At 62.6% G+C, this 55,287-nt stretch carries 52 protein-coding genes and 3 tRNA genes (2 of these 55 cut by a window edge); 35 read left to right on the top strand and 20 right to left on the bottom strand.

The window, feature by feature from the left end; all coding sequences use genetic code 11:
* On the top strand, positions 1-417 hold the 3' end of the coding sequence (locus ACUXVH_RS14335) for an MFS transporter (protein WP_445495175.1). It extends 741 nt beyond the left edge of the window; 417 of the gene's 1,158 nt are visible here — the last part of the coding sequence; the start codon falls outside the window, past its left edge; its stop codon occupies positions 415-417.
* Here the strand turns inward: ACUXVH_RS14335 and nhaR are convergent, their stop codons facing one another.
* Positions 418-1,323: a transcriptional activator NhaR gene (gene nhaR, locus ACUXVH_RS14330; RefSeq protein ID WP_011062282.1), complete on the bottom strand. Its 906-nt coding sequence runs from the start codon at positions 1,321-1,323 to the stop codon at positions 418-420. It abuts the gene before it with no gap.
* Between the two features lie 134 nt (positions 1,324-1,457).
* On the opposite strand from nhaR, the gene ACUXVH_RS14325 reads away from it, so the two are divergent.
* Together ACUXVH_RS14325 and ACUXVH_RS14320 are read left to right on the top strand one after the other, a co-directional pair.
* Positions 1,458-1,709 carry a hypothetical protein gene (locus ACUXVH_RS14325; RefSeq protein ID WP_011062281.1) on the top strand — a complete coding sequence of 84 codons (252 nt, stop codon included), beginning with the start codon at positions 1,458-1,460 and terminating at the stop codon, positions 1,707-1,709.
* 30 nt (positions 1,710-1,739) lie between these two features.
* Complete coding sequence (locus ACUXVH_RS14320; protein ID WP_011062280.1) at positions 1,740-2,495, top strand: TerC family protein; 756 nt, start codon at positions 1,740-1,742, stop codon at positions 2,493-2,495.
* A gap of 79 nt (positions 2,496-2,574) precedes the next feature.
* Here ACUXVH_RS14320 and ACUXVH_RS14315 read toward each other — a convergent pair whose 3' ends face one another.
* On the bottom strand, positions 2,575-2,745 hold the full coding sequence (locus ACUXVH_RS14315) for a hypothetical protein (protein WP_011062279.1): 171 nt from the start codon (positions 2,743-2,745) through the stop codon (positions 2,575-2,577).
* 222 nt (positions 2,746-2,967) lie between these two features.
* Here ACUXVH_RS14315 and ACUXVH_RS14310 point away from each other — a divergent pair, with 222 nt between their 5' ends.
* Positions 2,968-3,642 carry a peptidase C39 family protein gene (locus ACUXVH_RS14310; protein ID WP_445495171.1) on the top strand — a complete coding sequence of 225 codons (675 nt, stop codon included), beginning with the start codon at positions 2,968-2,970 and terminating at the stop codon, positions 3,640-3,642.
* A 53-nt stretch (positions 3,643-3,695) separates the two neighbouring features.
* Here the strand turns inward: ACUXVH_RS14310 and pbpG are convergent, their stop codons facing one another.
* Positions 3,696-4,634 (bottom strand): D-alanyl-D-alanine endopeptidase, encoded by a 939-nt coding sequence (gene pbpG / locus ACUXVH_RS14305; RefSeq protein WP_011062277.1) that lies wholly within the window; start codon positions 4,632-4,634, stop codon positions 3,696-3,698.
* A 282-nt stretch (positions 4,635-4,916) separates the two neighbouring features.
* Positions 4,917-5,771 (bottom strand): bifunctional methylenetetrahydrofolate dehydrogenase/methenyltetrahydrofolate cyclohydrolase FolD, encoded by an 855-nt coding sequence (folD, locus tag ACUXVH_RS14300; RefSeq protein WP_011062276.1) that lies wholly within the window; start codon positions 5,769-5,771, stop codon positions 4,917-4,919.
* 280 nt (positions 5,772-6,051) lie between these two features.
* On the opposite strand from folD, the gene ACUXVH_RS14295 reads away from it, so the two are divergent.
* The 9 genes from ACUXVH_RS14295 (at position 6,052) to ACUXVH_RS14255 (ending at position 15,302) form a co-directional block, all read left to right on the top strand.
* Positions 6,052-6,128 (top strand) — tRNA-Arg (locus tag ACUXVH_RS14295).
* Between the two features lie 32 nt (positions 6,129-6,160).
* Positions 6,161-6,236, top strand: a tRNA-His gene (locus ACUXVH_RS14290).
* Positions 6,237-6,293: 57 nt separating this feature from the next.
* A tRNA-Leu gene (locus ACUXVH_RS14285) sits at positions 6,294-6,378 on the top strand.
* A gap of 411 nt (positions 6,379-6,789) precedes the next feature.
* A complete protein-coding gene (gene tig / locus ACUXVH_RS14280) occupies positions 6,790-8,100 on the top strand; it encodes a trigger factor (protein ID WP_401261943.1) in 1,311 nt (436 codons plus the stop codon).
* A 92-nt stretch (positions 8,101-8,192) separates the two neighbouring features.
* Positions 8,193-8,828, top strand: coding sequence for an ATP-dependent Clp endopeptidase proteolytic subunit ClpP (gene clpP / locus ACUXVH_RS14275; RefSeq protein WP_011062274.1), 636 nt, complete (start codon positions 8,193-8,195; stop codon positions 8,826-8,828).
* Between the two features lie 112 nt (positions 8,829-8,940).
* Positions 8,941-10,224 (top strand): ATP-dependent Clp protease ATP-binding subunit ClpX, encoded by a 1,284-nt coding sequence (gene clpX, locus ACUXVH_RS14270; protein ID WP_011062273.1) that lies wholly within the window; start codon positions 8,941-8,943, stop codon positions 10,222-10,224.
* Positions 10,225-10,386: 162 nt separating this feature from the next.
* Positions 10,387-12,783: an endopeptidase La gene (gene lon / locus ACUXVH_RS14265; RefSeq protein ID WP_011062272.1), complete on the top strand. Its 2,397-nt coding sequence runs from the start codon at positions 10,387-10,389 to the stop codon at positions 12,781-12,783.
* A 148-nt stretch (positions 12,784-12,931) separates the two neighbouring features.
* Complete coding sequence (locus ACUXVH_RS14260) at positions 12,932-13,204, top strand: HU family DNA-binding protein (RefSeq protein WP_011062271.1); 273 nt, start codon at positions 12,932-12,934, stop codon at positions 13,202-13,204.
* A 226-nt stretch (positions 13,205-13,430) separates the two neighbouring features.
* Entirely contained in the window at positions 13,431-15,302 is a 1,872-nt protein-coding gene (locus tag ACUXVH_RS14255; protein WP_011062270.1) for a SurA N-terminal domain-containing protein, read from the top strand.
* Positions 15,303-15,371: 69 nt separating this feature from the next.
* Here the strand turns inward: ACUXVH_RS14255 and ACUXVH_RS14250 are convergent, their stop codons facing one another.
* Positions 15,372-16,337, bottom strand: coding sequence for an AraC family transcriptional regulator ligand-binding domain-containing protein (locus ACUXVH_RS14250; protein ID WP_445495165.1), 966 nt, complete (start codon positions 16,335-16,337; stop codon positions 15,372-15,374).
* Between the two features lie 66 nt (positions 16,338-16,403).
* Here ACUXVH_RS14250 and ACUXVH_RS14245 point away from each other — a divergent pair, with 66 nt between their 5' ends.
* The gene (locus tag ACUXVH_RS14245; RefSeq protein WP_019093765.1) at positions 16,404-17,282 is read left to right on the top strand and encodes a sterol desaturase family protein; all 879 of its coding nucleotides are present in this window, start codon (positions 16,404-16,406) and stop codon (positions 17,280-17,282) included.
* Between the two features lie 79 nt (positions 17,283-17,361).
* Here the strand turns inward: ACUXVH_RS14245 and ACUXVH_RS14240 are convergent, their stop codons facing one another.
* Positions 17,362-18,546, bottom strand: coding sequence for an MFS transporter (locus ACUXVH_RS14240; RefSeq protein ID WP_445495163.1), 1,185 nt, complete (start codon positions 18,544-18,546; stop codon positions 17,362-17,364).
* A gap of 124 nt (positions 18,547-18,670) precedes the next feature.
* On the opposite strand from ACUXVH_RS14240, the gene ACUXVH_RS14235 reads away from it, so the two are divergent.
* Both ACUXVH_RS14235 and ACUXVH_RS14230 read left to right on the top strand, forming a co-directional pair.
* Positions 18,671-19,570 (top strand): LysR family transcriptional regulator, encoded by a 900-nt coding sequence (locus tag ACUXVH_RS14235; RefSeq protein ID WP_011062266.1) that lies wholly within the window; start codon positions 18,671-18,673, stop codon positions 19,568-19,570.
* Between the two features lie 92 nt (positions 19,571-19,662).
* A complete protein-coding gene (locus ACUXVH_RS14230; protein WP_011062265.1) occupies positions 19,663-20,508 on the top strand; it encodes a DUF2242 domain-containing protein in 846 nt (281 codons plus the stop codon).
* Between the two features lie 5 nt (positions 20,509-20,513).
* Here the strand turns inward: ACUXVH_RS14230 and aceE are convergent, their stop codons facing one another.
* The gene (aceE, locus tag ACUXVH_RS14225) at positions 20,514-23,189 is read right to left on the bottom strand and encodes a pyruvate dehydrogenase (acetyl-transferring), homodimeric type (protein ID WP_065363210.1); all 2,676 of its coding nucleotides are present in this window, start codon (positions 23,187-23,189) and stop codon (positions 20,514-20,516) included.
* Positions 23,190-23,349: 160 nt separating this feature from the next.
* Here aceE and ACUXVH_RS14220 point away from each other — a divergent pair, with 160 nt between their 5' ends.
* On the top strand, positions 23,350-23,820 hold the full coding sequence (locus tag ACUXVH_RS14220; protein WP_011062263.1) for a MarR family winged helix-turn-helix transcriptional regulator: 471 nt from the start codon (positions 23,350-23,352) through the stop codon (positions 23,818-23,820).
* An 11-nt stretch (positions 23,821-23,831) separates the two neighbouring features.
* On the opposite strand, the gene ACUXVH_RS14215 is transcribed toward ACUXVH_RS14220, so the two are convergent.
* Positions 23,832-24,920 (bottom strand): transketolase-like TK C-terminal-containing protein, encoded by a 1,089-nt coding sequence (locus ACUXVH_RS14215; protein ID WP_065363211.1) that lies wholly within the window; start codon positions 24,918-24,920, stop codon positions 23,832-23,834.
* 214 nt (positions 24,921-25,134) lie between these two features.
* Between ACUXVH_RS14215 and ACUXVH_RS14210 the strand changes: the two genes are divergently transcribed.
* Positions 25,135-25,260: a hypothetical protein gene (locus ACUXVH_RS14210; protein ID WP_011062261.1), complete on the top strand. Its 126-nt coding sequence runs from the start codon at positions 25,135-25,137 to the stop codon at positions 25,258-25,260.
* A 28-nt stretch (positions 25,261-25,288) separates the two neighbouring features.
* Here the strand turns inward: ACUXVH_RS14210 and ACUXVH_RS14205 are convergent, their stop codons facing one another.
* Positions 25,289-26,329 carry an AraC family transcriptional regulator gene (locus tag ACUXVH_RS14205; RefSeq protein WP_015636341.1) on the bottom strand — a complete coding sequence of 347 codons (1,041 nt, stop codon included), beginning with the start codon at positions 26,327-26,329 and terminating at the stop codon, positions 25,289-25,291.
* Between the two features lie 4 nt (positions 26,330-26,333).
* Entirely contained in the window at positions 26,334-27,464 is a 1,131-nt protein-coding gene (locus tag ACUXVH_RS14200) for a carbon-nitrogen hydrolase family protein (protein ID WP_019093771.1), read from the bottom strand.
* A 509-nt stretch (positions 27,465-27,973) separates the two neighbouring features.
* Here ACUXVH_RS14200 and ACUXVH_RS14195 point away from each other — a divergent pair.
* From ACUXVH_RS14195 to ACUXVH_RS14180, 4 genes are all read left to right on the top strand, one after another.
* The gene (locus ACUXVH_RS14195; protein WP_065363212.1) at positions 27,974-29,041 is read left to right on the top strand and encodes a fatty acid desaturase; all 1,068 of its coding nucleotides are present in this window, start codon (positions 27,974-27,976) and stop codon (positions 29,039-29,041) included.
* Positions 29,042-29,189: 148 nt separating this feature from the next.
* Positions 29,190-30,335: a serine hydrolase domain-containing protein gene (locus ACUXVH_RS14190; RefSeq protein ID WP_065363213.1), complete on the top strand. Its 1,146-nt coding sequence runs from the start codon at positions 29,190-29,192 to the stop codon at positions 30,333-30,335.
* A gap of 160 nt (positions 30,336-30,495) precedes the next feature.
* Complete coding sequence (locus ACUXVH_RS14185) at positions 30,496-32,535, top strand: NADPH-dependent 2,4-dienoyl-CoA reductase (RefSeq protein ID WP_065363214.1); 2,040 nt, start codon at positions 30,496-30,498, stop codon at positions 32,533-32,535.
* A gap of 207 nt (positions 32,536-32,742) precedes the next feature.
* Entirely contained in the window at positions 32,743-33,672 is a 930-nt protein-coding gene (locus tag ACUXVH_RS14180) for a 1-aminocyclopropane-1-carboxylate deaminase/D-cysteine desulfhydrase (protein WP_065363215.1), read from the top strand.
* Here ACUXVH_RS14180 and ACUXVH_RS14175 read toward each other — a convergent pair.
* The 3 genes from ACUXVH_RS14175 to ACUXVH_RS14165 all read right to left on the bottom strand — a co-directional run bounded on the left by ACUXVH_RS14175 (position 33,663) and on the right by ACUXVH_RS14165 (position 36,457).
* Positions 33,663-34,217: a cytochrome b gene (locus ACUXVH_RS14175; RefSeq protein ID WP_011062254.1), complete on the bottom strand. Its 555-nt coding sequence runs from the start codon at positions 34,215-34,217 to the stop codon at positions 33,663-33,665. The two genes, ACUXVH_RS14180 and ACUXVH_RS14175, sit on opposite strands and share 10 nt — an antisense overlap.
* A gap of 200 nt (positions 34,218-34,417) precedes the next feature.
* A complete protein-coding gene (phnX, locus tag ACUXVH_RS14170; protein ID WP_065363216.1) occupies positions 34,418-35,245 on the bottom strand; it encodes a phosphonoacetaldehyde hydrolase in 828 nt (275 codons plus the stop codon).
* Between the two features lie 102 nt (positions 35,246-35,347).
* Complete coding sequence (locus ACUXVH_RS14165) at positions 35,348-36,457, bottom strand: 2-aminoethylphosphonate--pyruvate transaminase (RefSeq protein WP_041119121.1); 1,110 nt, start codon at positions 36,455-36,457, stop codon at positions 35,348-35,350.
* A gap of 110 nt (positions 36,458-36,567) precedes the next feature.
* Between ACUXVH_RS14165 and ACUXVH_RS14160 the strand changes: the two genes are divergently transcribed.
* The gene (locus ACUXVH_RS14160; protein WP_011062251.1) at positions 36,568-37,428 is read left to right on the top strand and encodes a LysR substrate-binding domain-containing protein; all 861 of its coding nucleotides are present in this window, start codon (positions 36,568-36,570) and stop codon (positions 37,426-37,428) included.
* 170 nt (positions 37,429-37,598) lie between these two features.
* Here the strand turns inward: ACUXVH_RS14160 and ACUXVH_RS14155 are convergent, their stop codons facing one another.
* Positions 37,599-38,486 carry a LysR substrate-binding domain-containing protein gene (locus tag ACUXVH_RS14155; protein ID WP_011062250.1) on the bottom strand — a complete coding sequence of 296 codons (888 nt, stop codon included), beginning with the start codon at positions 38,484-38,486 and terminating at the stop codon, positions 37,599-37,601.
* A gap of 286 nt (positions 38,487-38,772) precedes the next feature.
* Between ACUXVH_RS14155 and ACUXVH_RS14150 the strand changes: the two genes are divergently transcribed.
* The 3 genes from ACUXVH_RS14150 to ACUXVH_RS14140 all read left to right on the top strand — a co-directional run bounded on the left by ACUXVH_RS14150 (position 38,773) and on the right by ACUXVH_RS14140 (position 42,401).
* On the top strand, positions 38,773-40,098 hold the full coding sequence (locus tag ACUXVH_RS14150; RefSeq protein WP_019095130.1) for an MFS transporter: 1,326 nt from the start codon (positions 38,773-38,775) through the stop codon (positions 40,096-40,098).
* A 98-nt stretch (positions 40,099-40,196) separates the two neighbouring features.
* Complete coding sequence (locus ACUXVH_RS14145; protein ID WP_047337316.1) at positions 40,197-41,588, top strand: FAD-dependent oxidoreductase; 1,392 nt, start codon at positions 40,197-40,199, stop codon at positions 41,586-41,588.
* A gap of 108 nt (positions 41,589-41,696) precedes the next feature.
* A complete protein-coding gene (locus tag ACUXVH_RS14140; protein WP_011062247.1) occupies positions 41,697-42,401 on the top strand; it encodes a YebC/PmpR family DNA-binding transcriptional regulator in 705 nt (234 codons plus the stop codon).
* Positions 42,402-42,466: 65 nt separating this feature from the next.
* Here the strand turns inward: ACUXVH_RS14140 and ACUXVH_RS14135 are convergent, their stop codons facing one another.
* The 4 genes from ACUXVH_RS14135 to zapE all read right to left on the bottom strand — a co-directional run bounded on the left by ACUXVH_RS14135 (position 42,467) and on the right by zapE (position 45,966).
* Positions 42,467-43,780: a leucine-rich repeat-containing protein kinase family protein gene (locus ACUXVH_RS14135; RefSeq protein WP_065363217.1), complete on the bottom strand. Its 1,314-nt coding sequence runs from the start codon at positions 43,778-43,780 to the stop codon at positions 42,467-42,469.
* A gap of 89 nt (positions 43,781-43,869) precedes the next feature.
* Positions 43,870-44,238, bottom strand: a complete 369-nt coding sequence (locus ACUXVH_RS14130; RefSeq protein ID WP_011062245.1) for a hypothetical protein — start codon at positions 44,236-44,238, stop codon at positions 43,870-43,872.
* Entirely contained in the window at positions 44,225-44,839 is a 615-nt protein-coding gene (locus ACUXVH_RS14125; RefSeq protein WP_065363218.1) for a hypothetical protein, read from the bottom strand. Before ACUXVH_RS14125 ends, ACUXVH_RS14130 begins: the two co-directional genes overlap by 14 nt.
* The gene (zapE, locus tag ACUXVH_RS14120) at positions 44,836-45,966 is read right to left on the bottom strand and encodes a cell division protein ZapE (protein ID WP_065363219.1); all 1,131 of its coding nucleotides are present in this window, start codon (positions 45,964-45,966) and stop codon (positions 44,836-44,838) included. Before zapE ends, ACUXVH_RS14125 begins: the two co-directional genes overlap by 4 nt.
* Positions 45,967-46,206: 240 nt before the next feature.
* Here zapE and ACUXVH_RS14115 point away from each other — a divergent pair, with 240 nt between their 5' ends.
* The 7 genes from ACUXVH_RS14115 (at position 46,207) to ACUXVH_RS14085 (ending at position 52,742) form a co-directional block, all read left to right on the top strand.
* Positions 46,207-46,707, top strand: a complete 501-nt coding sequence (locus ACUXVH_RS14115; protein WP_015636329.1) for a Csu type fimbrial protein — start codon at positions 46,207-46,209, stop codon at positions 46,705-46,707.
* Between the two features lie 102 nt (positions 46,708-46,809).
* On the top strand, positions 46,810-47,346 hold the full coding sequence (locus tag ACUXVH_RS14110) for a Csu type fimbrial protein (protein WP_011062241.1): 537 nt from the start codon (positions 46,810-46,812) through the stop codon (positions 47,344-47,346).
* 20 nt (positions 47,347-47,366) lie between these two features.
* Positions 47,367-47,903 (top strand): Csu type fimbrial protein, encoded by a 537-nt coding sequence (locus ACUXVH_RS14105; RefSeq protein ID WP_015636327.1) that lies wholly within the window; start codon positions 47,367-47,369, stop codon positions 47,901-47,903.
* 4 nt (positions 47,904-47,907) lie between these two features.
* Positions 47,908-48,408: a Csu type fimbrial protein gene (locus ACUXVH_RS14100; protein ID WP_015636326.1), complete on the top strand. Its 501-nt coding sequence runs from the start codon at positions 47,908-47,910 to the stop codon at positions 48,406-48,408.
* 46 nt (positions 48,409-48,454) lie between these two features.
* Positions 48,455-49,246 carry a fimbrial biogenesis chaperone gene (locus ACUXVH_RS14095; protein ID WP_015636325.1) on the top strand — a complete coding sequence of 264 codons (792 nt, stop codon included), beginning with the start codon at positions 48,455-48,457 and terminating at the stop codon, positions 49,244-49,246.
* Positions 49,247-49,365: 119 nt separating this feature from the next.
* Complete coding sequence (locus ACUXVH_RS14090) at positions 49,366-51,720, top strand: fimbria/pilus outer membrane usher protein (protein ID WP_065363220.1); 2,355 nt, start codon at positions 49,366-49,368, stop codon at positions 51,718-51,720.
* Positions 51,721-51,752: 32 nt separating this feature from the next.
* Complete coding sequence (locus ACUXVH_RS14085; RefSeq protein WP_011062236.1) at positions 51,753-52,742, top strand: Csu type fimbrial protein; 990 nt, start codon at positions 51,753-51,755, stop codon at positions 52,740-52,742.
* Between the two features lie 3 nt (positions 52,743-52,745).
* On the opposite strand, the gene ACUXVH_RS14080 is transcribed toward ACUXVH_RS14085, so the two are convergent.
* Both ACUXVH_RS14080 and ACUXVH_RS14075 read right to left on the bottom strand, forming a co-directional pair.
* Positions 52,746-53,471 carry an anti-sigma factor family protein gene (locus ACUXVH_RS14080; RefSeq protein ID WP_065363221.1) on the bottom strand — a complete coding sequence of 242 codons (726 nt, stop codon included), beginning with the start codon at positions 53,469-53,471 and terminating at the stop codon, positions 52,746-52,748.
* Positions 53,468-53,974 carry an RNA polymerase sigma factor gene (locus tag ACUXVH_RS14075; protein WP_065363222.1) on the bottom strand — a complete coding sequence of 169 codons (507 nt, stop codon included), beginning with the start codon at positions 53,972-53,974 and terminating at the stop codon, positions 53,468-53,470. The genes ACUXVH_RS14080 and ACUXVH_RS14075 overlap by 4 nt, the downstream gene beginning before the upstream one ends.
* 167 nt (positions 53,975-54,141) lie before the next feature.
* Between ACUXVH_RS14075 and ACUXVH_RS14070 the strand changes: the two genes are divergently transcribed.
* Both ACUXVH_RS14070 and ACUXVH_RS14065 read left to right on the top strand, forming a co-directional pair.
* A complete protein-coding gene (locus ACUXVH_RS14070) occupies positions 54,142-55,227 on the top strand; it encodes a catalase family peroxidase (RefSeq protein WP_065363223.1) in 1,086 nt (361 codons plus the stop codon).
* On the top strand, positions 55,224-55,287 hold the 5' portion of the coding sequence (locus tag ACUXVH_RS14065) for a cytochrome b (RefSeq protein WP_011062232.1). 476 nt of this gene lie beyond the right edge of the window; the window shows 64 of its 540 coding nt (coding positions 1-64); the start codon lies at positions 55,224-55,226; the stop codon falls past the right edge of the window. The genes ACUXVH_RS14070 and ACUXVH_RS14065 overlap by 4 nt, the downstream gene beginning before the upstream one ends.

The raw sequence follows: 55,287 nt of genomic DNA, 5'->3' as shown, positions 1-55,287 counted from the left end.
GTGGGCCTGATCGGCAATTCCCTGGGCGGCCGGGCGGTGGACCGTCACCCGCTGATCGCCTCCATGGTGTTCTGCGCACTGATGATCGGCGGCATGGTAGCCCTGGTGCCGAGCATTCATTCGACCCTGGGGCTGGCAGCGGCCATGGCCATCTGGGGCGTGACCCAGGCGGCGATGTTCCTGGTGAGCCATGTGCGCTTGATCAAGGCGGCTCCCCAGGCGCCGGCCTTCGCCGCTTCGTTGAACATTGCCGGGGCCAACCTGGGCATTGGCCTGGGGGCAATGGTCGGCGGCCGGGTGATCGATACCCTGGGCCTGGGCAGCCTGGGGTTCGCGGCCTCGGGTTTCATTCTGCTGTCGATCGCCCTGGCGCTGCTGCTGATGAAGCTCAAAGCGCCGAGTGCCTGCGTTTCCTGATCAGAGATTGAGGGGCGTGAACAATTCTCGTCGCGCCCCTTCGGTAATGGCCACGATGCCGGGGTGCTTGACCTTGCGCTCCACGGAAATGGCGTAGAACGACTCGGCCACGGCATCGGTCTGGCCAATCAGTTGCACTCCGTACTGGTGCATGACCTCGTCGGCAATCACGCTGGGGGCGATGAAGATTCCACTGCCGGATTGGCCAAAGGCCTGCATCAGGGCGCTGTCGTCGAATTCACCGATGATCCGTGGCTGCAACTGTTGCTCGGCGAACCAGCGCAGCAGGCGGCTGCGGACCACGGTTTCCTGCCCGGGAATCAGCAGTGGCGCGCCGTGCAGCCCCCGGGGGAAGTCAGCGCCGTGCCGTCGCGCCAGCTCCTCGGTGGCGAAGAAACTGATGCCGCATTCCCCGAGCTTCTGGCTGTAGCCCTTGATGTCCAGGTGCGAGGGCATCGGGCTGTCGGAAATCACCAGGTCCAGGCGCTGGATGGCCAGGTCCGCCAGCAGGCGTTCGAGCTTGTCTTCGCGACAGGTCAGGCGGATCGGCTCGCTGAGCTCCATGGTCGGGGCGATCAGGCGATAGACGATGGACTTGGGCACCACATCCGCCACGCCGACCCGGAACTGGATCTGCTGTTCGTCGGGGCGGGCGCGGAGCATGGCTTCCAGCTCGCCCCCGAGCTGGAACATCTGCTCGGCGTAGGGCAGGGCCTGGCGTCCGGCTTCGGTCAGCTCCAACTGGCGGCCAACCCGGCGAAACAATTCGATGCCGTAAGTCTGTTCCAGCAGGCTGATCTGGCCGCTGATGGTTTGCGGGGTCAGGTTCAACTGGTCGCAGGCGCGGACGATGCTGCCGGTCTTGGCCACAACCCAGAAATAATGCAGCTGGCGGTAGTTGAGCATGGGCACATTCAGTTCGTAAAAAACGAAGTATAACTGCTAAAAAAACGAATTTTCCTGAAGTATCACTCTCTTTAGAATGCCTCGCTATCGCCGGGGCCCTACTTGGTCCCGTCCGTTCTATCGAGGAATACGGCATGTCTTTCAAAACCTTGGGCGCAGCGTCGCTGCTGGCCCTGTCTATGCTGACCCTGGCGGGTTGTGACCAGGCGGAAAAAAGTGCGCAGCAGATGCTGGGCAAGGCGGCGGAGTCGGCCAAGCAGGCCATCGACGATACCCACAAAGCGGCAGAACAGGCGCTCAGCGATGCGACTCAGAGCGTGACCGGCAAGGAAAAGCCAGAGGACGACAGCGAGAAGAAACCAGCGCCTGCGTCCCAGGAAATCTGATCTTTCATACAACCGAGTCAGGATTGACCCATGGATTACCTTTTACAGCTCGCTGCAAGCCCCACCGCCTGGGTCGCCCTGGCCACCCTGGTGGTGATGGAGATCGTGCTTGGCATCGATAACCTGATCTTTATCTCCATCCTCACCAACAAGTTGCCGCAAAAGCACCGGGCCAAGGCACGACGCATCGGTATCGGCATGGCCTTGATCCTGCGCCTGGCGCTGCTCAGTACCATTGCGTTCATCGTCCAGCTCACTGAGCCGGTGATTGAAGTGATGGGGCAGAGTTTCTCCTGGAAGGACATGATCCTGATTGCCGGTGGCCTGTTCCTGGTGTGGAAAGCCACCACGGAAATCCACCACAGCATGGACCCTGAACCTGAGCAGGCCAAGAACGAGACTCCGGGCGTGGCTATCGGCTTTGCCGCAGCGATCGGTCAGATCCTGTTGCTGGACATGGTGTTCTCCATCGACAGCATCATTACTGCAGTCGGCATGACCGAGCATTTGCCGATCATGATCATTGCCGTGGTGGTGTCGGTACTGGTGATGCTGCTGGCGGCCGAACCGCTGGCCAAGTTCATCAATGACAACCCGACCGTGGTGATGCTGGCCCTGGGCTTCTTGATCATGATCGGCATGACCCTGATCGCCGAAGGTTTCGGCGCCCATGTGCCCAAGGGCTATGTGTATGCGGCGATGGCCTTCTCGGCGGCCATTGAGAGTCTCAACATGCTGGCCCGCCGGGCCCGGCAGAAGCGTCAGGCGGCCCATAGCGACGCTTGATCCGCAGCCATGACTGGCGGCCGCCTGTACTCCTTGGAGTCAGGCGGCCGCTTTGTTTCAGGGGTAGGGGAAACCTTGATCAGTGGGCAGCGGCAGGACGCCGGGCGCTCTTTCCAGCCTTGATAGCGGGGGCTGCTTGCCGGGGCTGATGGTGGTGGCGGCGGGTGATGCGCAGCACGCCCCAGAGCATAGCGGCGGCTACCGCCAGCCAGCCGAGGATCAGCATCAGGATGGTCGTTGTCAGGCTCATAAGTGCCTCCTTTATGCCCCGTGCGGGGCACACACTCTTAACAATCGACAGTCTAGTAGCCTGTGTGTTTCAAGCTATTGACCAATAGTCGAGAGTCTTCGAACACTTCGCTCTATGGTTTTCAATTAACTGGCGCCTAACGCTATACCCTTGCCCGCGGGCGCCCTATTATCAGGGCCCCAGCCGGAGGCGGGTCGCCCGGTGTCTGAATAGAGAGCAAAGATGGTGCGGGTATTTCCTCGGTTTCGAGTGGCGCTGCTGGCCAGCGCCTGTGTCTTGGCCCTGGCCGGTTGTGCCGGTAGCGTGCAGTCTGACATCCAGCGCCTGCCGGAACGTGTCGAACTCAACAGCGTGCCGTCTTTCCGTGGCCAGATGTACCAGAGCGGCCCAGGTGCACTGGCCAGCATGCTGTCGCAGCAGGGCGTGGTGATCACGCCCGGTCTGCTGGACAAGCCATTGCATCTGCCGGGTGCCGAGGCGCAGTTGCAGCAGAACATGCAGAACCTGGCGCGTGAATACGGCATGGTCGTCTATCCCCTGGATAACCAATTGTCGGCGTTGCTGACACAGGTGGCGGCGGGTTACCCGGTGCTGGTGCGCTTTACCGAGGGTTCGACATTCTGGGCTGAGCCGCGCTATGCCGTACTGGCCGGCTACAACCGCGACAAGCAGACAGTGCTGTTGCGTGGGGCGAAAAGCCGTCGGCAACTGATGAGCTTCAGCGAGTTCGAGTCATCCTGGAAGAGTGCCGGCAGCTTTGCGGTACTGATCCAGGCTCCCAACCAGTTGCCGGCCAAGGTGGATCGCCAGCGTTGGTTGAAAGCCGTCAATGAATTGGCCCAGGCCGGCCAGGAGCAGGCGGCAGCCCGGGCGAGCAAGGCACTGGACAGTCATTGAGTGTGCTACAGACAACAACGGCGCCTGAGGGCGCCGTTGTTTTTTGCCGGGTATCAGTGTGAGGCCTGGGGAGCGGCGACCTGACGGTTCTTCAGGTTCTTGTCCGCTTTGTAGCGCAGGGCGACGTCCGGTACCGAGCCGCTCTTACCGGTCTCGACCCAATTGCGGATGCGGCTGGCATCGGCGAAGTGGGTGTATTTGCCGAAGGCATCGAGAATCACCAGCGCTACCGGGCGATTACCCATGCTGGTGACCAGCACCAGGCAGTGGCCGGCCTGGTTGGTAAAGCCGGTCTTGGTGATCTTGATGTCCCATTTTTCCTTGTTCACCAGATGGTCGGTATTACGGAAGCCCAGGGTGTAGTTGGGCTTGCGAAAGGCTACGGTCTTTTCCTTGGTGGTACTCAGTTCGCTGAGCAGCGGGTACTTGCGCGAAGCCACCAGCAACTTGCTCAGGTCACGGGCGGTGGAAACGTTGTGGATCGACAGGCCTGTAGGCTCCACGTAGCGGGTGTGGGTCATGCCCAGGGACTTGGCCTTGGCGTTCATTGCTGCGATGAACGCCGCGTAGCCGCCCGGGTAGTGATGGGCCAGGCTGGCGGCAGCGCGGTTTTCCGAAGACATCAGGGCGATCAGCAGGGTGTCCCGGCGGCTCAGCTCACTGTTGAGCTTGACCCGGGAGAACACCCCTTTCATTTCCGGGGTATCGCTGATGTTCATGGAGATGTATTCGTCCAGGGGCAGCTTGGCGTCCAGGACCACCATGGCGGTCATCAGCTTGGTCACCGAGGCGATGGGGACTATCACGTCCGGGTTGCTGGAATAGATGACTTTGTTGGTCTGCAGATCCAGCAGCAGGGCGCTGCCGGACGCGATATGCAATTGTGAAGTGTCTCTTGGCGCCGCGGTGGTTTCGCTGGCGTCGACGCTGTGCGCGATCAGTGTGCCGGACACAGCAAACAACAAGCTGAGAATGGAGAGACGAATTTTCACGCGGGCGGACTCGATAAAGAATGGATATGCCGTTGGGTAACGGGCTTTCTGGGAAAAACGTTACATTTTATGAGTATGGCTGAAGAACTGTCGATTGTTCTTCCACGGTCAGCCGAAAGCCCTTAAAAATAAAGAAAAAACACGTTTTTTTCCTGAACGGTAGGGCTTTGCGCAGCAATGGGCGTGGGCTAAGAGTCAGGGGTGATAAAGAGCCCGGGTGGCCTTTAATTTCAGAATAAAAAAACCCGCCATTGGCGGGTTTTCTGTTGCGGGGCAGCAAACTCAGCTGTGCAGCGATTCGGCTGCGTACAGCGTGTTTTCCAGCAGGCAGGCGCGGGTCATGGGGCCGACGCCACCAGGTACTGGAGTGATCCAGCCGGCGCGGGGCAGGGCGGTTTCATACACCACATCACCCACCAGCTTGCCGTCGTCCTGGCGATTGATGCCAACGTCGATGACGATTGCGCCTTCCTTGATCCACTCGCCCTTGACCAGGCCCGGCTTGCCGGCGGCTACGACTACCAGGTCGGCACGGCCGACATGACCAGCCAGATCCTTGGTGAAGCGGTGGGTCACGGTCACGGTGCAACCGGCCAGCAGCAACTCCATGGCCATCGGGCGACCAACGATATTGGAAGCGCCGACAACCACTGCATCCATGCCGTACAGATCGGCACCGGTGCTTTCCAGAAGGGTCATGATGCCCTTGGGGGTGCAAGGGCGCAGCAGTGGAATGCGCTGGGCCAGGCGACCGACGTTATAAGGATGGAAACCGTCCACGTCTTTGTCCGGGCGAATACGCTCCAGTAATAGAGAAGCGTCCAGGTGCTCGGGAAGCGGCAACTGCAGCAGGACGCCATCGATGTTCGGGTCATCGTTGAGGCGGTCGATCAAGCCGGCCAGGTCCTCTTGAGTGGTGTTGGCGGGCAAGTCATAGGCTTGGGAAAGGAAGCCGACCTCTTCGCAGTCTTTACGCTTGTGCGAGACATAAACTTGAGAGGCCGGGTCGCTGCCGACCAGAATCACCGCGAGGCCTGGAGTACGCAGGCCTTGCTGGCGACGCTCGGCGACGCGTTTGGCGATCTGCTGGCGCAGGCTAGCGGCGATCGCCTTGCCGTCGATTAGTTGTGCAGTCATGACGCGTGATTAACCATCGAGAGGGTGAGAAAAAGAGAACGCATTCTCGCATGTCGGAACGTGAGGGCAAAGGCGCTTGGTCTGCAAATTCCCCTAAGCCCTTTAATTAAATGAATTTTTTTCAAAAAAGAGTTGACGACCTAACGGACCGTCTATAACATTCGTCGCACTTGTCGGGCACAGCCTAGCACTGGTTAAGAAGGTCGGGCAGAGTTGATGTTTAACTCGTAACGACTGAAAGCAATTAGTTTGTAATCGTTAAAGAATACAGATTAATAAGGCGCCCGTAGCTCAGCTGGATAGAGCATCCGCCTTCTAAGCGGATGGTCGCAGGTTCGAGTCCTGCCGGGTGCGCCATTAGGCAGCTTTGGCACAAGTAACGCAATATGGTGGGCGTAGCTCAGTTGGTAGAGCACAGGATTGTGACTCCTGTTGTCGTGGGTTCGATCCCCATCGTCCACCCCATATTCGAAGAAGGCGCCAGATTAATAGTCTGGCGCCTTTGCTTTAAAAGCTTGTTACGCGGACGTGGTGGAATTGGTAGACACACTGGATTTAGGTTCCAGCGCCGCAAGGTGTAAGAGTTCGAGTCTCTTCGTCCGCACCAATAAAGTAGCTAGTTAATAGCAGATAACGGCGCAGCACCTGAAAAGGGCTGCGCCGTTTTCGTTTCTGGATTCGATACCTCTAAGTGGCTGCATCCGATGAGCCGGTTGAGTGGCAGAATGTTGTCCTTTGGTCGTTGAAGGTTCCGGGTTTCAGCTATTGGCTGGCGTTTTTCAGGGGTGTGCTGAACGACTCCTTCTATATATAGAAGGGTTGAAGTAGAGGCCCTGGTTTGGTTCGCAATATTTGCTCTCATGGCGAGGCTCAATCCTTTGTCCCCGCCTTCACATTGCCGGCGGTTTTTTACCCGTTTTCAGTAGGGTGACTTCTTGAGTTTGACCCTCTAGAATGCATGCCCTTGATTCTGGGGTCGGAAAACGGCCGGCTAACGTCTGTGCAACGAGGAATATCCATGCAAGTTTCTGTTGAAAATACTTCTGCTCTTGAGCGCCGCATGAGCATCACCGTGCCGGCTGAGCGCATCGAGAGCCAGGTCAACAAGCGTCTGCAGCAGACTGCCCAAAAGGCCAAGATTCCAGGCTTCCGTCCTGGCAAGGTTCCAATGAGCGTGATCCGTCAGCGTTATGAGGCTGATGCGCGTCAAGAAGCAGTAGGTGATGTGATCCAGGCTTCCTTCTATGAAGCCGTTGTCGAGCAGAAACTGAACCCTGCCGGCGCTCCTTCGGTCGAGCCTAAAGTGCTGGAGAAGGGCAAGGACCTGGAGTACGTTGCCACTTTTGAAGTGTTCCCAGAGTTCACTGTTGCCGGTTTCGAAAACATCGCCGTTGAGCGCCTGAGCGCTGATGTGGCTGATGCCGACCTGGATAACATGCTGGAAATCCTGCGCAAGCAGAACGTGCGTTTTGAAGTGGCCGATCGTGCTGCGCAGAACGACGATCAACTGAACATCGATTTCGTTGGCAAGGTCGACGGTGAAGTCTTCGCTGGCGGTTCGGCCAAGGGTACCCAGCTGGTGCTGGGCTCGGGTCGCATGATTCCTGGCTTCGAAGAAGGCCTGGTAGGCGCCAAGGCGGGTGAAGAGCGCGTCCTGAATCTGACCTTCCCTGAGAACTATCAGAACCTGGACCTGGCCAACAAGGCCGCCGAGTTCACTGTGACTGTCAATAGCGTTTCCGAGCCTAAGCTGCCTGAGCTGACCGAGGAGTTCTTTGCTCAGTTCGGTATCAAGGAAGCAGGTCTGGAAGGCTTCCGCGGCGAAGTTCGCAAGAACATGGAGCGCGAGCTGCGTCAGGCCATCAAGTCCAAAGTGAAGAATCAGGTCATGGACGGTCTGCTGGCCTCCAACCCGATCGAAGTGCCGAAGGCGCTGCTGGACAACGAAGTTAACCGTCTGCGCGTTCAAGCTGTCCAGCAATTCGGTGGCAACATCAAGCCGGATCAACTGCCAGCCGAGCTGTTCGAAGAGCAGGCCAAGCGTCGCGTGGTACTGGGTCTGATCGTTGCCGAGGTTGTTAAGCAGTTCGATCTGAAGCCTGATGAAGACCGCGTTCGCGAGCTGATCCAGGAAATGGCTTCGGCTTATCAGGAACCTGAGCAGGTCGTGTCCTGGTACTACAAGAACGAGCAGCAATTGAACGAAGTTCGTTCGGTTGTGCTGGAAGAACAAGTTGTGGATACTGTTCTGCAGAAAGCTAGCGTGACCGACAAATCGGTCTCCTACGAAGAAGCGGTCAAGCCGGTAGAAGCACCTCAAGCCGACTGATTTTCTTCTCGTTCGAAGCACACACCATAAGCCAGCCTTCGCGCTGGCTTATGCGTATTCAAGACGTGACTATTTGGGAGTGACTGCAGAGCATGTTCCGTAATTCGTATATTCAGCAGAACTCTGATATCCAGGCCGCAGGCGGCCTGGTCCCGATGGTTGTCGAGCAGTCCGCTCGTGGCGAGCGCGCCTACGACATCTACTCGCGCCTCCTCAAGGAGCGAGTGATCTTTCTGGTGGGCCCTGTAGAGGACTACATGGCCAACCTGATCTGTGCGCAACTGCTGTTCCTTGAAGCGGAAAACCCGGACAAGGACATCCATCTCTATATCAACTCCCCGGGCGGTTCGGTGACAGCCGGCATGTCGATCTACGACACCATGCAGTTCATCAAGCCTAACGTTTCAACCACTTGTATTGGCCAGGCATGCAGCATGGGCGCGTTCTTGCTGACAGCCGGTGCTCCAGGCAAGCGTTTCTGCCTGCCAAACTCCCGAGTGATGATTCACCAGCCACTGGGCGGTTTCCAGGGCCAGGCATCGGATATTGAAATCCATGCCAAGGAAATCCTCTTCATCCGTGAGCGTCTCAACACGCTGATGGCCAAGCATAGCGGGCGCACCCTGGAAGAAATCGAGCGCGATACCAATCGCGATAACTTCATGAGCGCCGAAGCTGCGCGTGAGTACGGGTTGATCGACGAAGTCATCAACCAGCGCCCCGCTTAAAATAAGCAGCTCAAAATAGGCATGGTCGGTTGTTCCGATCAGTGGCGGGCTTGAAAAAGCCCGCAATAGCCTTCATCTTGTGTTGCAAGCCTATCGGATTTGGATCGAACGAATGACTGACACCCGCAACGGCGAGGACAACGGCAAACTGCTTTATTGCTCCTTCTGTGGCAAAAGCCAGCATGAAGTGCGCAAATTGATTGCCGGCCCCTCGGTCTTTATCTGCGACGAGTGCGTCGACCTGTGCAATGACATCATCCGTGAGGAGGTGCAGGAAGCACAGGCCGAGAGCAGCGCGCATAAATTGCCTTCGCCTAAAGAAATCAGCGGCATCCTTGATCAGTACGTGATTGGTCAGGAGCGTGCAAAAAAGGTTCTAGCAGTAGCGGTGTACAACCACTACAAGCGTCTGAACCAGCGTGACAAGAAGAGTGACGACGTCGAACTTGGCAAGAGCAACATCTTGCTGATCGGCCCTACAGGTTCGGGTAAGACGCTGTTGGCCGAAACCCTGGCTCGCCTGTTGAATGTACCTTTCACCATCGCCGATGCCACTACCCTGACCGAAGCCGGTTATGTGGGGGAAGACGTCGAGAACATCATTCAGAAGTTGCTGCAGAAGTGCGACTACGACGTAGAGAAGGCCCAGATGGGCATTGTCTACATCGATGAGATCGACAAGATTTCCCGCAAGTCTGACAACCCTTCGATTACCCGGGATGTTTCCGGCGAAGGCGTTCAGCAAGCCCTGTTGAAGTTGATTGAAGGCACGGTTGCCTCCGTTCCTCCGCAAGGTGGTCGCAAGCATCCGCAGCAGGAATTCCTGCAGGTCGATACCCGTAACATCCTGTTCATCTGTGGTGGTGCGTTCTCGGGTCTGGAAAAGGTTATTCAAAACCGTTCCACCAAGGGCGGCATCGGTTTCAACGCAGAAGTTCGCAGCAAGGAAGAAGGCAAGAAAGTCGGTGAGTCCCTGCGTGAAGTCGAGCCTGACGATCTGGTCAAGTTCGGTCTGATCCCGGAATTCGTCGGTCGTCTGCCTGTCCTGGCGACCTTGGATGAGTTGGACGAAGCGGCATTGATTCAGATCCTCACCGAACCGAAGAACGCCTTGACCAAGCAGTACGCCAAGTTGTTCGAGATGGAAGGTGTTGACCTGGAGTTCCGTACCGATGCCTTGAAGTCCGTCGCCAAGCGAGCCCTTGAACGCAAGACTGGTGCTCGTGGTCTGCGCTCCATTCTTGAAGGTGTTCTGCTCGACACTATGTATGAAATCCCCTCGCAGTCCGAGGTGAGTAAAGTAGTGATCGACGAAAGCGTTATTGAAGGCAAGTCCCAGCCACTGTACATCTATGAGAACAGTGAGCCGACGGCCAAGGCAGCGCCAGACGCGTAAGCGTCGCGCTGTTGGAATGAAAGAAGGGGCCTTCGGGCCCCTTTGTTTTTAGCGCCTTAAAGTGCTGTCTTTGAGCTTGTTTTTTTTCCAGGCAGCCCCCATCTTGGTTTCAAGCTTACTTCCATCTGTTTACGGCCTTACGGCCGCCGTAGAGGCGAAATCATGAAGACAACCATCGAATTGCCTCTCCTGCCATTGCGTGATGTTGTGGTTTATCCGCACATGGTTATCCCGCTGTTCGTGGGGCGCGAGAAGTCGATCGAAGCCCTCGAGGCAGCGATGACGGGCGACAAGCAGATTCTCTTGCTGGCGCAGAGAAACCCTGCTGATGACGATCCCGGTGAAGATGCACTCTATCGCGTAGGTACCATTGCGACTGTCTTGCAGTTGCTCAAATTGCCTGATGGCACCGTCAAGGTATTGGTTGAAGGCGAACAGCGTGGTGCTGTTGAGCGCTTCAGCGAAGTTGATGGCCATTGCCGTGCCGAAGTCTCCCTGATTGACGAAGTCGATGCTCCTGACCGTGAGTCGGAAGTGTTTGTTCGCAGTCTGCTTTCCCAGTTCGAGCAGTACGTGCAACTGGGCAAGAAGGTCCCTGCCGAGGTGTTGTCGTCCCTCAATAGCATCGATGAGCCAAGCCGCCTGGTGGATACCATGGCTGCGCACATGGCGTTGAAGATCGAGCAGAAGCAGGAAATCCTCGAGATCATCGATCTGTCCGCTCGGGTCGAGCATGTCCTGGCATTGCTGGACGCCGAGATCGATCTGCTGCAAGTGGAAAAGCGCATCCGTGGTCGCGTCAAGAAGCAAATGGAGCGCAGCCAGCGCGAGTACTACCTGAATGAGCAGATGAAGGCCATTCAGAAAGAACTGGGTGATGGCGACGAAGGGCACAACGAAATCGAGGAGCTGAAAAAGCGTATCGATGCCGCAGGCCTGCCAAAAGACGCGATGACCAAGGCTCAGGCCGAACTGAACAAGCTCAAGCAGATGTCGCCGATGTCTGCCGAGGCTACTGTTGTTCGCTCGTATATCGACTGGCTGGTTCAGGTGCCGTGGAAGGCACAGAGCAAGGTTCGTCTCGATCTGGCACGTGCCGAAGATATTCTCGATGCCGACCACTATGGCCTGGAAGAGGTCAAGGAACGGATTCTCGAATACCTCGCCGTACAGAAACGGGTGAAAAAGATTCGTGGCCCGGTACTGTGCCTGGTAGGGCCTCCTGGGGTGGGTAAGACCTCCCTGGCGGAGTCGATCGCCAACGCTACCAACCGCAAGTTCGTACGCATGGCCCTGGGTGGCGTGCGTGACGAGGCGGAGATTCGTGGTCATCGTCGGACTTATATCGGTTCGATGCCAGGAAGATTGATTCAAAAGATGACAAAAGTGGGGGTGCGCAACCCACTGTTCTTGCTCGACGAAATCGACAAGATGGGCAGCGATATGCGCGGTGATCCGGCCTCGGCATTGCTCGAGGTGCTGGACCCCGAGCAGAACCATAATTTCAACGATCACTACCTGGAAGTCGATTACGACTTGTCCGATGTGATGTTCCTCTGCACCTCCAACTCGATGAATATTCCGCCGGCCTTGCTGGACCGGATGGAGGTAATTCGTCTGCCTGGCTACACCGAGGACGAGAAGATCAACATCGCGGTCAAGTACCTCTCGCCCAAGCAGATTCAGGCCAACGGCCTGAAGAAGGGCGAGCTGGAATTCGAGCCGGATGCGATCCGCGACATCATTCGCTACTACACCCGCGAGGCCGGTGTACGCGGCCTGGAGCGGCAGATTGCCAAGGTTTGCCGCAAGGCGGTGAAAGAGCATGCGATGGAAAAGCGCTTCTCGGTGAAGGTCACTTCCGACCTGCTGGAGCACTTCCTCGGCGTGCGCAAATTCCGCTACGGCCTGGCCGAGCAGCAAGACCAGATCGGTCAGGTGACCGGGTTGGCATGGACTCAAGTGGGCGGTGAACTGCTGACCATCGAAGCCGCTGTGGTTCCGGGCAAGGGTCAGTTGATCAAGACCGGTTCCCTGGGCGATGTGATGGTCGAGTCGATCACTGCAGCACTGACCGTGGTGCGCAGCCGGGCCAAGAGCCTGGGCATTCCCCTGGACTTCCACGAGAAGCGCGACACCCATATCCACATGCCTGAAGGGGCGACCCCGAAAGACGGCCCCAGCGCTGGTGTAGGCATGTGCACGGCGCTGGTTTCGGCGCTGACCGGCATTCCGGTGCGGGCTGATGTGGCAATGACGGGGGAGATCACCCTGCGTGGTCAGGTATTGGCTATCGGCGGGTTGAAAGAGAAATTACTCGCCGCTCATCGGGGTGGAATCAAGACAGTGATCATTCCGGAAGAGAATGTTCGCGATTTGAAAGAAATTCCTGACAATATCAAGCAGGATCTGCAGATTAAACCGGTTAAATGGATTGACGAAGTCCTGCAAATTGCGCTGCAATACGCGCCGGAGCCCTTGCCGGATGTGGCTCCCGAGATAGTCGCAAAGGACGAAAAACGCGAGTCTGACTCTAAGGAAAGAATTAGCACGCATTAGTACGCATTAGCCTGGGGGGCTTCCTTGACAGCTTTTTAGAGCCCTTGTTATAAAGCGGCTCTTAAGTGTCTGTAGGCCATTCAGCACTCGTTTTTGCTTTCACCAAAAAACTTAGAATCATACTCATAGATATATAAGGGGACTTAGAGTGAACAAGTCGGAACTGATTGATGCTATCGCTGCATCTGCTGATCTCCCGAAAGCTGCTGCTGGCCGTGCGCTGGACGCAGTAATCGAATCCGTTACTGGCGCTCTGAAGGCCGGTGACTCTGTGGTGCTGGTTGGTTTCGGTACTTTCTCCGTAACTGATCGTCCAGCGCGTATCGGTCGTAACCCACAGACCGGTAAGACTCTGGAAATCGCTGCTGCTAAAAAGCCAGGTTTCAAAGCCGGTAAAGCACTGAAAGAAGCCGTTAACTAAGTTTCTTCAGGGTCTTTGCCCATCCGGGTCGGGGTCATGCCTGATCTGGCAGCGGGGCGCTAGTCAACCGGTCTACCACCGGTTCACGCCGAGGGTCGCGGGTTTAACCTTCGTCCGCTCCGCCAGTTACGAGAAGGCGCATCCTCGGATGCGCCTTTCTTCTATCCGGACTCTACCCACGCTCCACGGTTGCTCAAATTGAAGTACAACCGTTTCTGGGGGACGCATGCTGCAGAATATCAGGGACAATTCACAAGGCTGGATTGCCAAAACCATCATCGGGGTTATCGTCGCGCTGTTGGCGTTGACGGGATTCGATGCCATTTTCAAGGCCACTACCCACAATCAGGACGCGGCCAAGGTCAACGGTGAGGAAATCACTCAGAACGAGTTGAGCCAGGCCGTCGACATGCAACGTCGTCAGTTGATGCAGCAGCTGGGCAAAGACTTCGATGCCTCCCTGTTGGACGAGAAGATGCTGCGCGAAGCTGCTCTCAAAGGGCTGATCGACCGCAAGCTGTTGCTGCAAGGTGCGCAGGATTCCAAGTTCGCGTTCTCCGAAGGTGCGCTGGACCAGGTCATTCTGCAAACGCCGGAGTTCCAGGTTGATGGCAAGTTCAGCCCCGAGCGTTTCGACCAGGTGATCCGTCAACTGGGTTACACCCGCCTGCAATTTCGCCAGATGCTGACTCAGGAAATGCTGATCGGCCAGGTACGCGCCGGTCTGGCAGGCAGCGGTTTTGTCACCGACGCCCAGGTGCTGGCATTCGCCCGTCTGGAAAAGCAGACCCGTGACTTCGCTTCCCTGACCATCAAGGCCGACCCGGCAGCGGTCAAGCTGACCGACGACGAGGTCAAGGCGTACTACGACCAGCACGCCAAGGAGTTCATGACTCCGGACCAGGTGGTGATTGATTACATCGAATTGAAGAAGGCCGCCTTCTTCGATCAGGTCAGCGTCAAGGACGAGGACCTGCAAGCGCTGTATCAGAAGGAAATTGCCAACCTGTCCGAGCAACGCCGTGCCGCGCACATCCTCATCGAAGTCAATGACAAGGTGAATGAGGCCCAGGCCAAGGCCAAGATCGAAGAGATCCAGGCACGTCTGGCCAAGGGCGAAAGCTTCGAGGCATTGGCCAAGGAGTTCTCCCAGGACCCGGGTTCGGCCAGCAACGGCGGCGACCTGGGTTTCGCAGGTCCTGGCGTCTATGACCCAACCTTCGAGAAAGCCCTGTACGCCTTGAACAAGGACCAGGTATCGGCGCCGGTACGTACCGGCTTCGGTTTCCACCTGATCAAGCTGCTGGGTGTCGAAGCGCCGGAAGTGCCGAGCTTCGCCAGCCTCAAGGGCAAGCTGACCCGGGATCTGAAGACCCAGCAGGTCGAGCAGCGTTTCGTCGAGGCCACCAAGCAACTGGAAGACTCGTCGTTCGAAGCGTCCGATCTGGCACAACCGGCCCAGGACCTGAAGCTGACTGTCCACACCTCCGCGCCATTCGGCCGTGAAGGTGGTGACGGCATCGCAGCCAACCGCGCCGTGATACAAGCGGCGTTCAGCACCGAAGTCCTCGATGAGGGTGCCAATAGCACCGCCATCGAACTGGACCCGGAAACCGTGGTAGTGCTGCGTGCCAAGGAACACCGCAAACCTGAGCAACTGCCACTGGAAAGCGTTGCCAGTGCCATTCGCACGCAATTGGCCAAAGAGCACGCCAGTGCCGCGGCCAAGACCAAGGCTGAAGAGCTGATCGCCAGCCTGCGCGACGGCAAGACCGCGCTGAACAAGCCGGTGGATGGCCAGGACTGGAAAGTCGCGCATGCCGTGACCCGTGGCCAGGAAGGGATCGATCCGGCCGTGCTGCAGGCGCTGTTCCGCATGACCAAGCCTGAGTCCAAGGACAAACCGACCTTCACCAGCGTGACCCTGCCTAATGGCAACCTGTTGGTGCTGCAGCTCAATGGTGTCAACGAAGCCGCTGCGCCGACCGAGGAAGAGAAGGCTCAATACCGTCGCTTCCTGGCCTCGCGGGTAGGGCAGCAAGACTTTGCCGCCTACCGCAAGCAGCTGGAAAACCAGGCGGACATCAAGCGTTACTGATGCCTGACCCACAGTGTTGAAAAGACCCCGGCCGCAATGCCGGGGTCTTTTTTTGGGCTGGAAAAAACTTCAGCCAAGGGCGTTCTTCCAGCGTTTGCGTGCATGCAGGTAGGCCGCCTGATCGTTGTAGCCCAACTGCAGGGCAATCTGGGCCCGGGATTCGCCTTGCAGTTGCAGGTGCATTTCCAGCTCGGCGCGGGTCTGGTCGAGCAATTCGCGAAAGCTCAACCCCTGTTCGTCCAGGCGTCGCCGCAGCGTTCGCGGGGTTTGATGCAGTTGCGCGCAAAGGCTTTCCAGGGTTGGTGAGTGGCCGGCGGCCAGGGCCTGGCGACAAGCCGCTGCCACCTTGGCGGCCCAACCGCTCTGTCGCCGGTGCAGGGCCGCCCGTCGATCCAGCTCCTCGCTCAGCAGTTCCAGCATGCCGGCGTGGCGGGTTTGCAGCGGCAGTTGCAGGGTTTGCGGGTCGAAGTAGAAACGGTTGGCCGGGCAATCGAATTCGATCCGCTCGCCGAACCAGTGATGGTACTGCGCGTGATAGGCCGGGCGCGGATGGCTGAAGCAGGCCAGTACCGGCTGCACTGCAAGGCCGATGCCACGGCGCAACTGAGTGATGGACATGACGCCATAGTGCTCGATCAGGTAGCGGCCGAGTGGCGCCGATGTGTCGATATCAACCTCGACACCGGCCCCCCGGGTATCCGTCACCAGCTGTACCCGGTCGGTATCCGAACCCAAGGGCGCGTAGCGCACCCAGAACGCCATGGACGCGGCGACATCCGGACAGTACAGGCTGGCGTGGGCGATCACGTGCCAGTCCTGGGGGGTGAAGCGTTCGAACAGCTTGAGGCCGATGGCCGGCTCCAGCGCTGCCGCGGCGCGCCACAGCTGCTCCAGCTGCAGCAGGTTGTAGTCCTGCTGGGGGCCGGTGTTCTGGTCATCGAGAAAGCGTTGCAGGACTTCACCCAGGCGACCGCGATGGAAACGCGGGGCCATGCCCTTGGCCGGATCTCGCGGAATTCTGTCCAGTTCGCGCATAGAGCGGGCTGCCTTGCTGATCTCTAATGGTGGGGCGATGCCCACAAGGATAAGAGCGAGAATGCCATGAACCACGACCTGCTGACCAACAACCCGCTGCTGATCGTTTCGGCGATCTTTGTGTTTTTCATCCTCCTGGAAATCGCCTGTTCGGCCTTTGGCCAACCTCGCGGCCAGCGCCGTGATGTGTTGATCGAGGCGGTGGGCTCAAGCCTGTTGCTCGGTGTGACCTTTCCCCTGGTGATGTGGGCCAGCGGCGCGCTCATGCAGCTATCGCTGCCCGAAGCAAAGGGAGCACTGGCACAGATCCCCTGGGTACTCGGCCTGCTGCTGTTCCTGGTCTTCGATGACATGACCCAGTACTGGTGGCACCGCTTGACCCACCGCGTACCGGCGCTGTACGCGTTGCATCGCGCGCACCATTCGGCGCCCTACATGAGCATTCGCATCGTCTACCGCAACAACAGCTTCTATTACCTGCTGATGCCCGGCATCTGGTTCTCGGGAGTGCTGATTTATCTGGGGCTGGCGCCGGTCTACTACGGTTACCTGATTCTCAAGATGACGGTGATCTTCGCCGCTCACAGCAGTGTGGCCTGGGATGACAAGCTGTACCGCATCGGTTTTCTGCGGCCGCTGATGTGGTTGCTGGAGCGGGTCTTTTCTACGCCGTCCACCCATTCGGCGCACCACGGCCTGAGCGCCGAGGATGGTGTGACCCATTACAAGGGCAACTTCGGCAACCTGCTGTTCCTCTGGGATGTGCTGTTTGGTACGGCGAAGATCACTCGGCGCCGGCCCGTTGCCTATGGCATCGAACACTTGGCACCCGTGAGCTGGACGCAAGAGTTGTTCTGGCCGCTGGTACGCAGCCGTAAAGCCCGCTCCAGTGCAGGGGCGAAGGTAGAGGGCGCCTTGCCGGCGAACCCTGCTTCGCAAGGCTAGGCATTCTTTCACGAGCCCTGGTGCTGGAGCCCCGGCCACCCGAGCCGGGCGCCGGATTTTAAGCTCGGGCAGGGAAGCCCTAGCGCCGGGCGTTCATCGCCACCAGCAAGGTCACCAGCAACAGGGCGGCAATCACCCAGGGGAAGGTGGCCACGCCCGGCCCCTGCAGCAGCAACGCGCCGCCCAGGCCGCCACCGGCGATTGCCAGGTTCCACAGGGTCACCAGCATCGACTGCGCGGTATCGGCGTGCTCGCCGGCGGCCTTGGCCAGCGCAGTCTGCAGCAAGGTGGCCATGCCGCCAAAGGACAGCCCCCAGATAGCGATTGCCCCATAGATTGCCAGTGGCCGGTCGCCAAGCAGGCCCAGCAGCAGGGTCGAGCCGATAAACAGCAGACAGCTGGCCAGTACCAGCTCACGCAGCCAGCGGTCGATCAGCAGGCCCACCAGCCAGATGCTCAGCAAGGCGGCCAGGCCGAACACCAGCAACACCCGCTCGATTTCCCCGCCAAGCCCGGCCGGCTCAAGAAAAGGCGCGATGTAGGTGTAGAGAATGTTGTGGCCCAGCACATAGGCGAAGGTCACGAACAGTACCGGCCGGATCCCCGGCAGGGTCAGGACACGACTCAGCGACAGCCGCTTCTGCGCCCGCAGCCCGGGGAAGTCCGGCACTTGCACCAGTACCCAGCCGATCAGGCCCAGGGTCAGCACAGTCATCACGGCGAAACTCATGCGCCAGCCCAGCAGGGCGCCCAGCCAGGTCCCGGCGGGCATGCCCACCGACAGCGCCAGCGGCGCGCCGAGCATGGCCAGGGTAATCGCCCGGCCCTGCAAGTGTGGCGCCACCATGCGGCTGGCATAACCTGCCACTAGGGCCCAGAGCAAGCCGGCGAAGACTCCGGCAAAGAAGCGCGCCACCAGGATCAGGCTGTATTCGGTGGAGAGGGCCGTGATGCTGTTGACCACGGCGAAACCGCCGATGGCGATCAGCAGCAGGGGCCGGCGCCGCCAGCCCTGGGTGAGGAGGATCAGCGGAATGGCCGCCAGCAGTGAGCCCAGGGCGTAGACGGTCACCAGTTGGCCGATCAGCGCTGCAGACACGCCCAGGTCGGCACTCATCTGCGGTAGCAGGCCGGCGGGCAGGGTTTCGGTCATCAGGGTGATGAACCCGGCAGTGGCCAGGGCCAGCAGGCCGCCGACAGGCAGGCGTTCGTGGGTTGTGGCAGGTACTTGCAAGGGTTCGCAGGCATTGACGCAATTGCTCATGGAAAGGCCCCGATGGGTGGGTTCGGAAGTGAGGGGACTAGGGTAGGGCGCTGTTCATGGCGGAAAAATAGGCTAAGGTTCCGAACTTATCGGACACAGGTGTCCTTAATTTCGGAGCGACGCGATGGACTGGCTCGGCAGTATCCCGGTGTTTATGCAGGTGGCGGAAACCCGCAGCTTCACCGAAGCGGGGCGCCTTCTGGGAGTCTCTTCCTCGGCGGTTGGCAAAAGTATTGCCCGTCTGGAGGAGCGCCTGGAGACTCGTCTGTTTCATCGCACCACCCGCAGCATCAGCCTCACCGCCGAAGGCGCCGGATTCCTCGAACGCTGCCGCAGGATCGCCGCCGAAGTCGAGGCGGCGGAGTTCCAGCTATGTGACTCTTCCAGCGCGCCGGTGGGCAAGCTGCGGGTCAGCGCGCCGCAGGTCCATGGGTTGTTGATGCCGGTACTGGCCGAGTTCATGCAACGCTATCCGCAGATCGAGCTGGATATCGACCTCTCCGATCGCATGGTGGATGTGGTGGAAGAGGGTTTCGACCTGGTAGTGCGCACCGGCAACCCCAAGGACTCGCGGTTGCTGGCCCGGCAGCTGGGGCGCTTTCGCATGGTGCTGGTGGGCAGCCCCGGCTATTTCCAGCAGCGCGGCGTGCCGCAGACCCCGCAGGAATTGCGCAGTCACTCCTGCCTGCGGCATACCTTTCACCACACCGGCAAGCTCGAGGCCTGGCCCTTCAAGGTTCAAGCGGATGCGCCGGAGCCGGTGCTGCCCACTCGCCTGACCAGCAGCTCCATCGAGGCGGTGGAGCACGCGGCGCGCAGCGGGCTGGGCATTGCCTGCCTGCCGGACTTCATGGTCCAGGCCGCGGTGCGCCGTGGCGAGTTGCAAACCGTGCTCGACCCATACCTGGAGCACAACGGCGCCTTCTGGGTGTTGTGGCCCTCGAGCCGGCATGCAGCGGCCAAGCTGCGGGTGTTGATCGAGCACTTGAGCGAGCGACTTTTTCCGGCAAACAGTGGTCAGTAAACTGATGAGAAATTTAAGGCACCAATTACCCGCGCTGCGGGACGCTGATCTGTTGCACAATACGCGCCGGAGCGTTTTCCTCAGGATTCTCGATGTTTAAATCATTTCATCTGCGCGCCACGGCCGGGGTGTTGCTGCTGTCTGCGGTGGCCGGCTGTTCGTCGCACAAGACCGCCATCTACGAGCACGAAAGCTTCGATGATTCCGGCACGTTTTCGCGCAATTACCCGGTGAGCGATGCCGCCTCCTGTGAGGCCGCGCGGCGTGCCCTGCTCAGCCAGGGCTACATCATCACCAGCAACGATCCGAAGCTGGTCAGCGGCCACAAGAGCTTCCAGCAGACCGGCGAGACCCACCTGGAAATCAGCTTCAACGTGGTTTGTGCCCAGGACGGCAGCGGCGACCAGCGTTCGACGATGTTCGCCAACGCCCTGCAGGACCGCTATGCGCTGAAGAAGGTGAACAACTCGGCCAGCCTCGGCGTGGGCGTGCTGGGCTCGGTGTCGATGCCGATCGGCTCTACCGATGATTCGATGGTCAAGGTGGCCAGCGAAACCGTGTCCTCGGCCAAGTTCTATGACCGCTATTTCGCCCTGGTGGAGTTGTTCCTGCCCCAGGAAGCGAAGAAGGCGGCGCATATCGAAGAGAAACCCAAGGCCGACCTCGGGGTTCCCGAGAACAAGCCCGAGGCGCCAGCCAAGCCCGAGCCCAAGGCGCAGCCAGTGGTCGAGCCTGCCCCTGTGGCCGCGCCGGCACCCGCCACCGAGCCTGAGCCTGCGGTCTCGCAACCCCTGGCTCCTCCGGCCGAGGCGGCGCCGATAGTGCCGGCAGCCAGCAGCGAGCCAGCGCCCGCCACACAAACCGTCACGCCGCCACCGGCCAGCAACCTGCCGCCGCCCAGCGAGCCGATTCCGGCCCTGCCGAGCAGCGGGCACTAAGGCTCCTAGACCGAGCTCGGGTCGACTTTTTCAGCGTCGATCCGATAGCGGCTCAAGGCTTCGCCGACCTGGCTGTAGGGTATCTCCCCGTCATCGGCCAGGGCTTTCAACGCCGCCAGGGCGATGAAATGCCGGTCCACCTCGAACAACTGCCGCAGGTTTTCCCGGGTATCGGACTGGCCGAAGCCGTCGGTGCCCAGGGCGACGAAGCGCCGACCCTCGACGAAGGGGCGGATCTGGTCGGCGAACAGTTTCATGTAGTCGGTGGCCACCACCAGCGGGCCTTGATGGCCTTCCAGGCATTGCTCGACATAGGCCGCTCGCCGAGGCTGCTGCGGATGCAGCAGGTTCCAGCGCTCCGCCGCCAGGCCCTGGCGGCGCAGTTCGGTGAGGCTGGTGGCACTCCAGATGTCGCTCTGCACCCCGAAGTCCTTCTCCAGCAGCTGCCCGGCGGCGATCACCTCGCGCAGGATCGAGCCGCTGCCCATCAGTTGCACCCGCGGGGCTTTGGCGCCCTGGGCGGTGCTTGAGCTGAAGCGGTACAAGCCCTTGAGAATGCCTTCGCGAGCACCTTCGGGCATGGCCGGTTGCGGGTAGTTTTCGTTGAGCAGGGTGATGTAGTAATACACATCCTCCTGCTGCACATACATGCGCTGCATGCCTTCATGGATGATCACCGCCAGTTCATAGGCGAAGGTCGGGTCGTAGGAGATGCAGCAGGGGATCACCGAGGCGAGGATATGGCTGTGGCCGTCGTCATGCTGCAGGCCTTCGCCCATCAGCGTGGTGCGCCCGGACGTGGCGCCCAGCAGGAAGCCCCGGGCCCGCGCATCGCCGGCGGCCCAGGCCAGGTCACCGATCCTTTGGAAGCCGAACATCGAATAGAAGATGTAGAAGGGCAGGGTCATGACCTGGTGGTTGCTGTAGGAGGTACTGGCGGCGATCCATGAGGAAATCGCCCCGGATTCGTTCAGGCCCTCCTGCATGATCTGGCCGTCCTTGCTCTCCTTGTAGTAGCTCAGTTGCCCGGCATCCTGTGGGGTATAGAGCTGGCCCACCGCCGAGTGGATGCCGATCTGGCGGAACAGGCTTTCCATGCCGAAGGTGCGCGACTCGTCAGGCACGATCGGCACCACCCGCTTGCCGATCTGCGGGTCCTTGAGCAGGGTGCCGAGGATGCGCACGAAGGCCATGGTGGTGGAGATCGCCCGGTCGCCGGTGTCCTTGAGCTGGGTGGCGAAGGCTTCCAGGGCCGGGATCTGCAGCGGTGCGCAGTCGTTGTAGCGAGCCGGCACATAGCCCCCCAGGCGGCTGCGACAGGCTGCGAAGTAACGGCCTTCCGTGCTGTCCGCCGTGGGCTTGAGGTAGGGCATTTCAGCCAGTTGCTCATCGCTGACCGGCAGTTCGAAGCGATCACGGAAGGCCTTCACTGCCTCGGCCCCCATCTTCTTCAGCTGGTGGTTGATGTTCTGGCCTTCGCCGGCCTCGCCCATGCCGAAGCCCTTGACGGTTTTCGCCAGGATCACCGTGGGCCGGCCGCTGTGGCGTACTGCGGCGGCATAGGCGTTGTAGACCTTGAGCGGGTCGTGGCCGCCCCGGGAGAGCTTCCAGATCTGCTCGTCCGAGAGATCGGCCACCAGCTCCAGCAATTGCGGGTACTTGCCGAAGAAATGCTCGCGTACATAGGCGCCGTTCTGCGACTTGTAGTTCTGATAGTCGCCATCCACGCACTCCATCATGCGCTGGCGCAGCAGGCCGCTGCGGTCCTTCTCCAGCAGCGCGTCCCAGCCGCTGCCCCAGATCACCTTGATCACGTTCCAGCCGGCGGCGCGGTACAGGCTTTCGAACTCCTGGATGACCTTGGCGTTGCCCCGTACCGGGCCATCGAGGCGTTGCAGGTTGCAGTTGACGACGAAGATCAGGTTGTCGAGTTTCTCCCGCCCGGCCAGGGAAATCGCCGCCAGGGATTCGGGCTGGTCCATTTCGCCGTCGCCGAGGAAGGCCCAGACCTTGCGCCCCTGGTGCTGCTTGAGCCCGCGCAGTTCCAGGTAGCGCATGAAACGCGCCTGATAGGCCGCGGTGATCGGCCCCAGGCCCATGGACACAGTGGGGAACTGCCAGAAGTCCGGCATCAGCCTGGGGTGCGGATAGGAGGAAATGCCCTGGCCGTCGGCCTCGCGGCGGAAGTTGTCGAGCTGGGCGGCGCTGATCCGGCCTTCCAGGTAGGCGCGGCCGTAGATGCCTGGGGAGGAGTGGCCCTGGATGTACACCATGTCACCGTCGAAGCTGTCGCTGCGGCCGCGGAAGAAATGATCGAAACCCACGTCGTAGAGCACGGCTGCCGAAGCATAGGTGGCGATGTGGCCGCCCACGCCCGAATGCTTGCCGGCGCGCAGCACCATGGCCATGGCGTTCCAGCGGATCATCGCGTTGAGCTTGCGCTCGGTCTCCAGGTCGCCGGGGTAGGGCAGCTGCCGATCGGGGGCAATGGTGTTGATGTAGGGCGTGGTCACCCGGCCATGGAAGTCGCCGTGGCGTGCCACGTCGAAATCCAGCAACTGGTCGATCAGGTAATGGGCCCGCGGGCGACCTTCCACCGTCAGCACCGACTCCAGAGAGTCGAGCCACTCGCGGGTTTCCTGGGGATCGTTATCGAGGGTTGCACTGTTGTTCTGGGTCATACCTGGCTCCGTGTTGGGCGGGGTTCCAGCGCGCGGATTCTTGTGGAATCGGAGGGTATTCGGCGCCGGGAAAAGTAATTGCAATTGCAACTACATGGCCGAATCTATCCCGGCATGCGCTACTATTGCAACCCTTCTTCAAACCTTCGGATGGTGTGGCATGTCTTCAAAAGAGCCCGATGTCTGGTTCCGTTTTGTCAGGGCTCACCGGACGGTGATTCGCGAAATCGAGCGCCGCCTGGCCCAGGCCGGCTTGCCGGCGTACGCCTGGTACGACGCCCTCTGGGGCCTGGAAAGCGGCGCCGAAGGTACCCGGCGCATGCACGAATTGGCCGATGTGCTGGCCATCGAGCGCTACAACCTCACACGCCTGGTGGATCGCCTGGAAAAAGACGGCCTGGTGCAGCGCTCGCGCTGTGAGGGCGATGGTCGCGCGGCCTTTGTCAGCATCACCGACGAAGGCCGAAAGCTGCGCAAGAAGATGTGGAAAATCTACGAGGCGACAGTGGCCGAGCTGTTTCTTTCGCAACTGGACAGCGAGCAGAAACACGCCTTTGCCGATGCCCTGGAACGCACCGCGACCCTGGCCCGGGCGGCGGCCAATGGTGGCGACACAGGCTCCAAAAGCTGAGCCCGGTACCGTCAGGGCAGGCCATAGGTCGCCATGGCCTGTTCCACGCATTGCATGGGCAATTGCCCAGCGTCTGCCAGGCTCTTGAGCGCCAGCACGGCGATCCAGCGAGCCTCGGGGCAGCGGCCGCGTCGCGGGTCGCGGGCGGCATCGAAGGAGTCGGTGCCCAGGGCCACCAGCTCGGCCTTGAGGTGAGGGCGTAGCTGTTCGGCCACCGCCTGGCCGTAGCCAGTCACTGCAATCACGGGCGCCGAGTCATCCGCCAGGCAGCGCTGCAGGTGTGAGCCGCGCTTCTCCTGCCCAGGATGCAGGCGATTCCAATGCTGCGCCGCAGCCGCTTCCCGCGCCAGGCGGGTGTAGCTGGGGCAACTCCAGAGCTGGCTGGCCACCTTCCAATCACGCTGCAGCAGATCCGCCGCGGCCCTGACCTGGGCAAACGCCCGGCCGGCGCCCAGCAGTCGCACGCGCCCCGCCGCTGGGTGGGCAGTGGTGTCCGTCACCTTGTACATCCCCTGCAATGCGGCTTGCCGTTGCTCGGGCGTCAGTTCCAGTTGCAGCTCATGGTCATGCAGGGCCAGGTAGTAGAAGCCTGGCTGGCCCTCGATATACAGGCGTTGCAGGGCCTCCAGGATAATCGCCTCGGCCTCCGCGCCAGTGGCCGGGTCGAATGGCAGGCAGTGCGGGTTGTGGGCCAGCCACAACGCCAGTGACGGGTCGGCACCCTTGGGCCATGGGGAGGTTTGGGTCTCACTGTCGTTGCACAGGATGCCCCGCGCCGCGGTCTCGGCGCTGACCGCGCACAACTGCGCCGAAGAACTGCAGCGGTGCAGATAGAGCAGGGGTTTTTCCGCGCTGTCGGTGGAGAACCACAATGGCCAGGCGCTGATCCGGGTACTCCTTTGTGGTGCGCTGTGGCTGCGCACCACAAAGGACTGGCGTGCGGTGCGCCGGTCCAGCTCCAGGGTATTGGCCATCTCCAGCACGGTGTTGAGTGGCGAACCGCCAGGGGGGCGGGCGCTCCTGAGCAGGTCCAGGCAGGCCTGGGCCGCCTGTTGCGCGAGGGCCTTGTGGCGAGTGGGGAAAAGTGAGGATGGGTTCATGCTCGGCGCCGTCCGCAAGGGGGGAGAGCGGCTACCCTAACGGATTGGCAAATATGATTGCAATTGCAATCGTTGCAGTTGCATCTGTGTTCGAGGGTTAAATTCCTCACGGGCTGTTACGTTTTAATGATAGAAATCCTGACCTGGGGGGTAGTATTTTTTCTGTCATCCCGGCACTTTATGCTGATCCCGATGGTCATTAGGCACAGGGCTATTGAACAAGGTCTTTCAACAACGGAAAAAGGAGTCCGCCATGGACGAATACCAAGAGGAACTGCTGGAGTATCAGGCTTTCGAGCTGGATCCTCTGGAACCTGCAGAAGACGCCACCGAGCTGTAACGCCGGTGGCGTTTTTTTTACCGTTTCTCTAGCCGAATTGTCGGTGGCTGCGGCGAAAATCCCCGGGGGTCTGGCCATTCCAGCGCTTGAAGGCCCGTTGAAACGCCTCGGCTGAGGCAAAGCCCAGCAGATAGGCAATCTCCCCGAACGCCAGTTCAGTATCGCGAATGTAGGTCATGGCCAGGTCGCGGCGGGTGTCATTGAGAATTGCCCGGAACTGCGTCCCTTCTTCCGCCAGCTTGCGCCGCAGGGTCCAGGTCGGCAGCTTCAGGCGCATCGCCACTTCTTCCAGGTCCGGCTCGCGGCCGCCATTGAGCAACGGCCCCAGCATCTGAATGATGCGTTCGCGCAGGCTGCGGGTGCGGGTCAGTTGTTCCAGTTCTCTCTCGCACAACTGCACCAGATGCCGCCAGGTGCTCGGGCAATGCTGCGGGTTGCGCAGGCCCAGGCTGGCCTGGCTCAGGCGCAGCTGGTTCTGTTCGGCGCCGAACTGGATAGGCGTGGGGCCGAGCACCGCATAGGCCTCGTGGTAGTCCGGGCGCTGGAATTCGATATCGATCTGTTCGGCGTGGATCGCCTGGTCGGCGACGCTGGACAACTGCTGCAGCCAGCCGGAGATGATCGAGTCCACCACGAAGCGGTTGTAGGCGTTGTACGGGCTGATGGAGTAGAAGCACAGCCAGGCGCCGCTGGCATCCTCGTGAAAGCTCGACTGGCCGCGATAGTTGGAGCCATACAGAGCTTCGAAGCGGGTCAGGCAGCGGGCGGCTTCGCGCACGGTGGGGGCCTGGGCTGCGGTCACTCCGGCCAGGCCGGCCTGGCTCAGCCGGCTCAGGCGGCCCATGCGCAAGCCCAGGGCCGGGTCTCCGGTCAGCTGGATCGCCCCGTGGCCCAGGCGCATGTAGCGCGGGATTGACAGCCGCGCTCCGGCTTCGCCCAGGCGCGCGGCGTCCAGGGCGTACTGTTCCAGCAGGGGGGTGGGGTCCTGCCCGTAGCTGAGGACTGCGTCCACCAGGCTATGGACGAAGCCCACCGACAAGTCGCCCAGGCGCATCGGTGGGGTTTTCATTGGCCTACAACCAGATGTTCAGCAGGCGGGCGCCGCGGTTGCCATCGTCGGCAAAGGTCTGGCCGTTGCTGTTGATGAAACTCTGGCCACTGCTGCGTTGGTCCCAGAACTGGCCGCGCAGGAACACGCTGACCCCGGCGCTGGCCAGGCTGCTGGGTGCGCGCGCAGTCAGTGTCAGGCGATGCCAGGCCTCCCCCTCGCTGACTTCCTCGGGCTTGAGGCTGACTTCGCTGGGGGTGGCGATGCTCTTGTATCCGCGCCAGGGTTTGTCCCAGCCATCACGGCCCATGACAAAGGCCGGGACCGCCACCAGTTGGGCGTGCTGGTCATTGAGCTTGCGGTAGTTGTCGGGGTACCAGCTGTCGCTGCCGATCAGCACACCGAGGCGCCCGGCCGGGGTGTCGATAACCTCCAGCGCTTTGTCGGCATCGCCCTTCACGTAGCCGCTTTCGGCGTAGGTCGGGTAGATCTGCCGCTGGGGCTGGCCCATGGGCAGGCCATCGCTGCCAAACACCAGGCTGCTGTTGTACAGGGCGCCGCTGCCGATCTGCAGGTTGCCCTGGCTGACACTGGGTTCTGGAAGAATGATGCTGCCGGCCACCAGGGTCACATGAAACTCCTTGGCCAGGCCGCCGAACAACGACTGATAGTCCCGAGCCATCCTCTTGGCCTTCATGCGCAGGTACGCATCGTCCAGGCGGCTGTCACCCCTGGCGCTGATCAGCGCCTTGAGAAACGGCAGCGGGTTGCTCACCGCCAGCCAGTTCATTGCCTCTTTCAGAGAGGTGGCCTGATACAGCTCATTCTTTTCACCACTGACCATCAGCCAGGTGCCGACATGCTCGGGCAGCACGACGATGGTCTTGTCATTGACCAGGCCCTTGTCACGGGCTTGCTGCATGTAGGCCGCAAGCTTGCGATGCAGGCGCTCGATGCTCTGGTAGTCGGTGGGGAACAGCTCGGGCTGGATTGCCAGCAGGTTGCCGTGGTCGGCAGGCACACCCTGGTCCACCGCGAGCTGGATACGCAGGTCCGACAGGTAGTGCGCCCCTGGACGATCACGGGTCCAGATGGCGTAGCTGGTGATGGCGGCAAGCAGGGCCAGGGTGAGGATGATGTAGAGAAGTTTGCGCATGGGAAAACAGTCAGCGGCCGTGTGCTGGATCGTGACATTTCTCGGATATTTGGACCAAAGGTACAGGAAAACAGTGTGTTAGAGCGGTTTTTTGCATGAAATGGGTCATTTTCCGTGGCGTTTCGGGCTTTTACCTGGGCTGCGCCTGCGATGTCGCCTCAGGGGGGAGAGGGCTGGCAGGGTGCTGCGGTCCTGCGTCGAGCGCGTCAGGTTTAGTGCAGTTGCCCCTACTTTCGTCGAAGTTCCAGGTTTTGCACGTTGATGGGTTGTTCGACAATGAAGCAATATTGAAAGTTCTTCGGGACTTATCCGAAGAGGTTCAGTAGTGGCGAACTAATAGTTCCAAAGTGGACTGCTGGGTCATTCGTAACAGTTGTTAAAAAAACCAGCGGTCCAGGGGGCCACTTATCAGTTGTAGCCGCCGTTTCGGCCCAATTGGTTGTTTTGCTATCGAAGTATGTCTTTCTATTGAAGTTCGCCTCCACTCATTTTCTTCAAAGGATGAAGTGATGAACTCCATAGAAAAGGAACTTGATTGCGGTCGCTCCGTAACTGACCAGCAAAAGATCGAAGAAGTCACCCGCCAAATTACCGAGCATGGTAACGAACTACGCAGACGCTATCCTGTCCTGAACTATCAGAACGCCCTGGGTGCAAGTGCCATGGCTGTTTCGGTGACAGTTATGGTGGTGACTGGTGTGTTGTATGTGAAGGGCATCATGCCCGCGTGGTTGTGCATCTTGGTAAACGCGCTGTCGACCTCGATCATTCATGAACTTGAACATGACCTGATTCACCGTCTGTATTTCCGGAAACAGCCTCTGGCCCATAACTTCATGATGCTGCTGTGCTGGCTGACGCGCCCGGGAATGCCCAGCCCCTGGCTCAGGCGCGGCCTGCACTTTCATCATCACAAGGAATCCGGAACCGCCACCGATGTCGAGGCCTGGATCACCACCAGCGGCAACCCCTGGGGCATTCTCAGGCTGCTGAAGCTGATGGATGGCTTCCTGTTCGGCTTTGTGAATGCGGTCTGCGCGCCGGGCTGGCGGCAGAAAATGAAACTGCTGGCCAGGATCATTCGCCTCAATACCCCTTTCGGGCTCCTGTACTGGGGCAGCTGGTATGTGTTCCTGGGTTATCACTTGTCTACCTGGCTGGGCGGCCTGGCAGGAGTGCCGCCACCAAGTTCGCCGTTAGTGCTGCAAGTGATGAACGTGATTGATTGTGCAGTGGTCATTGTTGTTGCGCCGAATATGATTCGACAATTCTGCCTGTATTTCATCAGTTCCAATATGCATTATTACGGTGATGTTGTGCCACGCAATGCTCTACAACAAACCCAAGTAATGAACCATTGGCTGCTGTGGCCGTTCCAGTTGTTCTGTTTCAACTTTGGCAGTACTCACAGTATTCATCATTTTGTCGTGAAAGATCCTTTTTATCTTCGACAGATGACGGCGCCCTATGCCCATGAAGTCATGGCGAAGGCCGGAGTTCGTTTCAATGACTTCGGTACCTACAAGCGGGCAAATCGTTTCAAGTTGGATACGGTCCACTTTCAGTCCAGAGGCTGAAGATCTTTTGCACCTCTATTGCTCTTGTTATCACAGGTTTGCATTGCCGTTGACGAATGCAACCGGCCTCTTGGTTTCGGTTTTTAACTCATGCTGACCCTGGCCGACTCTCGCCAGGGCGGCATGACGATGGATGGGAGTTTTGAGAATGGAAGCGCAAGGAACATGTGCGAAGGGTTTCGAAGCCGTGCTGCACGCCTTCGAGGCAATGTTCGATGATCCCCAGGAGCGCGGCGCCGGGCTCTGTGTGCAGGTCGGCGGCCAGACCGTGGTCGACCTGTGGGCCGGCGTGGCGGACCTGGAGGGCAACAAGCCGTGGCACCACGGCACCCTGGCCAATACCTTCTGCACCATCAAGCCCTTGGCCGCAGTGGCTGCCCTGATGCTGGTGGAGGAGGGCAAGCTGGAGCTCGACGCGCCGGTGGCCCGCTACTGGCCCGAGTTTGCCCAGGGCGGCAAGGGGCGGGTCACCGTGCGCCAGGTCATGACCCACACCTCCGGCATACCGGCGCTGCGCGGGCCCAATCACAACGCCATGATGTATGACTGGGAGCACATGGTTGAGATCCTGGCTGCCGAGCCATTGTGGTGGCAGCCAGGAACCGGGTTGGGGTATGCCACCACTATTTTTGGCTGGGTCATCGGTGAGTTGATTCGCCGGGTCGACGGTCGAGAGCCTTGCACCTTCATCCACGAGCGGATCACCCGGCCCCATGACCTGGAGGTTTACCTGGGGGTCGAGGAACAGGATTTTGAGCGTATCGCGCATTTCGATGCCGCCGAGGGGCGGGTGGGCGACTACTACTCGGAGGACCTGCGCAAGGTGATCATTGCCGAGCCGGAGCATGTCGCGACCCTGGCCTTTACCAACCCGGGCATGGTCCCCCGGCGCACCTGCGACCCCCGCTGGTGGGCCTATCGGCAGCCGGGGGTCAACGGCCACAGCACCGCCCATGGCCTGGCCGGCTTTTACAGCGCATTGCTGGGGGGCCGCCTGATCGGGCCCTACCTGTTGAGTGAGTTCACCCGTGAGCACAGCAATGACATGGATCGCATCTGGCGACGCCCCATGCGCTATGGCCTGGGCTGCATGATGGAGCAACCGGCCGATCCGGCTGCCTCCCTCGGCATGGGGCCCGAGACTTTCGGTCATATCGGCCTGGGCGGCCCGATCAGTTTTGCCGACCCCGAACGCGAGGTGAGCTTCGGCTTTGTCACCACCACCTCGGGCCGGCACACCATGATCGATCCCCGTCCGCAGCAACTGGCCGCGCTGGCCTACGCGGCACTTTAATAGGAAGGGGGGGATGGTAAAAGGGTGTTCGTTCTGATCATTAAGTTGTCAGTTACGGTCATTGAGTGCCCGATGTTCTGCTCTTAGTCTGTGCAGCACTACTGATGGAAGCCGCAGAGCTTCCGCATTTTTCCGTGATTGCCCGATCTGGAGTGACACCATGGCTGGAGCACCTTACCCGCATTTGCTGGCCCCCCTCGACCTGGGTTTCACCACCCTGCGCAACCGCACCCTGATGGGGTCGATGCACACCGGTCTGGAAGAAAAGCCCGGCGGCTTCGAGCGCATGGCGGCGTACTTTGCCGAGCGTGCCCGGGGCGGCGTGGGCCTGATGGTCACCGGCGGCATCGGCCCCAACGATGAGGGCGGGGTGTATTCCGGCGCCGCCAAGCTGACCACCGAAGATGAGGCACTCAAGCACCAGATCGTGACCCGTGCGGTGCACGAGGCCGGCGGCAAGATCTGCATGCAGATCCTTCATGCCGGGCGTTATGCCTACAGCCCCAAGCAGGTGGCTCCCAGCGCCATCCAGGCACCGATCAACCCGTTCAAGCCAAAGGAGCTGGACGAGGAAGGCATCGAGAAGCAGATCCGCGATTTCGTCACCTGCTCGACTCTGGCCCAGAAGGCCGAATACGACGGTGTCGAGATCATGGGCTCGGAAGGTTATTTCATTAACCAGTTCCTGGCCGCCCACACCAACCACCGCACCGATCGTTGGGGCGGCAGCTATGAAAACCGCATGCGCCTGCCGGTGGAAATCGTCCGTCGGGTACGTGAGGCGGTGGGCCCGAACTTCATCATCATCTTCCGCCTGTCGATGCTCGACCTGGTGGAAGGCGGCAGCACCTGGGAAGAGATCGTGCAACTGGCCCAGGCCATCGAGCAGGCCGGCGCCACCCTGATCAACACCGGGATCGGCTGGCACGAAGCGCGGATCCCCACCATCGCCACCAAGGTGCCGCGTGCCGCATTCAGCAAGGTGACGGCCAAGCTGCGCGGTTCGGTGAGCATTCCCCTGATCACCACCAACCGCATCAATACCCCGGAAGTCGCCGAGCAGATCCTCGCCGAGGGCGATGCCGACATGGTCTCCATGGCGCGGCCATTCCTGGCCGACCCGGACTTCGTCAACAAGGCCGCCGAAGGCCGCGCCGACGAAATCAATACCTGCATCGGCTGCAACCAGGCGTGCCTGGACCACACGTTCGGCGGCAAGCTCACCAGTTGCCTGGTCAACCCGCGCGCCTGCCACGAGACCGAGCTGAACTACCTGCCGGTCAAGCAGATCAAGAAGATTGCCGTGGTCGGTGCCGGCCCGGCGGGCCTGTCCGCCGCTACCGTGGCCGCCGAGCGTGGGCATCAGGTGACCCTGTTCGATTCCGCCAGCGAGATCGGCGGCCAGTTCAACATCGCCAAGCGAGTGCCGGGCAAGGAAGAGTTCTTCGAGACCCTGCGCTACTTCAAGCGCAAGTTGCAGACCAGCCATGTCGAGCTGTGCCTCAACACCCGCGTCGATGTACAGCAACTGGTGGCCGGCGGCTTTGACGAAATCATCCTGGCCACCGGCATTGCCCCTCGCGTGCCGGCGATTCCCGGGGTGGAGCACGCCAAGGTCCTCAGTTACCTGGACGTGCTGCTCGAGCGCAAGCCGGTGGGCAAGAGCGTGGCGGTGATCGGTGCCGGCGGCATCGGCTTCGATGTTTCCGAATTCCTCGTGCACCAGGGTGTGGCCACCAGCCAGGATCGCCAGGCGTTCTGGAAGGAATGGGGCATCGACACCCAGCTCCAGGCCCGTGGCGGCGTGGCCGGGATCAAGCCCGAGCCCCATGCACCAGCGCGGCAGGTGTTCCTCTTGCAGCGCAAGAAGACCAAGGTCGGCGACGGCCTGGGCAAGACCACCGGCTGGATCCATCGCACCGGTCTGAAGAACAAGCAGGTGCAGATGCTCAACAGCGTCGAGTACCTGAAGATCGACGATGCCGGCTTGCATATCCGTATCGGTGAGGCCAGCGAACCCCAGGTGCTGCCGGTGGACAACATCGTCATCTGTGCCGGCCAGGATCCGCTGCGTGAACTGCAGGACGGCCTGGTGGCGGCAGGGCAGAACGTGCACCTGATCGGTGGTGCCGATGTGGCCGCCGAACTGGACGCCAAGCGCGCCATCAACCAGGGTTCGCGTCTGGCGGCCGAGCTGTAACGGCCTGCCGTCCTGTAGCCGCTGCCGTAGGCTGGGCACGAGGCCGCAGGACTCGCCCAGCGGGCAATCGCGCTGCAACCAGCGAGCGCGGTTGCCTGTCTTGCGGGTTCTGCGAACCCGTTCGCAGCCTACGGCAGCGGCTACAAGGATGAGCCTGGGCCTGGAGCTGATAGACTGCGCAGCTTCTTCCCCGAACCCCCGCTGCCGATGTCCTTCCCCGAATCCTTCGACTGGTTACCCCACGCCCCGCTGCAACGGCTGGAGCTGGACTGGCTGTCGCGGGCCGGGGTCGAGGTGGCGGTGCTGCGCCTGGACCTGATCGACCCGCTGATCAGCGGCAACAAGTGGTTCAAGCTGACCGAACACCTGGCGGCGGCACGCACCGCCGGTGCCCACGGCATCATCAGCCTGGGGGGCGCCCATTCCAATCATCTGCATGCGCTGGCCGCTGCTGGCCGGCGTTTTGCCTTTCCCACCGTGGGTCTGTTGCGTGGCCATCCACAGGACACACCGACGGTGCTCGACCTGCAAGCCTTCGGCATGCACCTGCACTGGCTGGGCTATGGCGGTTATCGCGCGCGCCACGAGGCGGGTTTCTGGACGCCCTGGCAGGCCCGGTATCCGGAGTTGTACCCGGTGCCCGAAGGCGGCGGTGGCCTGGCCGGCGCAGCGGGCTGCATGACCCTGCGCGATCAGGTGCGGCGGCAGTTGCCGAGCCTGGGCTGGAGCGACTACCACGGCTGGTGGCTGGCCGCCGGCACGGGCACTACCCTGGCCGGGCTGGTGCTGGCGGAGGCCGGAGCGCATCCGGTCTACGGCGCCCTGGCGGTTCCCGAGGATCACGGGGTGGCGCAGCAGGTCGAGGGGATCTTGCAAGAGGCCGGGCAGGGCTGCGGCGGTTATCAACTGCTGGACAGCAGCCGCGGCGGTTTTGCCAAGGTCGATGAAGTGTTAAGCGGTTTTATCCGGCTCACTGAACAACAATGCGCTCTACCGCTTGAACCCTTGTACACCGGCAAGGCCCTGCTGGCGTTGCAGGAACAGGTCCAGGCCGGGCGTTTCGCCCCGGGTTGCCGGTTGATCTTTGTGCATACCGGCGGCCTGCAGGGCCGCCGCGGGCTGTTGGCTCAGGCCTGACCGCGCTTGCGCCACATGCGTTGCAGAGTGTTGTCGCGCATCACGTAGTGGTGGTAGAGCCCGGCCAGGGCGTGCAGCCCGATCAGCCAGTAGCCGACCGTACCCAGCAGTTCGTGCCAGCCCTGGAGCTGCTTGGCCAGTGGCTTGTTCTCGGCCAGCAGCAGCGGCAGGTCGAGGCCGTAGAACATCACCTGATGGCCCTTGGCGCTGGTGGTCAGCCAGCCGAGGATCGGCATGGCGATCATGAACAGGTACAGCGCCCAGTGCATCAGGGTCGACAGCAGCCGTTGCCAGTGGGGCGGGGTGGGCAGGATCTTCGGCGCTACGCCCTGGGCGCGAGCGAACAGGCGCAGCCAGACCAGCGCAAACACTGTCAGGCCGAGCATGAAGTGGGCTTCGACAATCAGCGTGCGACCACCGCTGCCTTTGGGGAAGATGCCGCGAAATTCGATACAGGCGTAAACCACGGCCAGTAGCACCAGCATCAACCAGTGCAGGGCGATCGTCATGGTGCTGTAGCGAGACTCAGTGTTTTTCCAGGGCATACGGGACATCCTCGGTCATCAGGTCTGAAGCCTCCGTTCTTGAGCGACGGAGTGCTTTAACTGTAATCCGCTTTATGCCGGTCTGCCTGGAGCTGTAGCGGCTTTTATCGCCCCCTGTGCAGCGTCGGGGCGGTGGGCGGGTATAAAAAAACGGCGGCCCCGAAGGCACCGCCGTTTTTTAATATTGCCCCGTGCCTGAATCAGTTGCCCTGGGGCATTTCCCCCCGGGCCAGGCGCTGGTTGATGTCGGCGATCACCTGGGGCAGGTCGGCGATGGTGTCGATCAGGTAGTGCGGGCGCGAAGCCTCGAACAGCTTGTGGATGCGCTTGCGCTCGCTGGCCAGGGTGTCGCTGGCCAGGGCCCGGTAGCCTTCGTAGGTCAGGCCCAGGGCATTGCCCGAGCAGGTCAGCGCCACGGTCCACATGCCGGCGCGGCGGCCTTCGAGAATGCCCGGTACGGTGTCGTCGATCTTCACGCAGGCGGCCACGTCGTCGATGCCCAGGGCGATCACGTTGGCCAGGGCCTGGGCTGGCCATGGGCGGCCGTTGGGCACTTCGTCGGTGGCCACCACGTGGTCGGCGGTGTAGCCGTTGGTGGCGGCCAGGGCTACCACCTTGTCCATCACCTGCTTGGGGTAGCCGGAGCAGGAGCCGATCTTGATCCCCTGTCCACGCAGCTTGGCGATCACCTCCAGGGCGCCGGGGATCAGCGCCGAGTGCTCGGCGATCTTCTCGATCTGCAACGGCATGAAGCGTTCGTAGATAGCGGTCACATCGACGTCAGTCGGGGTGCGGCCGAAGACCTTGCGATAGCGCTCGGCCACCTCCGGCAGGTCGCACAAGGTGCGGATGTGGTCCCACTTGCCCATGCCCATGGGGCCGCGGGCTTCTTCGATGGACACCTGCACATCGAATTCGGCGAAGGCTTCGACAAAGATCTGGGTCGGGGCAAAGGAGCCGAAGTCGACCACGGTGCCGGCCCAGTCGAGGATCGCCGCTTGCAGCTGAGAAGGGTTGCTGTAGTTCATGGTTTCGATGCCTGTGTAGGAGCGAGCTTGCTCGCGAAAAAAGGTTCGGTATCGCGTCGCCTGATTCGCGAGCAAGCTCGCTCCTACAGGCTCGGTGGGGAGTCAGATGTCGAGGACTTCCATCTCCCGCAGCACTTCGGCGATGGCGGCGACGGCAGCCTGCATGCCGCGGCGGTCGACATGGCCGATGCAGCCCACGCGGAAGGTTTCGACCTGGGTCAGCTTGCCCGGGTAGAGGATGAAACCCTTGGCCTTGACCCGCTCGTAGAAATCCTTGAACTGGTAGCGGGGATCTTTCGGGGCGTGGAAGGTGACGATGATCGGTGCCTGGATCGCTTCCGGCAGAAAACTGCGCAGGCCCAGCTCGCCCATGCCGTCGAGCAGTGTCTGGCAGTTGTCGGCGTAGCGGGCGTGGCGCGCCGGCAGGCCACCTTCCTCGGCGTATTGCAGCAGGGCTTCGTGCAGCGCGGCGACCACGTGGGTCGGCGGGGTGAAGCGCCACTGGCCGGTCTTGGCCATGTAGCTGTGCTGGTCGTGCAGGTCCATGGCCAGGGAATGGGCATTGCCGCCGGCCTGGGCCAGGGAGGCCTTGGCAGCGAAGACAAAGCCCATGCCGGGCACGCCTTCCAGGCATTTGCCGGAGGCGGCGATCAGCGCATCGAAGGGGATCTCCCGGGCATCGATGGGCAGGGCGCCGAAGGAACTCATGGCGTCGATGATCAGGCGCTTGCCATGGCTGGCCACCACCTGGGCGATTTCCGGCAGCGGGTTGAGGATGCCGGTGCTGGTTTCGCAGTGGATCAGCGCCACGTGGCTGATGCTGCTGTCGGCCTGGAGCAGGCGCTCGACATCCGCGGCCGTGGTGGGCTGGTCCTCGGCGGTTTCGAAGGTGCTGAAATCCCGGCCGAGCACTTCGCAGATCTTCGCCAGGCGCTTGCCGTAGGCACCGTTGATCAGCACCAGGACCTTGCCGTCGCGGGGCACCAGGGTGCCGATGGCCGCTTCCACGGCGAAGGTGCCACTGCCTTGCAGGGGCACGCAGTGATGGCTGTCGGCGCCCTGGATGATGGCCAGCAGCTGTTGGCACAGGCTGGCGGTCAGCTGGTTGAAGCGGTCATCCCACGAACCCCAGTCCACCAGCATTGCCTGGCGGGTGCGGGCGGAGGTGGTCAGGGGGCCGGGGGTAAGCAGGATTGGCTCGGCGATGCTCATGCTGTGTCCTCGAAAAGGTGGGGATGACGCTACGGGGACTAAATTGCAGTTTGCCTTGTCATCAATCAAATTGTTTGTTGTTATGCCAGCCATCAGTGAGGCCGATAGCTATGAACCTGTTTCAACTCCGCGCATTCGACGCCGTGGCCCGGGAAGGCAGCTTTACCCGGGCCGCCGGGCGGCTGTTCATCAGCCAGCCGGCGGTCACCGGGCATATCAAGGCCCTGGAAGAGCATTACCAGATCACCTTGCTGCGGCGCACTGCGCGCCGGGTGGAACTGACCGAAGAGGGCATCAAGCTGGCGGCCATTACCCGGGCCATGTTCGGCCTGGCGGAAGAGGCCCAGGCCATGCTCGAGGCCAACCGGCAATTGCTCACCGGGCGCCTGGAAGTGGCAGCGGACGGCCCCCATCTGGTCATGCCGATGCTGGCCAGCCTGCGGGCGCGCTACCCGGGGGTGACGGTCAACCTGCGCCTGGGCAATGCCCAGGAAACCCTGGCGGCGCTGTTGTCCGAGCATGCCGACGTGGCGGTGCTGACCGAGGTCGAGCCGCGCAAGGGCCTGCACCTGCAAAGCCTGGGCGAGTCGCGGATCTGTGCGCTGGTGCCCGATGGGCACCCTTGGCTGGAACTGGCCGAGGGCGTCGCCATCGAGCAGTTGGACCAGGTGATCATGGTGCTGCGCGAACCGGGTTCGATCACCCGCCGGACGTTCGATGAGGCCTGTGGGCTGGCCCAGGTCCAGCCCCGGGTGCTGCTGGAGTTGGACAGCCGCGAAGCGGTGACCGAGGCGGTGGCGGCGCACCTGGGGGTGGGCATTGTCAGTTCGGTGGAGGTTGGCCACGACCCGCGGGTGCGCACGGTGCCGATCCGCGGTGCGGGGCTGGTCAACCGGCACATGATCGGCTGCGTGGAGCGGCGCCGGGACCTGCGCCTGATCCAGGCGTTTTTCGCCCTGGCTCCAGCCTGAGCCCACCTCCACTCTTGTAGGAGCTGGCTTGCCGGCGAAGAGGCCCGAAAGATCGCCTTCGCCGGCAAGCCAGGCTCCTGCGGTAGCGGTGTCTGGGGGATCGCTTTCGCCGGCAAGCCGGCTCCTACGGTAGTGGTGCCTGTAGATCACCTTCGCCGGCAAGCCGGTTCCTACAGGGCGGTGGGGGAGGCCAGGCTTTCGCGTACCAAGTCGAGGAAGGTGGCGACGATCCGTCGTGAACTCTGTTCGCGCAGGCACACCAGGGTTTCGGTCAGGCGCCGCTGGCAGTCGACGATCGGCAGGGCGCAGACCCGGGCGTCGGCGCCGAACTCCGCCGCCGAGACCACCCCCACGCCAATGCCCACCACCACTGCTTCGCGCGCGGCTTCGCGACCTTCCACCTGGATGGTCGGGCGGATGCGCAGGCCGGCGCGGTTCATTTCCTCTTCCAGGGTCTGGCGGGTTACCGAGCCGACCTCCCGCAGCACCAGGGGCGTGTCGTCCAGGTCGGCGAGGCAGATGGACTGGCGGCCGGCCCAGGGGTGGTGACGGGAGACGAACGCCACCATCGGGTCGTTGCGCAGGGTCAGAGACAGCAGGCGCTCGTCGTCCACGGCCCGCCCCAGCAGAGCCAGGTCGGCCTGGTAATTGAACAGGCGCAGCAGCGATTCATCGGTGTTGCCGGTTTCGATCTTCACATTGATCCCGGGGTACAGCTCGCAGAACCGGGCGATCTGCGGCAGCACATGCACCGGGGCATCCACCGCCAGTACCAGGCTGCCGGTCTGCAAGGCCCGGGACTCCTGCAGCAGCTCCTTGGCTTCGGCTTCCACCACGAACAGGCGCTGGGTGATGGCTAGCAGGCGCTCGCCCAGGTCGGTCAGGCGCACCGAGCGCTTGTTGCGATGAAACAACAGCACCCCGAAGCGCTCTTCGAGCTTGCGCACCTGGTCGGAAATCGCCGGCTGCGTCAGGTACAGGCGTTCGGCCGCCCGGGTGAAGCTGCCGTGCACCGCCACGGCGTGGAAGGCTTTCAATTGGGCGTGGGAAACCGACATGGGCCAAACCTCTTACAAGCTGAGCTTATATTTGAAATACGATAAATCGATTTCATTTATTAGTCAGTAATTGCTTCCATCCCTGCAAGCCCAGTGACCGGTCGGTCGACCGGCACCGGGCCCTGAGGCCTGTGCGTGCAGCTTCGGTCCCCGAAACGGGCCGGCAACAGGACTCATCTGACCAGCAGCGCCCGCCGCGAGGGCCCTGCTGCAGTGCTCAAGAATAAAAAACACAGGCGTTTGCTTCGCATCCTGCCGGCACACTCACCCTGAGGTCAGAACCACAATGAACAAGCAGATCGGCACCATCAAACGTTGGCGCGTGCAGATTTTCGCCATCACCTGGATCGCCTACGCGGCGTTCTACTTCACCCGCAAAGCCTTTTCCGTCGCCAAGCTCGGGATCGCCGACGATCCCGACTTCACCCTCGACAAGATGGCCATGGCCAACCTCGACGCCATCTACCTGGCGGCCTACGCCGTGGGGCAGTTCACCTGGGGCATCTTCGCCGACCGCTTCGGCCCGCGGGTGGTGGTGCTGGGCGGCTTGCTGATTTCCGCCGCTGCGGCGCTGGTGATGGGCAGCTTCGCCACCTTGCCGGTGTTCGCCACCTGCATGCTGGTCCAGGGGCTGGCGCAGTCCACGGGCTGGTCGGGGCTATGCAAGAACATCGGCAGTTTCTTTCCCGCCGGGCAGCGCGGCAGGGTGCTGGGGCTGTGGAGTTCCTGCTACGCCTTCGGCGGCCTGGTGGCCTCGCCCTTTGCCGGCTGGTGGGCCTATACGCTGATCGGCACCTGGCACGCGGCGTTCATTTCCAGTGCGGTGGTGGTGGGCCTGACCGCGGTGCTGTTCTTCATCTTCCAGCGCAATACCCCGGAGGACGTGGGCCTGCCGGCCGTGGAGCCATTGCCCCCGCAGAGCGCCGAAGAAGACGCCGCCGAACGGCGCATGAGCGTCTGGGAACCGCTGCGCGAGATCCTGCGCAACCGCACGGTGCTGATCCTCGGGCTGTCGTACTTCCTGCTCAAGCCGGCGCGTTACGCGATCCTGCTGTGGGGGCCGGTGATCGTCTACGAACAGATGCCCTCGGTGGGCAAGGTGGGGGCGGCGATCGTGCCCACCAGCTTCGAGCTGGCCGGGCTGCTGGGGCCGGTGATGATCGGCCTGGCCTCGGACAAGCTGTTCGGCGCCCGGCGCATGCCGGCCTGTGTCATCAGCCTGCTGGCGCTGACCCTGTCCCTGGCGCTGTTCATGGGCGCTCTGCATACCGGCAGCGTCGTGCTGGTGATGGCCCTGCTGTTTTTCATGGGCCTGACCCTGTACGGGCCGGACTCGATGATCTGTGGCGCTGCAGCCATCGACTTCGGCTCGGCCAAGGCCGGGGCCACCGCGGCCGGTTTCGTCAATGGCTGCGGCTCGGTGGGCGCGGTGCTGGGTGGCCTGCTGCCGGGTTACTTCGACACGGTCACGGTGTTCATCGTGTTTGCCGCCTGCGCCCTGGTCTCGGCCCTGGTGCTGGTGCCGTACTGGAACAGCCGGCCCCAAGGGCTCGAGCCGGTGCGCGCACTCGTTCCCAATGGACCTTTGCTGATCAAACCGCTGCGTACCTGACTTTCGGGCCTCTTCGCCGGCAAACCGGCTCCTACGAAGGTTTGTAGGAGCAGGCTTGCCAGCGAACCCACTCGCCGTTTTTTACCTGGAGACTCACCATGCGACCTTTCTGGCTGGAACAGGCCCTGCAACAGCAACCCTCACCGGCGTGCCCGCCACTGTCGGGCGATACCACCTGCCAGGTGGCGATTGTCGGCGGCGGCTACACCGGGCTGTGGACCGCCATCATGCTCAAGGAGCAGAACCCCGGGCTGGACGTGCTGCTGATCGAGGCGGATATCTGCGGCGCCGGTGCCAGTGGGCGCAACGGCGGCTGCGCGCTGTCCTGGTCGGCCAAGTACTTCACCCTGGAGCGGCTGTTCGGTGTCGAGGAGGCCGTGCGCCTGGTCAAGGAATCCGAGCAGAGCATCTATGCCATCGGCGCCTTCTGCGAGCGTTACGGGGTGGATGCCCAGTACCGCCTCGACGGCACTTTGTACACGGCCACCAACCCGGCCCAGGTCGGCTCCACCGATGGCGTGATCGCTGCGCTGGAGCGCCGCGGCATCAACTCCTTCGACAAGCGACCCCTGGCCGACGTGCAGCGCATGGCCGGTTCCAGCCAGCATCTGGAGGGCTGGTATTCGCCGGCGGCGGCCAGCGTACAGCCGGGCCTGCTGGTGCGCGGGCTGCGCCGGGTGGCCCTGCAACTGGGCGTGAGGATTCATGAGAACACCGCCATGACCGGGCTGGAGGAGGGGCGCCCGGCGCTGTTGCGCACACCCATGGGGCAGATCCGCGCCGAGCGCGTGGTACTGGCGATGAATGCCTGGATGGCCCGAGCCTTCCCGCAATTCGAGCGCAGCGTGGCGATTGTTTCCAGCGACATGCTGATCACCGAGCCGCGGCCCCAACTGCTGCAGCAGATCGGCCTGACCAGCGGCGTGACGGTGCTGGATTCGCGGATCTTCGTGCACTACTACCACAACACCCCGGACGGTCGGATCATGCTCGGCAAGGGCGGCAACACCTTCGCCTATGGCGGGCGGATGCTGCCGGTGTTCGACCAGCCGTCGCCCTACGCCGGCTTGCTCAAGCGCAGCCTGGGGCAGTTCTTCCCGGCCTTTGCCGACGTGCCGGTGGCGGCCACCTGGAATGGCCCGTCGGATCGCTCGGTGACCGGCTTGCCGTTCTTCGGCCAGATGAGCCGCGCGGGCAATGTGTTCTACGGTTTCGGGTATTCCGGCAGCGGCGTCGGCCCCTGCCATATGGGCGGGCAGATCCTCGCCTCCCTGGTGCAGGGGCTGGACAACCCCTGGACTCGCTCGCCGCTGGTCAATGGCCCCCTGGGCTACTTCCCGCCGGAGCCGATCCGCTACCTGGGTTCGCTGGTGGTGCGCAACGCCATCCGCCGCAAGGAACGGGCCGAGGACCACGGGCGCCGGCCGCGGCACCTGGATGTGCGCCTGGCGCGTTTCGCTGCGGCGGCCGGCAAGGCCGACAAGGGCTGAAGCCTGCCAGCCACTGACTTTTTGGTCGATCAGGGCCTTGAGGACGTATAAACTTGCCCATCGCGTCGGCCAAATCCAACTCGACGCCATAGATCAAGAGAGTGAGTAATGGGCGCACAGTGGAAGGTTAAACACAAAGAAGCGGCAGCCAATGCCAAGGGCAAGATTTTCGGCAAGCTGGTCAAAGAGATCACCATCGCCGCACGTAACGGCGCCGACACCGCCACCAACGCCCACCTGCGGCTGGTGGTGGAACAGGCGAAAAAGGCTTCGATGCCCCGCGAGACCCTGGAGCGTGCCATCAAGAAAGGCTCGGGCCAGCTGGGCGAGACCGTGCAGTACCACCGCGTGACCTACGAAGGTTTTGCCCCGCACCAGGTACCCCTGATCGTTGAATGCGTGACCGACAACATCAACCGTACCGTGGCGGAAATCCGCGTGGCGTTCCGCAAAGGCCAACTGGGCGCTTCGGGTTCGGTGTCCTGGGATTTCAACCACGTGGGCATGATCGAGGCCTCGCCGGACAGCCCGGACGCCGATCCGGAACTGGCCGCCATCGAGGCTGGAGCCCAGGACTTCGAGCCGGGCGAAGAGGGCGCGACCCTGTTCCTGACCGAGCCTGCGGACCTGGATGCGGTACAGAAAGCCCTGCCCGAGCAAGGATTCACCGTGCTTTCGGCCAAGCTTGGCTACCAGCCGAAGAACCCGGTCAGCGGCCTGAGCGATGAGCAGATGGCTGAAGTCGAGGCGTTCCTCGAAGGCCTGGACAACCATGACGACGTGCAGGACATGTTCGTCGGCCTGGCAGGCTAAGGCGATTCGCCGGCCAGCCGGCTTCTGCATACCTCTGTAGGAGCCGGCTGGCCGGCGAAGCTGTTTTAAAGCCCCGCCAATTCCTCGCAGACCTGGGTAAAGCCCGGTCGCGCCAGTACCTCCGGCTGGCAGCAGCGCTGCACCAGCGCCGCCAGTTTCTGCTGTTGCCCCAGGCTCAGCGAGCCATCCCCGCGCTCCAGCAATTCCTCCAGCAAGATGCCGAAGGCCCGCACTTCCAGGCGTTGCAGCGCCCGGCTTTGCACGGTGTCGTCCTGGGCATGGAAGGACGCTGCGCCAAAATCCCCCAGCAGGCAGTCGCCCTGGGCGTTCCACAAGGTGTTGTGGCCATAGAGGTCGCCATGGGTGATGCCCTGGGCGTGCAGGTGCGCGCCCACCGAGGCAATGCCCCGGGCGATGCCCAGGGTTACGTCGGCGTTGAAGCGGGTGTCGTCCGGGTAGATGTCCCGGGAGCAGGAGTCCAGGCTGGGCAGCGCTGCAAGGTTGGCAAAACTTTTGTCGATCAACTGCATCACCAGGCCGTTCTGGCCCTGGGGGTGGTCGAGGATGCGTCCTTCGACGCGGATCAGGTTCGGGTGCAGCCCGGCGCTGATACAGGCGTTCATTTCGTGCAGCGGCGAGCCGTCGCTGGTCATCTCGCCCTTGTACAGCTTGACCGCCACCGCCCGCGGCGGTTGCCCGGCGGGCTGCCATTGCGCCTGGTGAATCACCCCCGAGGCGCCTTCGCCCAGGCGCTGTTCCAGGGTCAGTTCGCTCCAGGGGATGGTCGGAGTGGATTCCAGGGCCGTGGCATCGGCTTCCGACTCCAGCGGGTTGCCGGCATAGGCCAGCCAGGTCAGGCGCGGCAGGGCGAGGAGGAAGGGCGGCAGCTCGGTCAGGCGGTTGGCGGCAATCCGCAGCAGTTCCAGGCGGTGGCACTGGCCCAGGCTTTCGGGCAGGCGGGTCAGGCGGTTGCCGGCGAGCATGAGTTTTTGCAGCAGTGGGCGCTGGCCCAGTTCTTCCGGCAGCTCAGCGATGCGGTTATCGGTGAGGATCAGCCAGCGCAGTTGCGGTGGCAGGGCGGCGGCCGGCACCCGCTCGATGCGGTTGGCCTTGAAGCCGATCATGCTCAGTTGCAGGCATTGGCCGAGGCAGGCCGGTACTTCACTGAACCGGTTGTCCGAGCAGAACAGGATGCGCAGGCGAGTGAGCCGGTGCAGGTCCTCGGGCAGGCTGCTCAGGGCGTTGCCACTGAGGTTGAGGATCTCCAGGGAGTCGGCCAGATCGAAGATTTCCCGGGGGAACTCGGTCAGCCCGCAGGACAGGTCCAGGCGCTTGATGCCGGCCAGTTGGCCAGCCCGCAGTTGGGCAAGGGTATCCATGAACAGCGTCAACACTCGAAAGAAGAAAAAGACGGGCAGAATAAAGCAGTTCGACGGTTTTTGCTGCCTGAGCGGCCATGGGATGGGGGCTATTGGGTTTCCAGCAGCCTGAAGGCCAACGCGCCCGCTCCTTGAACGTAGTCGGCAATCAGGGTCAGGTCGGTCTTGCGGCCTTTGGACCACAGCTGGCAGGCCACTCTCATGGTCGATGGCTCGGTGCCCAGCGGGTAAAGGTCCAGGGCGACCCGGCCGCTGCGGTCCGGTTGGAATGCCCGATCATAAGGCGCAAGGGCCAGGTCCCTGGCCTGTTCTCCCGAGCTGTCCAGCTCTTCGAGGATTTCTGCATAAATGGCCGGGCTCACGCCAACTGCCGCCAATGCTGTTGGCTGGGCATGTTCAATGGCGCGCAAGAGTGCCTCTGCCAGTCGGTAAATCTCTTGGCGGTCAAATGCTTGCATCTTGCAGTGCTCCAGCCAGCCGGCGAAATGCCGCGGGGTGCCTGGAGTTCCCGGCTTCAGCCAGCATCGACTCCAGGCTGTGGTGCTCCAGGGTATTTTTTACCGATCCGGTGGCGGCTCTGCCCAGCGGGCTTTCCAGGTCGAAGTCGCTCTCCAGGGTTGCAAGCAGGTAGGCGCCCTGGCGGCTCCATTGGTTGAAACGCATGACGTGCCGGTCATCCAGAATCACCGCGCCTTCCTGCTTGTCGTCCGAGAAATGGAAAGCCAACTGCGAAGGGGGCAGGTTTTGCTGGGCCGCAAGGCGTTTCCTGTACTTGAGCACCGACGTCAGGCGGGCCCCAGGGGCCAGGTTGAAGCCACTGCCGACCCGTTGCCGGTCAAGGAAGTAGCACTTGAACAGCACCTCCAGGGTTCGCTGGTGGTAGCGCGTCGTGCAGCGTTTTTCATACTGGTGAAAGTCCTGGGGCTCGCCGACCCGCTCATAGCCTTTGGCCGCCAGTTCGGCTGCAGAGAAACTCTCCAGGCCAAATAGCCGGGAGTGCTGGAGGGTTGAATCTTGCAGGTGCAGGCACACCAGCTCGCAAAAGCTGATCGAACTCATGTGGCTACCTGCTCAAGCGGGTGCTCGGGGCCGATTTCCTGCAATTGCCCGAGGCGGCTGCGGGTGCGGGCCAGGTCGATGGCGTGGCCGCCCAGGCTTTCGGCCAGCGGGCGCTGGCCGATCAGCAGCAGGCGCTTGTCCTGGTCGTAGAGCACGTCGATCAGATTGATGAAGCGCTGCTGGGCGGCGATCGAGCACTCAGCCAGTGGCGGCAGTTCATCGATGATCCAGGTGTCGAACTGGCGGCTCAGTTCCAGGTAGTCCATGACTGCCGTGGGCTGCTGGCACAGGTCGTTGAATTCGAAGCGGATGCTGCGCTGCTGGCGCTGGCGGGTGGTCAGCTGGCGGCTGCCGACCTGCAGAAGCGTTGCCGGGGCATGGCGTTCGGGCAGCTTGAGCGCCTGGCGCTGGGCCGCGGTGCCGGGCCAGAGATACTGCCCCCGGGTAAAGGCCTGTTGTTCGTGGGTTTGCGCGTGGGTCCGGTAATCCTCGGCACCGCCGACTTCCATGACCTGCATGCGCGCGTTGATCAGTTCGATCACCGGTTTGAAGCGGGCATGGTACAGCGGGTTGGGCAGCAGGCCTTCGGGGGCGTAGTTGGAGGTCACCAGCAGCACGATGCCGCGCTTGAACAGGGCCTTGAACAGCCGGGTGATGAGCATGGCGTCGCCGATGTCGTGGACATGGAACTCATCGAAACACAGTACCCGGCACTGGCGGAGCAGCTCATCCAGGGTGGTTTCCAGGGCATCGGCCTGCTGTTGGTGGCGAAACATGCCCTGGTGCAGTTGGGCGAAGAAGTCATGGAAATGCAGGCGCTGTTTCTCGTCGATGGGCAGGGCGCGGAAGAAGCCGTCCAGCAGCCAGCTCTTGCCCCGCCCCACGGCGCCATACAGGTACAGGCTCGGCGCCTGCGGGGTGGCCTGCTCCAGGGCGTCGGCCAGTTGCCCCATGCGCTCGATCACCTGCAACTGGCCATGGCTCAGGGTGTAGCCCAGGTCCAGGGCCTTATGGCGAAAGTAGTCATGGATCAGCGCGCCAGCGGCGCTCGGGCGACGGGCAGGCCTGGCGAACAGGCGACGCCAGGGAGATCGAGTCTGTGCAGGTTTTGGCGGTAAAGCGGCCAATGTTGATTACCCCGATGGTTCCAGGCCGCTCACCTTAAGAGCGGCGCGCCAATTTAACCAATAGAAAATGCCCCGGCCAGTCATCTCGAAAAGGCATGGCTGCAGCCGTGCCGGCGCAGCGCTCATGCCGTGAGCAATTAATACGCTAACTGGCGGTTTCCCCGCGGGTTGCTAACCTGACTTCAGCGAATGCTCCTCATAAGGATTGAGGCCTTGAATGGATATAAGGGTGTGGCAGTGATGAGCGCATTGCTCAGCGCGACAGCAGGGGCCGCGGACTTGCAGGTGCAGGTCCGGGTCGACGTGCTGCGTGGCTGCCAGTTGGTCGGCCAGCAGCGCGAAGCGGGGATCGAACAGCTCGGTACCCTGGACTTCGGCAGCACCGCGCGCCTGGACGATCCGGCCGGGCCCTTGTCGGCGGCACTGCCGGGCAGCCGCCAGCCGCGCCTGGAATGCAACCCCGATACCCCCTATCAGATGCGCATCGACGGCGGCCTGCACGGTGGCGTCGGCGAGGTGCGCTACCTGGCCAGCAACACCCGGGCCGGCAAACCCATTCCTTATCGCCTCTACCAGGACCCGGCCCGGCGGATTCCGCTGCCGGTGAATGTACCGGTCAGTGGCCGGGTGCCGGATTCCGGCACGGTGGACCTGCCCTTGTACGGGCGTATCGAACCTTTGGCCGAGATCCCTCGGGCCGGCGGTTATTCCGATGTATTGAAAGTGACCCTGACCTGGTAGGGCCGGGGCATGGATGCTGCCACGAGTAACGGGGCAGAGCAGGGAGGGCGGTTCATGGTGAACGGCCCATGTGGGAGTCCTGATGGAACTGGGATGGCTGCAATGAAAGGCAGGACCTGGACGATTGTCGCCCTGGGTTCGTTGTGCCTGTTGGCGGACGACGCCCAGGCGGCAATCAGCGGGCAGATCCAGGCACGCCTGGTGATTACCGCTGCCTGCCAGGTCAGCAGCGGCGGCGATCCATCTGCCAGCCCGATCGGCGACCCGGGCATGCTCAACTTCGGCCAGCAGGGCCCGACCTGGGTCGCGCCGATCAAGGCCAGCCTCACCAACAGCGCCGAGGGCCAGCTGCAGGTGGCCTGCAACTCCTCGGTCACCGGCTTCACCGTGACCATCAATGGCGGCCTCAACGGCGACGGCACGACCCGGCGCTTGAGCAATGGCCGCCAGACCATCCCCTATCGATTGTTCGTCGATGCATCCGGTAGCGACAGCTACAGCATCGGCCAGCAGCGCAATTTCGCAGTGAGCAGCGGCAGACGGATTCCCATCCCGGTGTTCGGCTCTGTGGTCGCGAATACCCGCGCGGTTCCGGCAGGGCTCTACACCGACACCCTGACCATCACGCTGGATTGGTAAACCATGAGAGGACACACATCATGCACGCGCTTGTATCCAGAATCGGCTGGCCTCTGTTGGGGCTGGTCATGGCTTCAACGGCCAATGCCGCCACCACGGTCACCGGGCAGATCAGCTCGACCCTGATCCTCACCAGCAGTTGCCAGGTCAACGGCGTCGGCGGCAGCACCGGGCTGAACTTCGGTGCCCTGAACTTCGGCACCACCAACAGCCTGTTCACCACGGCCACCGGCCAGGTGCTGGGCGGCGGTGGCGGCGCGCTGTCGATCCTCTGCTCCACCGGCACCACGCCGACCCTGACCATCCAGGGCGGCGCCAATGACGGCAAGTCCACCGGTGGCACCCGGGCCCTGTTCGACGGGGTGGCCAACTATGTGCCCTATGACCTGTACACCGACTCCGGGCATTCGCAGATCGTCGCGATCAACGGCGTGATCAACCTGGCGCCAAGCACCGGGGTGGCGCAAACCGTGAACCTCTATGGCCAGGCGGTGGGCAAGGCGGGGCTACCGGCCGGCACCTACACCGATACGGTGTCCGTGCAACTGACCTTCTGATGCCATGGCCAGCCACGCTTGTGCGCTGCTGCTCCTGGCCTGCGCGAGTGCCTGGCCGGGGTGGATCGCTGCGGCCACCAGCCAGAGCTTCCAGGTCAGCGCCACCATCACCGCCGGGTGCCTGGTGGTGGGGGGCGTCAGCAACTACGGCAGCCTGGCCTTCGGCAGCCAGTCGGCGCTGTCCACCAGCACGGTCAGAGTGGCGCTCACCGGGGGCGTGCAGTTGCAGTGCACGCCGGGGGTGACCCTGAACATGACGGTGGACGGAGGCCAGTACAACAGCAGCGGCCGGCACATGCAGCTCAATAGCGGCAGTGCGCGGGTGGCCTATCAGTTGTTTCGCGATGCGGGCTACAGCCAGAGCCTGGGGATAGGCCAGAGCGTGGCCGTGGCCTACAGCGATGCCAATAACATCAGCCTGCCGATCTACGGGCAGGTGCAGTTGCCGGGCAATCAGCCTGGGGGGACGTACAGCGATGTGCTGCAGGTGCAGCTGTCGTGGTGATGGGGCGCATTCATAACCAGCCGGCAGGCGGACAAGGAGTAGCAGTATGCATTTACCTTTGCAGGGCATGCGGGGGACCGGTTATCTGATCCTGGCGGGGCTGTTGGCAGTTGTACCCAGGGTCCAGGCCGCCAGTTCGGTGCTGATCTGGCCGATCGACCCGGTACTGGAGGCCGATCAGCAGGCCAGCGCGCTGTGGCTGGAGAACCGCGGTACCGAGACCGCCAACCTGCAGATCCGGGTGTTTGCCTGGAGCCAGAGCGGCTTTGCCGACCAGTACCAGAACCAGCGCGATGTCATCGGCAGCCCGCCGGTGGCGAAGATCGAGCCGGGGCAGAAGCAACTGGTACGCCTGACCCGCACCCGCGAGGTGCCACCGGGGCAGGAGCTGGCGTACCGGATCATCATCGACGAGATTCCCTCGGCCAAGCCCATCACCCCGGAAGGGGATGCCAAGAGTGCGGCAGCGATCCGCTTCCAGATGCGCTACTCGGTGCCTTTGTTCGCCTATGGCGCCGGGCTGTGGAGCAAGGAAGACACCTCCCGTCCACGCGATCCCAAGGGGGCCGGCGTGCCGGACCTGAGCTGGCGCAAGGTGGCAGTGGACGGCAAGACGTTTTTCGAGCTGCGCAACCAGGGCGCGGTGCACGCCCGCCTGACCGATGTGGCCTTCAAGCAGGGCGGGCAGGCCCGGCCCGTGGCGCCTGGGCTGTTGGGCTATGTGTTGCCCGGGGCGGTGATGCGCTGGCCGGTGCCGGAAACCCTGGCGGCCGAGTCGACCCTGCAACTGCGGGTCAATGGAGCACCGCAGGTACAGGACCTGGCGCCTACGCACTGAGCCTCGGGCGCAACGCGGCCGCCAGTCGGACGGCCGGTGGGGAGAGGTACGGACGGATGTGAGCGCGGTGGCGCATCCGCCCCGGGATGGAGATGTCCATAGATGGACTTGAGCCCGCAATGAGCCAGGACCCGGCTCGGCGTTTTCGCAGGTGGCAAGGGCTGGTGACCGGCCTGTGTAGCCTGATGCTGGCCGCAGGGGTGCCGGCGGGCGAACTGCCGCCGCCGCCCAGCAGCCTGGAGTCGATGGCCGATGCACAGCTGTTTCTGGAACTGGTGATCAATCAGATGAACACAGGGAAGGTGGTGGCGGTGGAGCAGCGCTCCGGCCGGCTGTTTCTGCCGGCGCAGACCCTGCGTGAAACCGGGATCAAGCTGCCCGAGGGGCTGGGCGCCGAGGTCGACCTGGACAGCCTGCCGGGCCTGCACAGCGACTACGACAGCCAGGGCCAGCGGCTGCTGCTGGACGTGCCGCCCGACTGGTTGCCGGAGCAATTCATCGGCAGCCGCCAGGCCTACCCACGGACCCCGGCCCAGAGCAGCTTCGGCGGGTTGCTCAACTACGACCTGTACCTCAACGACACCGATGACGGCGGCACCTACCTGGCGGCCTGGAACGAGGTGCGGCTGTTCGACTCCTGGGGCACGCTGTCCAACACCGGGCAGTACCGCCAGACCCTGTCGGGGGTTGGGAACAGCTCCCTGAACAACGGTTACCGACGCTATGACACCACCTGGCGTTTTTCCGACGATGAACGCCTGCTGACCTACGAGGCCGGTGACCTGATCAGTGGCGCCTTGCCCTGGAGCAACTCGGTGCGCCTGGGCGGGGTGCAACTGTCCCGGGATTTCTCGGTGCGTCCGGACCTGGTGACCTATCCCTTGCCGCAGTTCGCCGGGGAAGCAGCGGTGCCGTCCTCGGTGGACCTGTTCATCAACGGCTACAAATCCAGCAGCACCGACCTGCAGCCCGGCCCCTACACCCTGACCAACATTCCCTTCATCAACGGCGCCGGCGAAGCGGTGGTGGTCACCACCGATGCCCTTGGCCGGCAGGTGTCCACCACGGTGCCGTTCTACGTCACCAGCACCTTGCTGCAAAAGGGCCTGACGGACTTCTCGGTGGCCGCGGGTACCTTGCGCCGGGACTACACCCTGCGCGACTTCGGCTATGGCCCGGGGGTGACTTCCGGCAGCCTGCGCTACGGCCTGAGCGACAGCCTGACCCTGGAAGGCCATGCCGAAGCCTCGGACTCCCTGACCCTGGGCGGGGTCGGTGGCAACCTGCGGCTGGGGCAGTTCGGGGTGATCAATACCGCCGTCAGCCAGAGCCGTTTCGACGGCGACGGCGGCCAGCAGTTGAGCCTTGGCTATCAGTACAGCAGCCAGCGCTACAGCGTCGCCTACCAGCGGGTGCAGCGGCGTGATCAGTACGCCGACCTGACGGTGGTCGACAGCCCCTACACCAGCCTCAGCCAGCGTAGCGAGCAACTGACCCTGAGCCTCAACCTGGAGCGCTTCGGCAGCCTGGGCGCCGGTTATTTCGACGTGCGCGCCGCCGACTCGACCCGTACCCGGCTGTTGAACCTGACCTGGAGCAAGCCGCTGTGGCACAGCAGCTTCTACCTGTCGGCCAACCGCGAGATCGGCGACAGCCACTGGGCCATGCAGGCACAACTGGTGGTCCCCTTCGACCTGCACGGCAGCCTGAGCCTGAGCAACGAGCGCAGCAAGACCGGGGAAAACCGCCAGCGGGTCAACTTCAGCCGCTCGGTGCCGATCGAAGGCGGGGTTGGCTACAACCTTGGCTACGCCACCGGCAGTGGCGCCGACTATCGCCAGGCCGATGTGACCTGGCGCCTGCAGTCGGTGCGCCTGCAGGCCGGGGTCTATGGCACCAGCGATGCCGAGACCCGCTGGGGCGATGCCAGCGGTTCACTGGTGTGGATGGACCGCCAGGTGTTCGCCGCCAACCAGATCGACGACGCCTTCGTGGTGGTCAGTACCGACGGCTACAAGGACATCCCGGTGCGCTATGAAAACCAGCTGGTGGGCCAGACCGACAAGAACGGCCATCTGCTGGTGCCCTGGAGCAGCGCCTATTACCGCGGCAAGTACGAGATCGATCCGCTGAACCTGCCGGCCAACGTGCAGAGCCCGAATGTCGAGCAGCGGGTGGCGGTGCGGCGTGGCAGCGGCTACCTGCTGGAGTTTCCGCTGACCCGGATCATTGCCGCCAGCGTGGTGCTGGTGGACGCCCAGCAGCGCGAGCTGCCCCTGGGCAGCAACGTCACCCATGAGCAGAGCGGGGCGCGGACGGTGGTCGGCTGGGATGGGCTGGTCTATCTGGAAAACCTCGCGGCCCAAAACACCCTGCACGTGGAACTGGCCGACGGCAAGACCTGCCGGGCGCAGTTCGACATCGACATGCAACAGCAGCAGGTGCCGTTGATCGGCCCGCTGATCTGTCAGTAACGGCGGTATCACCGGATCAAGGAGCGTGGCGTGTGAATGCGGGCAAGGGATGGCGACAGGCAATACTGGGGCTGCTGGCGAGCGTGCTGTCGTGCACGGCCCAGGCACTGTGCACGACGGTCCCGACCGCGCCGGCAGGCTTCGGTACCGTCAGCTCGATCCTGGTGCGCACCACCTCGCAGCCGGCCTCCACCACCAATGCCGGGCTGAGCTGTACCGGCTCGCTGCTGAGCATTCTGGCCAGCAACGATCATTTCTACGCCACCATCACTTCCACCACCAGCGGCATGGTGGGACCTACCGGCGACGTCATCAGCTACACCCTGTACGCCAACAACAGCACCAGCTATCCGATCACCCGTGGGGTGCAGTTCGACTTCGCCCGCAATTCCATCATCGACCTGCTGGGCCTGCTGGGCAGCCCGACCGTGGCCAAGACGGTGCCCATCTACCTGGGTACCCTCACCGGCAGCAACGTGGCGGCGGGGGTCTATACCGAGAACCTGAGCATTCTCTGGAGCTGGAACTATTGCTCCGGAATCGGCGCCCTGGGGATCTGTCTGGGCCGGGATGTCGGCAGCGGTACCCAGAGCCTGACCGTGAACATGACGGTGTCCAACGATTGCGTGATCACTGCGCCGAACATCAGTTTCGGTAGCGCGCCGGTGATCAGCGCCTTCGCGACGGTGACCGGGCAGACCATCAACCTGGCCTGCACCAAGGGCAGTGCCTACACCGTGGGCCTGAGCGACGGCCAGCACCCGGTGAGTGCGGGGGGGCGCAGGCAGATGATTTCCGGCAGCAACTACCTGGCCTACGACATCTTCAAGAGTGCCGGTAGCACCCGCTGGGGCAGTGTCGGCAGTGCCCGGCGCTCCAGCACCGATGCCGAGGTGAACCCCGGCAACGGTCTGGGCACCGGCAGCCAGATCTTCAACTACAACGCCAGGATCTACACCGACCAGAGCACCCCGCCGGCCGGCACCTATATCGACAACGTGGTGCTGGACGTGGGCTTCTGAGGGCTACAGGGGAATTTCCGCCGGGCCGACCATGGCGTAGTTGTAGCCCTGGCCGGACCAGTACTGCGCCTGCAACGGGCCCTCGCGGCGGCTGCCCGGGGGCAGCAGTTTGTTCTGCGGCCCTGGCGGGCGGATGTAGAAGCTGACCTTGCGCCCCTCGCGATCCTCGTACAGCACCATGGCCGCCGGGCCTTGCTCGGTGCTCAGCAGGCGCCCGCTGACGGCCCTGAACCCGGCCCCCTGCAGATCCGGCAATGGGCTGGCCTGGGTGAAGTAGCGGTCCAGCCAGGCCTGCATGCTCTGATTGCCCTGTACCTTGAAGTCGGCGGGGAGCATGCCCTGTTCGGCAAACAGACGATAGGCCTGCAGGGCGTCGGTCATGGGCAGCACGCTGCTGCCGGCCAGGGTCAGTTCCCGCGCCTGCCAGCCGCTCAGGCCGCCCACGCCCACCGCCATCAGGAGCACCGCGGCACTGGCCAGGCGGCGCAGGCTACGTTGCTTCAGGCGCGCGCGGATCTGCACAGGGTCCAGCGCCGGGTTGGCCGGCTGCAGCAGGGCACCACCCAGGGCCGCCCGCAGGTGCTGGGCGTCCTGCTGCCAGGCCTGGACCCGGGCCGCGACCTGCGGGTGGCTGGCCAGGTAGTGCTCCAGCAGCCGGCGGTCCTGCTCACTGAGTTGGTGATCGACATAAGCGTGCAAGTCGCTGTCGCTGGGGGGCAGGCTGATCATTTGAGTATCCGTAGAGAAGGGCTGCTGATTTCGCCGTCGCTGAGTTGGCGCAGGGCCTGGCGGGCCCGGGACAGGCGCGACATCACGGTGCCGGTGGGCACCTGGAGAATCTCGGCGATCTCCTTGTAGCTCAAGCCTTCCACCGACACCCAGAGCAGCAGGGCGCGCTGTTCGGCATTCAGGCGGTCGAAGGCTTCCAGGGTCGATTGCGCCATCACCGTGCGCTCCACCGAGGGCTGGCTGTCGTCACGGCCGGTGAAGAACTCCAGCATCCGCGCGTAGCGTCGGGAACGCCGGTGGGCATCGAGGAACTGCCGGTAGAGGATTTCGAACAGCCAGGCCCGCAGGTCGCCTTCGGGGCGTTTCCCGGTCCATCCGGCGAGGGCGCGTTCCAGGCAGGCCTGCACCAGATCGTCGGCGCTGCTGGGCTGGCGCGTCAGGGACAGGGCAAAGCGGCGCAGCCTTGGAATCAGCGGGCGTAGCTGTTGGTCGAGATCGTTCATGAAATCCTGCGGATGCTGGGCCAGTCACTAGGCTTGAGGCTAGGAAGACGCGCCGCACAGCAGGTTATTCCAGCCGCAGGAAAATAAATACCGGTCGTGGAATAACCCTGGGCGAGCTGCGTCTGACAGGTCCTTGCCCTCATGGCTATGCGTATTGGAGATGTCCCATGGTTGATCCTTCATCAAAGCCCGACCGCCCACCCCTGGGGCCTGTCAGCCTGACCCTGCGCCTGGGGGCAATCGCCCTGGTGGTGGCCGTCGCTGCGGGGGCTCTGGCCTATGTGCATGGCAGCCTCGATCCCGGTCGCCTGACCCCCAAGGCCCTGGTGGATGTGCTGGAAACCAACAATGGCGTGCACCCGGGGTATCGCCGCAACCATGCCAAAGGGGTGTGCGTCATCGGCTACTTCGAAAGCAGCGGCGAGGCCCGGGCCTACTCCACGGCGCTGGTGTTCAATGAGGCACGCACGCCGGTGGTGGGGCGCTTTGCCCTGCCCAGTGGCAACCCCTATGCGCCGGACAGCAGCGTGCCGATCCGCAGCCTGGCGCTGCGTTTCCTCCAGGCCAACGGCCAGCAGTGGCGGACCGGGATGAACAGCATGCCGGTGTTCCCGGTGGGCACTCCCGAAGCCTTCTATCAGTTGCAACAGGCCGGCTCCCCTGATCCGGCCACGGGCAAGCCGGACCCGAGCAAAGTGCCGGCATTCTTCGCCAGTCATCCCGAGGCGACGCCGTTCCTGCAATGGGTCAAGGGCGCCAAACCTTCGGCCAGCTATGCCAGTGAAAGCTACAACGGGATCAATGCCTTCTACCTGGTGGATGGCAGCGGCAAGCGCCAGGCAGTGCGCTGGGGGGTAGTGCCCGAGACCCGGGATGGGCCTGATGCAGGCAGTGCCCCGCAAGGCGCCGACTACCTGGAGCAGGACCTGGTTCGGCGCCTGGCCCAAGGGCCGCTGCGCTGGCGCTTGCAGATCACCCTGGCGGCGCCCGGCGACCCCACGGATGACGCCAGCAAGGCCTGGCCGGCGCAGCGGCCGGTAATCAACGCCGGGACCCTGGTGCTGCAAAGCACCCAGGCGCAGAACAGCGGCGAGTGTCGGGACATCAATTACGACCCGCTGATCCTGCCCAGCGGCATCCAGGCGTCCGACGACCCCCTGCTGGCAGCGCGCTCTGCGGCCTACGCCAGTTCCTACCTGCGTCGCACCAGCGAAGTCAGCCAATTGCCCGGCGCCCAGGAGCCACGTCCATGAATAGCCAACCTCGACATTTCGCTCCCCTGGCGCGCCTGCTGCACTGGCTGATGGCGTTGC

This window comes from Pseudomonas sp. 8(2025) (assembly GCF_052665325.1).
The sequence above is the reverse complement of the archived record's forward strand: the minus strand, read 5'-3'. Positions and strand labels throughout refer to the sequence as shown.

Excerpts from the sequence above, each read along its gene's own strand:
- ACUXVH_RS14180 (WP_065363215.1), top strand. The coding sequence starts at position 32,743 with ATGTCCTTCCCCGAATCCTTCGACTGGTTACCCCACGCCCCGCTGCAA.
- ACUXVH_RS14315 (WP_011062279.1), bottom strand. The coding sequence starts at position 2,745 with ATGAGCCTGACAACGACCATCCTGATGCTGATCCTCGGCTGGCTGGCG.
- ACUXVH_RS14100 (WP_015636326.1), top strand. The coding sequence starts at position 47,908 with ATGGCCAGCCACGCTTGTGCGCTGCTGCTCCTGGCCTGCGCGAGTGCC.
- ACUXVH_RS14160 (WP_011062251.1), top strand. The coding sequence starts at position 36,568 with ATGAACCTGTTTCAACTCCGCGCATTCGACGCCGTGGCCCGGGAAGGC.
- tig (WP_401261943.1), top strand. The coding sequence starts at position 6,790 with ATGCAAGTTTCTGTTGAAAATACTTCTGCTCTTGAGCGCCGCATGAGC.
- ACUXVH_RS14200 (WP_019093771.1), bottom strand. The coding sequence starts at position 27,464 with ATGCGCAAACTTCTCTACATCATCCTCACCCTGGCCCTGCTTGCCGCC.
- ACUXVH_RS14320 (WP_011062280.1), top strand. The coding sequence starts at position 1,740 with ATGGATTACCTTTTACAGCTCGCTGCAAGCCCCACCGCCTGGGTCGCC.
- ACUXVH_RS14215 (WP_065363211.1), bottom strand. The coding sequence starts at position 24,920 with ATGAACCCATCCTCACTTTTCCCCACTCGCCACAAGGCCCTCGCGCAA.
- clpP (WP_011062274.1), top strand. The coding sequence starts at position 8,193 with ATGTTCCGTAATTCGTATATTCAGCAGAACTCTGATATCCAGGCCGCA.
- ACUXVH_RS14105 (WP_015636327.1), top strand. The coding sequence starts at position 47,367 with ATGCACGCGCTTGTATCCAGAATCGGCTGGCCTCTGTTGGGGCTGGTC.
- ACUXVH_RS14155 (WP_011062250.1), bottom strand. The coding sequence starts at position 38,486 with ATGTCGGTTTCCCACGCCCAATTGAAAGCCTTCCACGCCGTGGCGGTG.
- lon (WP_011062272.1), top strand. The coding sequence starts at position 10,387 with ATGAAGACAACCATCGAATTGCCTCTCCTGCCATTGCGTGATGTTGTG.
- ACUXVH_RS14310 (WP_445495171.1), top strand. The coding sequence starts at position 2,968 with ATGGTGCGGGTATTTCCTCGGTTTCGAGTGGCGCTGCTGGCCAGCGCC.
- ACUXVH_RS14220 (WP_011062263.1), top strand. The coding sequence starts at position 23,350 with ATGTCTTCAAAAGAGCCCGATGTCTGGTTCCGTTTTGTCAGGGCTCAC.
- ACUXVH_RS14095 (WP_015636325.1), top strand. The coding sequence starts at position 48,455 with ATGCATTTACCTTTGCAGGGCATGCGGGGGACCGGTTATCTGATCCTG.
- ACUXVH_RS14175 (WP_011062254.1), bottom strand. The coding sequence starts at position 34,217 with ATGCCCTGGAAAAACACTGAGTCTCGCTACAGCACCATGACGATCGCC.
- aceE (WP_065363210.1), bottom strand. The coding sequence starts at position 23,189 with ATGACCCAGAACAACAGTGCAACCCTCGATAACGATCCCCAGGAAACC.
- ACUXVH_RS14130 (WP_011062245.1), bottom strand. The coding sequence starts at position 44,238 with ATGCAAGCATTTGACCGCCAAGAGATTTACCGACTGGCAGAGGCACTC.
- ACUXVH_RS14150 (WP_019095130.1), top strand. The coding sequence starts at position 38,773 with ATGAACAAGCAGATCGGCACCATCAAACGTTGGCGCGTGCAGATTTTC.
- ACUXVH_RS14235 (WP_011062266.1), top strand. The coding sequence starts at position 18,671 with ATGGACTGGCTCGGCAGTATCCCGGTGTTTATGCAGGTGGCGGAAACC.
- ACUXVH_RS14250 (WP_445495165.1), bottom strand. The coding sequence starts at position 16,337 with ATGCGCGAACTGGACAGAATTCCGCGAGATCCGGCCAAGGGCATGGCC.
- nhaR (WP_011062282.1), bottom strand. The coding sequence starts at position 1,323 with ATGCTCAACTACCGCCAGCTGCATTATTTCTGGGTTGTGGCCAAGACC.
- ACUXVH_RS14205 (WP_015636341.1), bottom strand. The coding sequence starts at position 26,329 with ATGAAAACCCCACCGATGCGCCTGGGCGACTTGTCGGTGGGCTTCGTC.
- folD (WP_011062276.1), bottom strand. The coding sequence starts at position 5,771 with ATGACTGCACAACTAATCGACGGCAAGGCGATCGCCGCTAGCCTGCGC.
- ACUXVH_RS14075 (WP_065363222.1), bottom strand. The coding sequence starts at position 53,974 with ATGAACGATCTCGACCAACAGCTACGCCCGCTGATTCCAAGGCTGCGC.
- ACUXVH_RS14240 (WP_445495163.1), bottom strand. The coding sequence starts at position 18,546 with ATGAGCAATTGCGTCAATGCCTGCGAACCCTTGCAAGTACCTGCCACA.
- ACUXVH_RS14080 (WP_065363221.1), bottom strand. The coding sequence starts at position 53,471 with ATGATCAGCCTGCCCCCCAGCGACAGCGACTTGCACGCTTATGTCGAT.
- clpX (WP_011062273.1), top strand. The coding sequence starts at position 8,941 with ATGACTGACACCCGCAACGGCGAGGACAACGGCAAACTGCTTTATTGC.
- ACUXVH_RS14135 (WP_065363217.1), bottom strand. The coding sequence starts at position 43,780 with ATGGATACCCTTGCCCAACTGCGGGCTGGCCAACTGGCCGGCATCAAG.
- phnX (WP_065363216.1), bottom strand. The coding sequence starts at position 35,245 with ATGAACTACAGCAACCCTTCTCAGCTGCAAGCGGCGATCCTCGACTGG.
- ACUXVH_RS14090 (WP_065363220.1), top strand. The coding sequence starts at position 49,366 with ATGAGCCAGGACCCGGCTCGGCGTTTTCGCAGGTGGCAAGGGCTGGTG.
- ACUXVH_RS14110 (WP_011062241.1), top strand. The coding sequence starts at position 46,810 with ATGAAAGGCAGGACCTGGACGATTGTCGCCCTGGGTTCGTTGTGCCTG.
- ACUXVH_RS14325 (WP_011062281.1), top strand. The coding sequence starts at position 1,458 with ATGTCTTTCAAAACCTTGGGCGCAGCGTCGCTGCTGGCCCTGTCTATG.
- ACUXVH_RS14185 (WP_065363214.1), top strand. The coding sequence starts at position 30,496 with ATGGCTGGAGCACCTTACCCGCATTTGCTGGCCCCCCTCGACCTGGGT.
- ACUXVH_RS14115 (WP_015636329.1), top strand. The coding sequence starts at position 46,207 with ATGAGCGCATTGCTCAGCGCGACAGCAGGGGCCGCGGACTTGCAGGTG.
- ACUXVH_RS14125 (WP_065363218.1), bottom strand. The coding sequence starts at position 44,839 with ATGAGTTCGATCAGCTTTTGCGAGCTGGTGTGCCTGCACCTGCAAGAT.
- ACUXVH_RS14165 (WP_041119121.1), bottom strand. The coding sequence starts at position 36,457 with ATGAGCATCGCCGAGCCAATCCTGCTTACCCCCGGCCCCCTGACCACC.
- ACUXVH_RS14245 (WP_019093765.1), top strand. The coding sequence starts at position 16,404 with ATGAACCACGACCTGCTGACCAACAACCCGCTGCTGATCGTTTCGGCG.
- ACUXVH_RS14190 (WP_065363213.1), top strand. The coding sequence starts at position 29,190 with ATGGAAGCGCAAGGAACATGTGCGAAGGGTTTCGAAGCCGTGCTGCAC.
- ACUXVH_RS14195 (WP_065363212.1), top strand. The coding sequence starts at position 27,974 with ATGAACTCCATAGAAAAGGAACTTGATTGCGGTCGCTCCGTAACTGAC.
- ACUXVH_RS14145 (WP_047337316.1), top strand. The coding sequence starts at position 40,197 with ATGCGACCTTTCTGGCTGGAACAGGCCCTGCAACAGCAACCCTCACCG.
- ACUXVH_RS14255 (WP_011062270.1), top strand. The coding sequence starts at position 13,431 with ATGCTGCAGAATATCAGGGACAATTCACAAGGCTGGATTGCCAAAACC.
- ACUXVH_RS14230 (WP_011062265.1), top strand. The coding sequence starts at position 19,663 with ATGTTTAAATCATTTCATCTGCGCGCCACGGCCGGGGTGTTGCTGCTG.
- ACUXVH_RS14140 (WP_011062247.1), top strand. The coding sequence starts at position 41,697 with ATGGGCGCACAGTGGAAGGTTAAACACAAAGAAGCGGCAGCCAATGCC.
- ACUXVH_RS14070 (WP_065363223.1), top strand. The coding sequence starts at position 54,142 with ATGGTTGATCCTTCATCAAAGCCCGACCGCCCACCCCTGGGGCCTGTC.